51 protein-coding genes and 1 pseudogene (1 of these 52 only partly in view) are annotated in these 56,970 nt (G+C 57.8%); 21 read left to right on the top strand and 31 right to left on the bottom strand.

Annotated elements, in window-relative coordinates; genetic code table 11:
- Positions 1–446, bottom strand: partial view of a nitrilase-related carbon-nitrogen hydrolase gene (locus ACIGG6_RS12690; protein WP_399844835.1) — the 5' portion only. It extends 421 nt beyond the left edge of the window; only the first 446 of its 867 coding nucleotides appear in the window; it begins with the start codon at positions 444–446; the stop codon falls past the left edge of the window.
- A gap of 620 nt (positions 447–1,066) precedes the next feature.
- On the opposite strand from ACIGG6_RS12690, the gene ACIGG6_RS12685 reads away from it, so the two are divergent.
- A complete protein-coding gene (locus tag ACIGG6_RS12685) occupies positions 1,067–2,584 on the top strand; it encodes an NCS1 family nucleobase:cation symporter-1 (protein WP_399844834.1) in 1,518 nt (505 codons plus the stop codon).
- Positions 2,585–2,650: 66 nt separating this feature from the next.
- On the opposite strand, the gene ACIGG6_RS12680 is transcribed toward ACIGG6_RS12685, so the two are convergent.
- Positions 2,651–3,553, bottom strand: a complete 903-nt coding sequence (locus ACIGG6_RS12680) for a LysR family transcriptional regulator (protein ID WP_399844832.1) — start codon at positions 3,551–3,553, stop codon at positions 2,651–2,653.
- A gap of 191 nt (positions 3,554–3,744) precedes the next feature.
- On the opposite strand from ACIGG6_RS12680, the gene ACIGG6_RS12675 reads away from it, so the two are divergent.
- The gene (locus tag ACIGG6_RS12675; protein ID WP_399844830.1) at positions 3,745–6,795 is read left to right on the top strand and encodes an EAL domain-containing protein; all 3,051 of its coding nucleotides are present in this window, start codon (positions 3,745–3,747) and stop codon (positions 6,793–6,795) included.
- On the opposite strand, the gene ACIGG6_RS12670 is transcribed toward ACIGG6_RS12675, so the two are convergent.
- Genes ACIGG6_RS12670 through ACIGG6_RS12650 form a run of 5 tightly spaced genes read right to left on the bottom strand, consistent with a single transcriptional unit; the run spans position 6,775 to position 11,520 of the window.
- Positions 6,775–7,803 (bottom strand): CobW family GTP-binding protein, encoded by a 1,029-nt coding sequence (locus tag ACIGG6_RS12670; protein WP_399844829.1) that lies wholly within the window; start codon positions 7,801–7,803, stop codon positions 6,775–6,777. The two genes, ACIGG6_RS12675 and ACIGG6_RS12670, sit on opposite strands and share 21 nt — an antisense overlap.
- 3 nt (positions 7,804–7,806) lie before the next feature.
- Positions 7,807–8,799: a GTP 3',8-cyclase MoaA gene (gene moaA / locus ACIGG6_RS12665; protein ID WP_399844827.1), complete on the bottom strand. Its 993-nt coding sequence runs from the start codon at positions 8,797–8,799 to the stop codon at positions 7,807–7,809.
- Positions 8,796–10,049, bottom strand: coding sequence for a molybdopterin molybdotransferase MoeA (gene moeA, locus ACIGG6_RS12660; protein WP_399844826.1), 1,254 nt, complete (start codon positions 10,047–10,049; stop codon positions 8,796–8,798). Before moeA ends, moaA begins: the two co-directional genes overlap by 4 nt.
- Positions 10,046–10,666, bottom strand: coding sequence for a molybdenum cofactor guanylyltransferase MobA (gene mobA / locus ACIGG6_RS12655; protein ID WP_399844824.1), 621 nt, complete (start codon positions 10,664–10,666; stop codon positions 10,046–10,048). Before mobA ends, moeA begins: the two co-directional genes overlap by 4 nt.
- Positions 10,663–11,520: a formate dehydrogenase accessory sulfurtransferase FdhD gene (locus tag ACIGG6_RS12650; protein ID WP_399844822.1), complete on the bottom strand. Its 858-nt coding sequence runs from the start codon at positions 11,518–11,520 to the stop codon at positions 10,663–10,665. Before ACIGG6_RS12650 ends, mobA begins: the two co-directional genes overlap by 4 nt.
- A gap of 151 nt (positions 11,521–11,671) precedes the next feature.
- Between ACIGG6_RS12650 and ACIGG6_RS12645 the strand changes: the two genes are divergently transcribed.
- From ACIGG6_RS12645 to ACIGG6_RS12595, 11 genes are all read left to right on the top strand, one after another.
- The gene (locus ACIGG6_RS12645; protein ID WP_253505426.1) at positions 11,672–12,112 is read left to right on the top strand and encodes a DUF3305 domain-containing protein; all 441 of its coding nucleotides are present in this window, start codon (positions 11,672–11,674) and stop codon (positions 12,110–12,112) included.
- A complete protein-coding gene (locus tag ACIGG6_RS12640) occupies positions 12,109–12,720 on the top strand; it encodes a DUF3306 domain-containing protein (protein ID WP_399844820.1) in 612 nt (203 codons plus the stop codon). Before ACIGG6_RS12645 ends, ACIGG6_RS12640 begins: the two co-directional genes overlap by 4 nt.
- Before the next feature lie 197 nt (positions 12,721–12,917).
- On the top strand, positions 12,918–14,630 hold the full coding sequence (locus ACIGG6_RS12635) for a 4Fe-4S dicluster domain-containing protein (protein ID WP_399844819.1): 1,713 nt from the start codon (positions 12,918–12,920) through the stop codon (positions 14,628–14,630).
- A gap of 4 nt (positions 14,631–14,634) precedes the next feature.
- A complete protein-coding gene (locus ACIGG6_RS12630) occupies positions 14,635–15,288 on the top strand; it encodes a molecular chaperone (RefSeq protein ID WP_399844818.1) in 654 nt (217 codons plus the stop codon).
- Between the two features lie 78 nt (positions 15,289–15,366).
- The gene (locus ACIGG6_RS12625; protein ID WP_052509959.1) at positions 15,367–15,570 is read left to right on the top strand and encodes a twin-arginine translocation signal domain-containing protein; all 204 of its coding nucleotides are present in this window, start codon (positions 15,367–15,369) and stop codon (positions 15,568–15,570) included.
- Positions 15,571–15,594: 24 nt separating this feature from the next.
- Positions 15,595–18,450, top strand: a complete 2,856-nt coding sequence (locus tag ACIGG6_RS12620) for a molybdopterin-dependent oxidoreductase (protein WP_399844817.1) — start codon at positions 15,595–15,597, stop codon at positions 18,448–18,450.
- Positions 18,451–18,511: 61 nt separating this feature from the next.
- The gene (gene fdh3B, locus ACIGG6_RS12615; RefSeq protein ID WP_399844816.1) at positions 18,512–19,126 is read left to right on the top strand and encodes a formate dehydrogenase FDH3 subunit beta; all 615 of its coding nucleotides are present in this window, start codon (positions 18,512–18,514) and stop codon (positions 19,124–19,126) included.
- An 11-nt stretch (positions 19,127–19,137) separates the two neighbouring features.
- A complete protein-coding gene (locus tag ACIGG6_RS12610; protein ID WP_399844814.1) occupies positions 19,138–20,238 on the top strand; it encodes a formate dehydrogenase subunit gamma in 1,101 nt (366 codons plus the stop codon).
- A 103-nt stretch (positions 20,239–20,341) separates the two neighbouring features.
- The gene (locus tag ACIGG6_RS12605; RefSeq protein WP_399844812.1) at positions 20,342–20,689 is read left to right on the top strand and encodes a DUF1244 domain-containing protein; all 348 of its coding nucleotides are present in this window, start codon (positions 20,342–20,344) and stop codon (positions 20,687–20,689) included.
- A gap of 4 nt (positions 20,690–20,693) precedes the next feature.
- Positions 20,694–21,212 (top strand): molybdenum cofactor biosynthesis protein B, encoded by a 519-nt coding sequence (moaB, locus tag ACIGG6_RS12600; RefSeq protein WP_253507263.1) that lies wholly within the window; start codon positions 20,694–20,696, stop codon positions 21,210–21,212.
- The gene (locus ACIGG6_RS12595; protein WP_399844810.1) at positions 21,205–22,410 is read left to right on the top strand and encodes a molybdopterin molybdotransferase MoeA; all 1,206 of its coding nucleotides are present in this window, start codon (positions 21,205–21,207) and stop codon (positions 22,408–22,410) included. Before moaB ends, ACIGG6_RS12595 begins: the two co-directional genes overlap by 8 nt.
- Here the strand turns inward: ACIGG6_RS12595 and ACIGG6_RS12590 are convergent.
- The 11 genes from ACIGG6_RS12590 to ACIGG6_RS12540 form a co-directional block, all read right to left on the bottom strand.
- Entirely contained in the window at positions 22,393–22,776 is a 384-nt protein-coding gene (locus tag ACIGG6_RS12590; protein WP_399844809.1) for a hypothetical protein, read from the bottom strand. The genes ACIGG6_RS12595 and ACIGG6_RS12590 overlap by 18 nt on opposite strands.
- A gap of 3 nt (positions 22,777–22,779) precedes the next feature.
- Positions 22,780–23,322 (bottom strand): chemotaxis protein CheW, encoded by a 543-nt coding sequence (locus ACIGG6_RS12585; RefSeq protein ID WP_399844807.1) that lies wholly within the window; start codon positions 23,320–23,322, stop codon positions 22,780–22,782.
- Complete coding sequence (locus ACIGG6_RS12580; protein WP_399844805.1) at positions 23,294–24,982, bottom strand: diguanylate cyclase; 1,689 nt, start codon at positions 24,980–24,982, stop codon at positions 23,294–23,296. Before ACIGG6_RS12580 ends, ACIGG6_RS12585 begins: the two co-directional genes overlap by 29 nt.
- Positions 24,983–25,036: 54 nt before the next feature.
- A complete protein-coding gene (locus ACIGG6_RS12575; RefSeq protein WP_399844803.1) occupies positions 25,037–25,393 on the bottom strand; it encodes a response regulator in 357 nt (118 codons plus the stop codon).
- A 25-nt stretch (positions 25,394–25,418) separates the two neighbouring features.
- Entirely contained in the window at positions 25,419–27,536 is a 2,118-nt protein-coding gene (locus tag ACIGG6_RS12570) for a hybrid sensor histidine kinase/response regulator (protein WP_399844802.1), read from the bottom strand.
- Positions 27,536–28,945 (bottom strand): CheR family methyltransferase, encoded by a 1,410-nt coding sequence (locus ACIGG6_RS12565; protein ID WP_399844801.1) that lies wholly within the window; start codon positions 28,943–28,945, stop codon positions 27,536–27,538. Before ACIGG6_RS12565 ends, ACIGG6_RS12570 begins: the two co-directional genes overlap by 1 nt.
- Positions 28,942–30,003, bottom strand: coding sequence for a chemotaxis-specific protein-glutamate methyltransferase CheB (cheB, locus tag ACIGG6_RS12560; RefSeq protein WP_399844799.1), 1,062 nt, complete (start codon positions 30,001–30,003; stop codon positions 28,942–28,944). The genes ACIGG6_RS12565 and cheB overlap by 4 nt, the downstream gene beginning before the upstream one ends.
- A gap of 10 nt (positions 30,004–30,013) precedes the next feature.
- The gene (locus ACIGG6_RS12555; RefSeq protein ID WP_399844798.1) at positions 30,014–32,038 is read right to left on the bottom strand and encodes a methyl-accepting chemotaxis protein; all 2,025 of its coding nucleotides are present in this window, start codon (positions 32,036–32,038) and stop codon (positions 30,014–30,016) included.
- A 185-nt stretch (positions 32,039–32,223) separates the two neighbouring features.
- Positions 32,224–33,390, bottom strand: coding sequence for a glutathionylspermidine synthase family protein (locus ACIGG6_RS12550; RefSeq protein ID WP_399844796.1), 1,167 nt, complete (start codon positions 33,388–33,390; stop codon positions 32,224–32,226).
- 52 nt (positions 33,391–33,442) lie between these two features.
- Positions 33,443–34,045, bottom strand: coding sequence for a DUF1190 domain-containing protein (locus ACIGG6_RS12545; RefSeq protein WP_399844794.1), 603 nt, complete (start codon positions 34,043–34,045; stop codon positions 33,443–33,445).
- Positions 34,046–34,057: 12 nt separating this feature from the next.
- Positions 34,058–34,471 (bottom strand): DUF350 domain-containing protein, encoded by a 414-nt coding sequence (locus ACIGG6_RS12540; protein ID WP_044630035.1) that lies wholly within the window; start codon positions 34,469–34,471, stop codon positions 34,058–34,060.
- A 302-nt stretch (positions 34,472–34,773) separates the two neighbouring features.
- On the opposite strand from ACIGG6_RS12540, the gene ACIGG6_RS12535 reads away from it, so the two are divergent.
- Positions 34,774–36,372 (top strand): solute:sodium symporter family transporter, encoded by a 1,599-nt coding sequence (locus tag ACIGG6_RS12535; RefSeq protein ID WP_399844792.1) that lies wholly within the window; start codon positions 34,774–34,776, stop codon positions 36,370–36,372.
- A 147-nt stretch (positions 36,373–36,519) separates the two neighbouring features.
- On the opposite strand, the gene ACIGG6_RS12530 is transcribed toward ACIGG6_RS12535, so the two are convergent.
- The 5 genes and pseudogenes from ACIGG6_RS12530 to dctP all read right to left on the bottom strand — a co-directional run bounded on the left by ACIGG6_RS12530 (position 36,520) and on the right by dctP (position 42,339).
- Positions 36,520–38,043 (bottom strand): malonyl-CoA synthase, encoded by a 1,524-nt coding sequence (locus ACIGG6_RS12530; protein ID WP_399844791.1) that lies wholly within the window; start codon positions 38,041–38,043, stop codon positions 36,520–36,522.
- Positions 38,040–39,395, bottom strand: a complete 1,356-nt coding sequence (locus tag ACIGG6_RS12525; RefSeq protein ID WP_399844790.1) for a malonyl-CoA decarboxylase — start codon at positions 39,393–39,395, stop codon at positions 38,040–38,042. The genes ACIGG6_RS12530 and ACIGG6_RS12525 overlap by 4 nt, the downstream gene beginning before the upstream one ends.
- A 13-nt stretch (positions 39,396–39,408) precedes the next feature.
- Positions 39,409–40,739: pseudogene (locus tag ACIGG6_RS12520) on the bottom strand (TRAP transporter large permease).
- A gap of 2 nt (positions 40,740–40,741) precedes the next feature.
- Positions 40,742–41,263 carry a TRAP transporter small permease subunit gene (locus ACIGG6_RS12515; RefSeq protein WP_399844789.1) on the bottom strand — a complete coding sequence of 174 codons (522 nt, stop codon included), beginning with the start codon at positions 41,261–41,263 and terminating at the stop codon, positions 40,742–40,744.
- A gap of 80 nt (positions 41,264–41,343) precedes the next feature.
- Entirely contained in the window at positions 41,344–42,339 is a 996-nt protein-coding gene (gene dctP / locus ACIGG6_RS12510; RefSeq protein WP_399844787.1) for a TRAP transporter substrate-binding protein DctP, read from the bottom strand.
- A gap of 154 nt (positions 42,340–42,493) precedes the next feature.
- Here dctP and ACIGG6_RS12505 point away from each other — a divergent pair, with 154 nt between their 5' ends.
- The 3 genes from ACIGG6_RS12505 (at position 42,494) to ACIGG6_RS12495 (ending at position 45,457) form a co-directional block, all read left to right on the top strand.
- Positions 42,494–43,177 carry a GntR family transcriptional regulator gene (locus ACIGG6_RS12505; protein WP_159343309.1) on the top strand — a complete coding sequence of 228 codons (684 nt, stop codon included), beginning with the start codon at positions 42,494–42,496 and terminating at the stop codon, positions 43,175–43,177.
- Between the two features lie 121 nt (positions 43,178–43,298).
- The gene (locus tag ACIGG6_RS12500; RefSeq protein WP_399844785.1) at positions 43,299–44,303 is read left to right on the top strand and encodes a GlxA family transcriptional regulator; all 1,005 of its coding nucleotides are present in this window, start codon (positions 43,299–43,301) and stop codon (positions 44,301–44,303) included.
- Complete coding sequence (locus ACIGG6_RS12495; RefSeq protein ID WP_399844783.1) at positions 44,294–45,457, top strand: MFS transporter; 1,164 nt, start codon at positions 44,294–44,296, stop codon at positions 45,455–45,457. The genes ACIGG6_RS12500 and ACIGG6_RS12495 overlap by 10 nt, the downstream gene beginning before the upstream one ends.
- A gap of 79 nt (positions 45,458–45,536) precedes the next feature.
- Here the strand turns inward: ACIGG6_RS12495 and ACIGG6_RS12490 are convergent, their stop codons facing one another.
- Genes ACIGG6_RS12490 through ACIGG6_RS12480 form a run of 3 tightly spaced genes read right to left on the bottom strand, consistent with a single transcriptional unit; the run spans position 45,537 to position 46,788 of the window.
- Positions 45,537–45,821, bottom strand: coding sequence for a YrhK family protein (locus tag ACIGG6_RS12490; RefSeq protein WP_062360899.1), 285 nt, complete (start codon positions 45,819–45,821; stop codon positions 45,537–45,539).
- Positions 45,822–45,872: 51 nt separating this feature from the next.
- On the bottom strand, positions 45,873–46,346 hold the full coding sequence (locus ACIGG6_RS12485; RefSeq protein ID WP_062360897.1) for a DMT family transporter: 474 nt from the start codon (positions 46,344–46,346) through the stop codon (positions 45,873–45,875).
- Between the two features lie 13 nt (positions 46,347–46,359).
- The gene (locus ACIGG6_RS12480; RefSeq protein ID WP_062360895.1) at positions 46,360–46,788 is read right to left on the bottom strand and encodes a DMT family transporter; all 429 of its coding nucleotides are present in this window, start codon (positions 46,786–46,788) and stop codon (positions 46,360–46,362) included.
- Between the two features lie 88 nt (positions 46,789–46,876).
- On the opposite strand from ACIGG6_RS12480, the gene ACIGG6_RS12475 reads away from it, so the two are divergent.
- Both ACIGG6_RS12475 and mtnK read left to right on the top strand, forming a co-directional pair.
- Positions 46,877–47,809 (top strand): LysR family transcriptional regulator, encoded by a 933-nt coding sequence (locus ACIGG6_RS12475; protein ID WP_399844780.1) that lies wholly within the window; start codon positions 46,877–46,879, stop codon positions 47,807–47,809.
- A gap of 144 nt (positions 47,810–47,953) precedes the next feature.
- Positions 47,954–49,216, top strand: coding sequence for an S-methyl-5-thioribose kinase (mtnK, locus tag ACIGG6_RS12470; RefSeq protein ID WP_399844778.1), 1,263 nt, complete (start codon positions 47,954–47,956; stop codon positions 49,214–49,216).
- A gap of 178 nt (positions 49,217–49,394) precedes the next feature.
- On the opposite strand, the gene ACIGG6_RS12465 is transcribed toward mtnK, so the two are convergent.
- The 3 genes from ACIGG6_RS12465 to mtnB are packed head-to-tail and all read right to left on the bottom strand — an operon-like array spanning position 49,395 to position 51,254.
- Entirely contained in the window at positions 49,395–49,943 is a 549-nt protein-coding gene (locus tag ACIGG6_RS12465; RefSeq protein WP_399844777.1) for a 1,2-dihydroxy-3-keto-5-methylthiopentene dioxygenase, read from the bottom strand.
- A gap of 37 nt (positions 49,944–49,980) precedes the next feature.
- Positions 49,981–50,667 carry an acireductone synthase gene (mtnC, locus tag ACIGG6_RS12460; RefSeq protein ID WP_399844775.1) on the bottom strand — a complete coding sequence of 229 codons (687 nt, stop codon included), beginning with the start codon at positions 50,665–50,667 and terminating at the stop codon, positions 49,981–49,983.
- Positions 50,664–51,254, bottom strand: a complete 591-nt coding sequence (gene mtnB, locus ACIGG6_RS12455) for a methylthioribulose 1-phosphate dehydratase (protein ID WP_399844773.1) — start codon at positions 51,252–51,254, stop codon at positions 50,664–50,666. Before mtnB ends, mtnC begins: the two co-directional genes overlap by 4 nt.
- Positions 51,255–51,350: 96 nt before the next feature.
- Between mtnB and mtnA the strand changes: the two genes are divergently transcribed.
- A complete protein-coding gene (gene mtnA, locus ACIGG6_RS12450) occupies positions 51,351–52,370 on the top strand; it encodes an S-methyl-5-thioribose-1-phosphate isomerase (protein ID WP_399844771.1) in 1,020 nt (339 codons plus the stop codon).
- Here the strand turns inward: mtnA and recQ are convergent.
- The gene (gene recQ, locus ACIGG6_RS12445; protein WP_399844769.1) at positions 52,367–54,487 is read right to left on the bottom strand and encodes a DNA helicase RecQ; all 2,121 of its coding nucleotides are present in this window, start codon (positions 54,485–54,487) and stop codon (positions 52,367–52,369) included. The two genes, mtnA and recQ, sit on opposite strands and share 4 nt — an antisense overlap.
- A gap of 58 nt (positions 54,488–54,545) precedes the next feature.
- Positions 54,546–55,487: an exopolyphosphatase gene (locus ACIGG6_RS12440; protein WP_399844767.1), complete on the bottom strand. Its 942-nt coding sequence runs from the start codon at positions 55,485–55,487 to the stop codon at positions 54,546–54,548.
- A gap of 173 nt (positions 55,488–55,660) precedes the next feature.
- Between ACIGG6_RS12440 and ACIGG6_RS12435 the strand changes: the two genes are divergently transcribed.
- Complete coding sequence (locus tag ACIGG6_RS12435) at positions 55,661–56,767, top strand: heparan-alpha-glucosaminide N-acetyltransferase domain-containing protein (RefSeq protein WP_399844766.1); 1,107 nt, start codon at positions 55,661–55,663, stop codon at positions 56,765–56,767.
- Positions 56,768–56,970 lie beyond the last annotated feature (203 nt).

Here is a 56,970-nt window from a genome sequence, read left to right as displayed (position 1 = left end):
AACGGCCAGTTAGATTGGCCCGGCTTGAAGAAGAATTTTTCCCAAAAGCCAGCCACTTGGGGAATGTGTGTTTTGTGGTATTTGCCCAGATAGCTACCGTCAGCGTCGAATACCGCCGCTGTGTTGTAGTAAACGCCTGTCTCGGTTTCTTCATAGATAGGGACGATGATCACCATGCGGTGCTCAGCCGCGAGCTTCTGCATCATCTGGCAGGTGGGGCCTTTCGGCACCCGCTCGGCAGCGGCGTACCATTTGCTGTCCTGGCTGGGACAAAAGTAGGGTTGATTAAACACTTCCTGGAAGCACAGTACTTGCACACCTTGTTCAGCGGCTTGTTTTATCAGCGGCAGATGCGCTTCGTTCATTGTGTCTCGAATAGCGGCGGGTTCCAGGTCGGTACTGGTTTTTAGGCCCATTTGAATCAGGCCGATTTTCATCTTCTGCATACAAAGCCCTCTCGTGTCATACGCACCAACCGTCTGCTAACGCATAACGGTGATTAACGGTCAGGTAAAACCATGTATTGCTAATATGGATTAGCAAATACGGCGGTCGCTTGGCGTGTAGTGACGTCGGCTTAAAGCCAAATGTTTATTGTTATGAGTAAAAGTTGTCATATTTGACAGCTTTTTGAAAATAGACCTTTACGTAGTCACTTTTCAAGGTTTTTTTATGGGGTGTGCGGCTATGTATTAACCAATTGATTTTATTTGTTTTTATTTTTTATGTGATCTTTTTTTGCTAATTTAGTGAGTGTTTGCACATATTTGGTGGTTTTTAAATTCTTTTAAAATCAGTGATTTGATTTTTTATTGGCTGGTTTGTGCACTTTTTATGGTGCTTTTATGGTGCAATATTTTTTTAACGAACTAAGGTTTTTAGTGGGTTTGCTATACATTGGTGAAAACAATAACAAGCGCGTAGGTAGTGACTGCCTATCTGTCGATCAAGTCAGCTTTTTGTTCAATAAGTTAACGATCCTGTCTTCAGTTTAGGCATGCTTATTGCTGCGACAAAAGCTGAACCCGTACATGCGGTCGGCAATGTCGCTGCTGAGGAGAATAAAATGACTGGCTCAAGAACCCAGATGGTAGACAGAGAGGGGTTGATTGAACTTAATGTTGGTGAGGACGTGCGCAATAGTCCCCGCTTCAATAAAGATATTGCACCTACCCAGGCAAGTGAGCGTACCTGGAGTAAGTGGAATATCGCGGCACTATGGGTGGGGATGTCGATCTGCGTGCCCACGTATACGCTGGGTGGGGTGCTAACCGCCTACTTCGGCTTGAGCGTGGGGGAGGCGCTCTTTGCCATCCTGCTGGCCAACGTCATCGTACTGATTCCACTGACGCTGAATGCCTTTCCTGGCACTAAGTTCGGGATTCCTTTTCCGGTGGTATTGCGCTCATCCTTCGGTATTTTGGGCTCGAATGTGCCGTGCCTAGTACGTGCGCTGGTGGGCTGCGGCTGGTTCGGCATTCAAACCATGTTTGGTGGCTTAGCTATCCATTTGCTGCTGTCGGAGCTAATTCCCGCCTGGGCAGCCTTAGGTGGCGTGGGGGAAGTGATTGGCTTTTTTGTTTTCGGCGCGATGAACCTGTATGTGGTCATTCGCGGAGCGGAGTCGATTAAGTGGCTGGAAACGCTGGCTGCACCGCTGCTGTTGGCCGTAGGCGTTGGCCTGATGATGTGGGCGTGGCCGCATATGTCGATGACCGAGCTGCTGGCTCAACCGCCATCGCGCCCTGAGGGGGCTTCCGTTTATGGTTATTTCTTTGCCGGTTTGACCGCCATGGTGGGTTTTTGGGCGACTCTCTCACTAAATATTCCTGACTTCAGCCGCTTTGCCAAAAGCCAAAAAGATCAAATTGCAGGCCAAATTATTGGTCTACCGCTGACGATGTTCTTCTTTGCTGCCCTTGGGGTCGTGCTAACCGCTGCGTCTGAATCGCTAGTAGGGCAAACCGTTGCAGATCCGGTGAGGTTAATCGGTTATATCGACAGCCCCTTCTGGGTCATTATGGCGATGTTATTGATCATTATTGCCACTATTTCGACCAACACCGCTTCTAATATCGTCTCCCCTACCAATGATTTTCAGAACATAGCGCCAAAAGTGATCAACCAGACGCGTGGCGTGCTGATAACCGGTGCGGTGGGAGTGCTGCTGATGGGCTATGACCTGTTACAAAAGGCAGGCATCATTCCTCCTGGAGTGTCTCTTGAGCAGATGTACTCCAATTGGCTGCTGGGTTACTCCAGTCTGTTAGGCCCCATTGCGGGCATTATGGCGGTGGACTACTTCCTGATTAAAAAGCAGCGCCTGGATGTGCCCAGCCTGTACCTGGATGGTCACGCCTATCCTGCGGTCAACATGGCCGGTTTTATCGCTTTCGGGGTTCCTGTTGTGCTGACCTTACTGTCACTGTTAACCGGCACGATGAACTGGTTCTATGACTACGGCTGGTTCACTGGCTCCGCGCTGGGGGCGATTGTTTACTACGTCGCAAGCCAGGTATTGGCGTCATCTCCAAAGGCGGGGCCTGCGCCAGTGATGGCCAGCGAGGTGACAGAGCAATCCTGATCGGCTATCGGTGATAGTGGCTGTATGACAAAGCTCGGCAATTAGCCGAGCTTTGTCAGGATTAGCCTACGTCCCACTGATAAACCCCAAAAACGCATCCACCACGCGATTGGGGCGGCGGTCATGGCGGGTAATCAGTACAAACGGGATGCGGTAGTGCTGAGTAGCGGTGTGAAGCGCGCGCATCTTGCCAGCTGCCACCCACTGCTCGGCGACATGTTCGGGTAGAAAGCCCATAAAGCGTCCGGTCAAAATCAGAAAGGCGGCCCCTTCTCGGTCCGAGGCAGAAGCCTGTAGGTTGAGTGCTTCGTGGGCTTGGCGTGCAGCATCAGGTAGGGGGTAGCGCGGGCGAATCGCCGGGTGGCTGGCGATTTGTGCAAGGCTCAATGCCTCATCGGGCACGCTGAACAGTGGATGTTCGGCGGAGCAGTATAAGTAAGAGGGTTCGTCGTACAGCAGTTGTGTTTCTAAACTGGTGGGCAAATTCACCGCAGGCACTACCCCCACATGCAGGTGACCATCCATCACGCCGCGAATCACCGCGTCCGACGGCTCCATATGAATATGGACCGTTACCTCGTGATGAGGGGCGGTGAGTGCTGCCAACGCATGGGTCACATCCATGGCGGGTAGCGTGACGAGGTTATCGGTAATACCGATATTCAATTTGCCTTTGATAGTGTGATGCAGCGCGTTAACGTCGCTTTTAAAGGTCTCCAGCGCCGTAAGCAGCGTTAGCCCTGCCTGATAAATCTCTTTCCCCTCTTCTGTTAGGCTGAATCCGCCGCGTCCTCGCTGACAGAGGGAAAACCCCAGACGTCCCTCCAGGTCGTTCATATGCTGGCTAATGGCCGAGCGACTAATCCCCAAGGTGGTTTCCGCAGCGGTAAAACCGCCGCACTCAACGACCGTCTTAAAAATGCGGATCAGGCGTATTTCGTAGTCGCTCATTTGGCCTAGTGATGCCATAGCTGCCTCTTGATCAGGAAAAGGGGGCTTTTTTGCTGCATTGGGTTAGACAAAAAATTGATATACATCAAAAAAGCGAAGCGCCACTATCTAGCATTGCGACCATGAAGTCGCTGTGGTGTATCTTTCACTGTTATTTTTTACACTGTATCAGGTGCGCTTGCGCGACACTTGAATAAGGCCAATATTTGATGCGCTCCTCTCGCAGTGATGAGTTAGCCCACAAAACTCAAGCAGTGCCGATGTATCGCCGACAGCAGCGGCAAGCCATCGTCATATTTGCGTTGGCTCTGTGCGTCATGTTGCTGCTATTCGGTTGGTTATTGGAAGGGCAGTACCAGCAAGAGATACGCTCGGCTGAGTCTCGAGCCATTTCGCGTTCGAATGTAGTGGCCGAGTGGGCAAAGGGTATGCTGGGGCAGAGTGGGCAGGCACTTTTTACCTTGGCGGAGCGAGTGGAGAGTGTCGGAGGGGCGGGCCTCAATAATACGGCGAGCGTACAGTATGCTTTAGAAAGTTTGACTGGCTATATGCCACTAATTGATGAGCTTGGCGTTCTCAATGCCCAAGGGCGTGTCTGGGTAAGTAGTAGCAATAACCGGCATGCGGGTCTTGATATTAGTGAGACTGATTTTTTTCGCTCTTTCCAGCAAGGCAAGCAGCAAGAGCTGGTCACGCCGCTTTACTGGTCATCACAGAACCAGCAGTTCTACCTCTATCACGCTCGGCGGGTGAACGATGCAAGCGGTAATTTTAACGGCTTGGTGGTTGCTCGGCTGGAGCCGCAGACCCTGATCGAAGCGCTGCAGCAAATGCGCGTCTATGACGGCGAAAGCATGGCCTTACTAGACGCCAACCTCAAGTTAATTGCCCGCCATCCCATGCCCACAAACGGCGCTATCGTGGGCAGGCAAATTGAAGATTCTGCTACGCAACAGTGGCTCAAGACGCAAGAAGCGTCACAAACATTTACCGCGCTTTCATCCATTGATGGGCGGGGGCGCCTGTTCCATTTGCAGCGAGTCAGTCACTACCCGGTACTGGTGGCGGTGGGCGTGGATGTGCAGCGGTTATTAGCAGGTTGGCGCCAACGAACACTGGTGTTAACGGGCGTTATGGCGATCATTGCGCTGTTGGGAGCGTGGGGAGTGCGCCACTATTTGAGCCGCCTCGCACTCTCTTATCAGTTGCAGACCCGTGAGATGCGGATGGATGCGCTGATTAACTCCCTACAAGACCTGATTTTTGTATTTGATGGTGAGGGTCGGTTTCGCTTTATCCATGCCATCGAAAAGGACAAGCTACTCTTGGGTAGCCAGCAAGCGCTAGGATTGCACTATCAGCAGGTGTTGCCCCCCGCGTTGGCAAACACCTTTGACACCATCTTTCATCAAGTTCAGCAAACCCGTCAGGTGGCGACGTTTGAATACCCGCTGATGCTAGGCCAACAGCAACGTTACTTTCATGCCACTGTTAGCCCCTTGGCAAGCAAAACAAAATACTTTGAAGGAGTGCTTTCTGTGACCCGCGATATTACCGACGCGAAGCAAGCCGAGGTTGAACTGCAAATCGCCGCTGCGGCATTCCAGGCGCATTTAGGCATTATGGTGACCGATGCGCGGGGCAATATCCTGAAGGTTAATGATACTTTTAAGCGTATTACCGGTTACAGCGACGAGGAGATGATTGGCAAAAACCCGCGTATGTTTAGTTCCGGCCACCATAACGCTGCGTTTTATCGTCGGCTGTGGCGTAGCGTTATGGCAACGGGTAACTGGGAAGGGGAGATCTGGAATCAGCGCAAAAACGGCGAGCTGTTTCCTGAATGGCTGACCATTAGCGCGGTGTATGGCCACGGCGGTGAATTGACCCACTACGTGGCGACCATGAGCGATATTAGTGAGCGTAAAGCGGCCGAGCAGGAGATCCACCAGCTTGCCTTTTATGACCCGTTAACCGGCTTTGCTAACCGTCGACTGTTTATTGATCGTATTGGTACAGCGTTAAAAGAGCTTAACCGCCATCAGCGCTGCGGCGCGTTAATCCTGATCGATATTGATAACTTTAATCATGTTAACGATACCCTAGGCCACCATGCGGGCGACCAGCTGTTGCAAAGTATTGCCCGGCGCTTTGGGCGAATGCTGCGAGATACCGACACCTTGGCAAGGTTGGGAAGCGACGAGTTTGCGGTGCTGATTGAAGGGATTGATGGTAGCCCACGGCAAACTCAGCAACTGGCTGAACATATCGCGTATAAGCTGCTGGCGGCGCTGGATGAGCCGATCAGCGTGGGGGAAGAGAGTGCGTTAGTCACCGCTAGCGTAGGTATTACGATCATCGCAGATAGCCAGCGCAGCGCAGACGACTATCTTCAACAGGGAGATATGGCACTTTCTCAAGCGAAAGCCAGCGGCCGACGAGCAGTGCGCTTTTTTGACCCTTCCATGCAGGCAAAACTGCTAGCTAAGGTAAAACTAGAGTCGGAGCTTCGCCAAGCGCTTGAGCATCAGCAATGGCGGCTGCATTACCAACCTCAGGTTGATCGTCGGGGTAGATTAATAGGCGTTGAAGCCCTACTGCGCTGGCAGCACCCTGAGCGTGGGTTAGTCTCGCCGGGCGAGTTTATACCGCTGCTAGAGAGCACAGGGCTGATTAATGATGTCGGGGAGTGGGTGCTGGAAGAGGCTTGCCAGCAGTTAGCCCAGTGGGCAGGTTCGCCGCTGCTGGATAGGCTCACGATTTCGGTGAACATCAGCCCATTACAATTCCGCGAGAACAACTTTCTGCAGCGGGTCGAGCAGGTATTTCAGCGCACTCAAGCGCCGCTAGAGCAGCTGAAATTAGAAGTCACTGAAACTCTGTTTGTAGAGGCGCGTGACGATGCACGCGATAAAATGCTCAGTCTAAAAGCCTTGGGCGTTCGTTTCTCGCTGGACGACTTCGGCACCGGCTACTCGTCGCTGGCTTACTTGGCCCAACTGCCGTTGGACCAGCTGAAAATTGACCAATCCTTTGTGCAGCAAGTGCTAGAGAGCAAAGCAAACGCGGCGATTGTGGAAAGTACCATTGCCCTGGCGAAGAGCTTAAACCTGGATGTGATTGCCGAGGGGGTGGAAGTGGAAGCGCAGCAGGCGTGGCTGATGGCCCACGGCTGTCACGCCTTTCAGGGCTATCTGTTCGGAAGGCCGGTGTCCGTTAATGACATTGAAGCAGCCGTGCTAGCTCAGTCCTACGCGTGAGGCATGCAGCTTGATGAGTAACGCCGCGATCAGCGCGGCGTGCTCAAAGCTCTTGGGGGTAATCACCTCAAGCCGCGAGTCCTGCCGCCAAGCGCTGCTGGCAACGCTTAGGGCGCCATCCGAGCGGTTGAACCGTTTCCAGCCGTCGGTGGTGTGGAACACTCCCTTTACCCGCGCCGTAGTGGGCAGCTCGCTAACACAATGGGCAAGATGGTCTAGGTCGAAGCGCTCGGTAGGGTGCCAGCGCAGGCCTGTGCTGGTGTAACCCAGCGCATTGGCGGTTTGCTGTTGGGGCTGGCCAGGAGGGGGCGGAAAATCGAAAAAAGCGCCCTCTAGGCTAGGGCTGGCTGCCAGAGCCTGATGCTCGGCAGGCATCGCAGGCTGATCTTGTTGGCGCGCCTGGCCGCTGTCCAAGATGAGCGACACCGGCAGCACCCCTTCCTCAACGGTGTACACCCATTTACGGGCCGGCCATAGCGTGCCGATAAACTGCTGCGCTTGTTGATGCTGGGCGCTGCTTGCCTGCTCGCCCATGGTGATAGCGATGGCGTCGGCCATATTTAGCTGGTCCTGGAACGTGTCGTGCTCGCGCACGCGGGCTTCATCCAATCGGCGTGGGTCAAGCGTCGCGATAATATCCTGCACCGCCACCACGTCTCGAAACGCCTCGCCGCGCAGCAGATCCAGCAACCCTGCCGGGTGGCCAAGGCCAGAGGGCTCGATAATCACCCGGTCTGGCTTGCTGCGCGCTAATAAATTGACCAGCGCCGCCTGAAGCACAAACGCTAACTGGCAGCACAGGCAACCGCCGGGCAGGCCTTTCACCACCACATCATCGCGCGCATCAAACATCGCCTGATCAATGCCGATCTGACCAAATTCGTTGACCAAAATCGCCCACTTCTCATCCACAGGCTTTTGCTCAATCAGGCTGTGGATAAGCGTGGTTTTGCCGCTACCTAAAAAGCCGGTGACGATGTGAACGGGAACGCGCGAAGCGGCTGCCAACGGTTAACCTCCGGTCATGTTCATAAAGCGCACTACCTGCACGTCGCCATCGGTGGTGAAGTGGTGGCGTTCGGGCTTGAGCGGCAGGGCGTTAATAATGGCGGTTTTGAGCGCCTGCATATCGCCAGGATGGCGGCGCAATACGGCGCGCAGGTCTACCGAGTGCTCATTACCCAGGCAGAGCAGCAGGCGGCCTTCCACGGTGACCCGTACGCGGTTGCAGCTATCGCAGAAGTTATGGCTATGGGGCGAGATAAAGCCCACCCGGCTGTCGCTGTCGGCCATTTTGAAGTAGCGCGACGGCCCTGGTGTGCTCTCTGTGGTGGGCATCAGCGGGTAGCGTGTTTCGATCAACGCCTGAACGTCATCGCTGGAGTAGAAGGTCTCTGCCCGGGAGTGGTCGGACACATCGCCCAGCGGCATCTCCTCGATAAAGCTAATATCGAGGCCCTCCTGACGGGCAAAGGTCACCAAGTCGAGCACTTCGTCTTCGTTGCGCCCCTTCAAGATCACCGCGTTTAGCTTGATGCGCTTGAAGCCCGCCTCTTTGGCGGCGTGAATGCCGTCGATCACCTTGGCTAAGTCGCCGGTGCGCGTCAGTTGCTTAAAGCGCTCGGGGTCGAGGGAGTCCAGGCTAATGTTGAGCCTACGTAGGCCGCCTTCGTACAGCCGCTTGGCGTGCTTGCGCAGGCTGGCACCGTTAGTGGTCATGGTGAAGTCGTCCAGCCCCGGCAGCGCGCCGATCTCGTCCACGAGCTGCTCTATGCCTTTACGCACCAGCGGCTCACCGCCGGTCAGGCGGATTTTCTCGACGCCAAGCTCGGTGAAGGCGCGCGCCACCATGGCGAGCTCTTCCAGTGTGAGTACCTGCGCGCGGGGAAGAAACGTCATCTCCTCGCTCATGCAGTACACGCATCGGAAGTCGCAGCGGTCCGTCACGGAGATGCGTACATAGCGGACCCGGCGGCCAAAATCGTCAATCAGTTGTTCGGTCATTGCCAGCTCGTTATGGGTTGAATGCAGACCGCCTCGCCTGGCTGAGCGTCTGCCTGGTCATCGCCAAGTTCAATTAAGCAGTTGGCCATTACCATGGAAGTCAAAATACCCGAACCCTGGGCACCGGTGCTGCGCACATGTAGCACGCCCTGGTCATCACAAGTATAAATGCCACGCAGAAAATCGGTGCGCTTCAGGCGGCTTTTTAGCGGTGTTTGGGCAATCGCTGTGAGTCGTAAGGGCGGAGAAGGCAGCTGCCCCTGCAGCCGTTGCAAAAGGGGCACCACAAACTGGCTGAAAGTAACCATCACCGCCACCGGATTACCGGGTAGCCCCACAAACGGCGTGCGGGAGTCGCTCAGCTGGCCGCAGGCCATCGGGCGGCCAGGACGTAGCGCCACCCGCCAAAAGGCCAGCCGTCCGAGCTTTTCCAGCGCAGCGCGGGTGTAGTCCGCGTGGCCCACGGACACGCCGCCGCTGGTAATCACAAGGTCACACTGCGCCGCTGCTTCCGCAAGCGCTTGCTCAATAGCGCGCGGGTCGTCGGGCAGGATACCTAGATCTACTACCTCGGCCCCTTGCTCGCTCAGCATGCCCATCAGGGTAAAGCGGTTGGTGTCGTAGATCCCGGCGCTGGGGAGCGGCTCTCCTGGCGGGGTGACTTCGTTGCCGGTAGAAAAAATCGCAACCTTAGGGCGCCGGTATACGTCGACCTCGGCATAGCCCAGGGACGCCACCAGCCCCATGCTGGCAGCATCCAGCCGTGTGCCCGCCGTCAATGTAACGGCCCCTTGGGCAATATCCTCTCCAGCTTGGCGAACGTGCTGCCCAACACTGACCCGCTCTGGCGCATCGATGGTGATGCTGTTGTCACCCTCAATGAGCTGCTCACGCATAATCACCGTATCGGTGCCGCTGGGGAGCGGCGCGCCGGTGGTGATACGCACGCACTGGCCAGAGGGCACCTCACCCTCAAACGCTTGCCCGGCGAAGGCATCACCTACGATCTGAATATGTGTGGTGTAGGGTGGCTCTTTGGGCCAGGACAAGGCAACGCCATCCATCGCCGCATTGGTATTCTGTGGCACGTTAATAGGCGCAGTGATATCAGTCGCCAGCCTGCGTCCGTAGGCGCTGCCTATTGCCACCTGTTCTACCGCTACCGATTTCTCAACCAGCGTCATCAGCGCATCGCGAGCGGCATCGACGCTGAGCATCTGCTCGCCCAGTTCAAAACACGACAGGCTCATGGCGTCTCCTGGGAAGGCGTTGTCAGTGCCAGCTCCAAGCGGGCTTTCTCCTCTTCGGTATTGAGGTTGGCGAACGCTTCAGGGCAGTCAGACATATCCACCCGGCACCATGCGTGGCGCGCGTACCAGCGATCGATTTTACGCTCGCCTTCGGCCAGGGTGGCCGCTAAATCGTCAGCCAGCGACGTATGCAGCAGCGCGACGACGGGGTGCAGGCGCTCGCCATCGAACGCCACGGCGATATCGTGCTCGACACCCGCCTGGGTAATACCTGCGACCATGCGCGCCACCAAATCGTGGGGCAGCGCAGGGGAGTCGCAGGGTGCGACCAGCAGCCACGGCGTTTGAGCCGCGCGCAGGCCGCTGTAAATGCCCATCAGCGGGCCTTTGAAGCCGCCTTCGGCATCCTCAATCACGCGGTCGGCAAACAGCGCATACGCATCGCTATTGCGGTTGGCGTTAATCATCAACTCATGCACGTGGCCATCGAAGCGCTTAACGGTGTGCGCTACCAGCGGCAAGCCTGCAAAGGGCTCCAGGCCCTTATCTCGCCCGCCCATACGGCGGCCTTCACCGCCCGCGAGAATCATGCCAGTCAGATCGTGCTTGGCGATCATACGCCTGCCTCCTTGGACGAGCGCGCACTCGGCGGCTTGGGGGGAATCGCGTCCAGCGTCAAGCGGCCAGCGGCGTTAATGGCTTGGAATCCTTTCCCCTTCGCACGGGCGATCAGCATCACGCCGAAACGCTCGGCCAGCTCTACGCCTTTTTGTGTCACGCCTGAACGCGATACCAGTACGCTAATGCCCATTTGCGCGACTTTCAGCACCATTTCAGACGTTAAACGGCCGGTGGTGTAAAAAATATCGGCGCTACGGCTATCGGCTTGGTTAAGCCACTGGCGACCCGCTAGCGTGTCTACGGCGTTGTGGCGGCCTACGTCTTCGACGAAATCCAGCACCTGCGACTGATGGCACAGCGCGCAGCCGTGTACCGCGCCCGCGCTGCGGTAGGTCTCGTTGTAGGTGTTCAAATTGGTCAGTAATTCATACAGCGTTGATTGCGCCAGCGGTGTCTCAGGCAGCGCTGTGAGAGAAGTTTGCTCTAACAGTTTACCAAACACGGTGCCCTGACCGCAGCCCGTTGTGACGGTGCGCGTGCTAAGGCGCGCCTCCAAGTCATCAGGCAGGTGGCGGGTAACGATCACCGCAGCCTCTACTTCCCAATCGACTTGAACGGCGGTTAAATCCTCGGCGCTTCTTAATAGCCCCTGGTTGCGCAGGTAGCCTACCACTAGTGCCTCGGGGTCATCGCCTAGCGTCATCAGGGTGACAATTTCACGCTTGTTAAGATACACCGTAAGCGCACGCTCGGCGGCAATGGCCTGCGGGCGAGTGTCGCCGTAGGCATCCATGACATCAATGGTGGTCGTGGCCGGTAAGCGGGCTCGGCTTAACTGAAGGGCGGGCATCCGCAATCCTCACTGATACCAAAACGCTGTGTGGCTGACGCAAACACGGCGCACAAGATCATAATAGTTGAGTAAAATAGTCTGAGTTGACGATGATGGCGCTCAAAAGGCTTACTTGTCTACCCGTTCAAGGTCTAAGGTGGTGAAACCCATGAGTGATAGTTTACGCGCATTAAGCGTTACCTTAGTCGCCGAGCCCAAGCAGGTGCGCAGTTTCACGCTGACCCAGTGGCGCATTGCCGAGCTGGTGCCGGGGGACGAAGGGGAGTGCGTACTCAACCTGCAGCTCTATATGACCGAGCGAGCCGCCTATCGATTTAACCTCACCGCGCCGACGCCGCGCCTGTTCGTGCGTGCCGGGTTCACCGGGCAAACCCCGAAGCCCGATGCCATCACTGCCAGCCAGGATGTGGCCGCAGGCTGGCTAGATGGCGAGCAGCAAGTGCTAGAAGCTGCGATGCCGATGGCGATTCAGGTGTGGATAGAGCACTATCTCGCGCGCCACGGTGAAGCGCCAGTGGAAACCCGCAAGAAAAAACGCAAAGGGGCCGGGCGTGGCAAAGAGACCCCGACCAAGGAGCAGCCACAGTGAGCCGTTTGGAGCGCTGGTCGCGTAAAAAGCGCGGCATTGAACATGAGAGTGATGACAGTCAGCCGGCGGAGCCGGTAGAGCCTCAGTTGGAAGTGGAGACGCACGCGCCTGAGTCTGACGGCATAGATGCCTCCTCCCCAGCGGTAGACGAGCAAGAGGCCGCAGCTCCGCCCCTGCCGGGCAGCCTGGACCACACGTTGCCCGACCCAGACACCTTGCCTGCAGGCAGCGACTTCAGCGCCTTTATGGTGCCTGGCGTCAGTGCTGCGCTGCGCCGCCGTGCCCTACGGAGGCTCTGGGCCACCGGTAACTACAATGTGCGCGATGGTTTGGATGATTACGACGCCGACTACACTCAACAGTTAAAGCCCATGGCCAGCGAGCTGGCGGGCAAGCTGCGCCGCTGGGCCAATAAAGCGGAAGAGACCTTAGAGAAGCTGGAAGACGCAGGGCAGAAGGAGAAAGCACAGGAAGAGACATCGCCTGCGCCCGCCTCGGATCAGACCAGCGCTTGCACAAGTGATGACAGTTTTGTACAAAGTGCCTCACTAGACGACCAGTCTGATTATTCTGATCACGCTCCAGGAGAGCGAAAAAAAGACGGTTAGCTTTTTGAATCAGTGGGTTATGGTAAGCATGGCGGGCTTTCGTTGACAGCGGTGCGACCAAAGGAAGTGGCAAAAAAGCTGTTTGCGCCATACGCTGATACAAGAAGCTATGTCGTTATAACGCCGAAAGTCATCCATGAGATGACAAAACCTAATCTCTAATTATAACAAAAACGACCTCTTGACCGTGAGAATGCATGAACCAACGAATCCAACTGGCGTCGATTGACGACCAGCGCAACGTCGCCGCTCGTGAAGCGGTGCGTCGGCGTATCTCATGGCCGGTGAATTTAACGCCTGCCAACGTGACCTACCACAGCCGCGGTCATGTGCTGTTGCTCGGTAGTGCGCCGTCAGTGACTCAAGCGGCACGAGTGCTTCAGGGGCGAGGATTAGCGTCCCTCACGATGCTGACCACGGATGAGGCCGTTGATCTTCCCGCCGCCAGCGAGCCGCTGATCGCTCAAGTGCTGAGTGCGCATCAACAGTCACAGCTAAACATCGCGGGTCATTTGGGTGGTTTTCGTGCCACTCTGAGCCAAGACGATGGCGACTCTCTCAATCTTGCCCAAGCGCTGATTGAGCGGGACGTATTTGACGTAGTGCTGGACCTTTCGGAGGGAGCACTTAACGTCGCTTCTTGGGAACTGCCCCCGCCGGGCTACCTGCGCCTCGCGTGGGAGCGCCAGGAAGCTGAGCGTGCCGACGTGTTAGAGAGCGTGACGGAGCTGGTCGGTGAGTTCGATAAACCGCGCTATTTCCAGGTCAATACCGATCTTTGCGCCCACTCTTCCAGTGGTAACGTCGGTTGCACTCGCTGCCTCGACGTCTGCCCGGCGGATGCGATTTCTAGCATCCAAGGCCGCATTGAGTCGCGCATTGAGATTGATCCTTTCCTTTGCCAAGGCGTAGGCAGTTGCACCAGTGCGTGCCCTACGGGTGCCATCGAGTTTCGCCTGCCGGAAACCCGCCGTCAGCAGGATACGTTAGCCACTTGGCTCGCTGCTTATCGGGAAGCCAGTGGTGAGGTGCCGGTGCTACGCTTTATTACCCATGACTCGCTGGAAGCTGAGCGTGCTGCAGGCATTACCACGCCGGGTCACATCATTGATGCCCCCTTGGAAGAGCTGGGCGCGGCGGGCCACGACCAGTGGCTGACGGCGCTCGCCAGCGGCGCTTCTGAAGTGCGCATTCAGCTTCACGACGGCATGCCGCCCCGGCTCAGCGCTTTTTTAGAGCATCAAATTACTCAGGCTCATAGTCTGCTGACCGCGCTAGGCCACGACGCCGCGCGTATTAAGCTACTGCCGGTAGATGCCGAGGGCGAGCGAGATGCGCTGCCCAGCCTAACACCGCTCACCGAGTCGCCATTGAGCTTTAATGAGCCTAATAAGCGTGCTCGCCTGAACGTTGTGCTGGCGCGGTTGGCTGAACTGGGGGCGCCCAGCGGTGAGCGCCACGCCATGCCTCAAGGGGCGGCTTACGGCGGCATCAACGTTGATAGCGCTGCCTGTACGCTCTGCCACGCCTGCGTTAGTAACTGCCCAACGCCTGCGCTTAAATCCGGCGGTAATACTCCGGCGCTCAGCTTCCTGGAAGCCGATTGTGTACAGTGCGGGCTCTGCGAACAGGCCTGCCCTGAAGACGCCATCACGCTGGAACCAGGCTTCCTCGCGGCACCTGCGCGCGAAACGCGGCATATTTGCCACGAAGAGGCGGCTTTCGAATGTATTAGCTGCGGTAAGCCGTTTGCCACCGCCAGCACCGTTGCCACCATTAAAGCCAAGCTGGCCAATCACCCTTACTTTGCCGGTGATGCCATGACGCGCTTAGAAATGTGTGAAGACTGCCGGGTGAAAGACGTGTGGAAAACCATGGCTCGTGACCCTGAAGCGCAACTAAAGGTGTAAAGCAATGAGCGATGCAATGCCGACGCTAAGTGAAACCGATGCGCTGCGAATGGATATCTACCAGCTGTTCGCTAGCCTGCTGCGTCAGGCCCCCGACAGCGAGCTACTGGCGTGGTTGGAAAGTCTCGATATTGAGCAAGATGGCAGCCGCATTGCCGAATGCTGGGCCGCGCTGTCAAAAGCGGCAAGCCAAAGCGATGTGGACAGCCTGAAGCGTGCGCATTTCCGCCACTTAGTAGGCGTCATTCAAGGCGACGTTGTGCCCTATGCATCCTGGTATCGCAACGGCGAGCTGATGGAAGCCGCGCTGGTCGCGCTGCGCCAAGATCTCCGTGCGCTAGGCTTTGAGCGCAGCGAGCATACCCGGGACCCAGAAGACCACCTGGCGGCCATGTGCGAAGTGATGGCCATGCTCATCGCCGCGCAAAGTGGTGAACAGTTCACCTTTTTTCAACAGCACCTTGCCCCCTGGGCTAGCCGCTGTTGGGATGACCTTGCAAAAGTAGACACCGCTTTCTATTCAGCGCTGGGGCAGTTGGGTAGTGCTTTTATGGAGAGCGAACAGGCACGTTTGAGCGATCAAGCGGCCTATCAACCGGTGCGCATAGTGGAGCCTGCTTCCTATGACGCCGGTGCAGCGCGCAAAGCCACACCGTGACGTGACCGTGCGCAGCGGTAAGCGAACAACAGGGCCTACGGGCCACGCATAAAAAAGGGCATGAAAGAGGAGAACCCCATGCACCAGTCACATAACCCTGAGCGCCGCCGGTTTATGAAAACCGTTGGTTTAGGCACCGCCGCTGCGGGCGCAGCTGTTGCGGTAGGCCACGTCACGCTGGCACAGGCAGATGATAAAAGCCCGGTTGAGCGCGACAAGCAGGCGGTGAACTACCGCGAGACCGACCATATTCGTGCTTATTACGCCTCGCTGCGTGACTGACGGCGAACTGCCAGGAGATTTGCCATGCGTCTAACTCGCAAAACGAACACCCCCGCTACCACTGGGTTGGGTATTTCCCGTCGTCAGTTCCTAAAGCGCACGGGTGTAGCCACCGGTGGGGTGGCTGCGGCAGGCTTTATGGGCGCGCCGATGATGCAGCGCACTGAAGCGGCTGATAAAACGCCGGTGCTCGACTCCCCGGTAGAAACGAAGCGCACCATCTGCTCCCACTGCTCGGTGGGCTGCGGTGTGTATGCCGAGGTTCAAGAGGGCATCTGGACCAAGCAAGAGCCCGCCTTCGACCACCCGATCAACCGCGGCGCTCACTGCGCCAAAGGGGCATCGCTACGCCAGCACGGCCACTCCACGCGCCGCCTGAAGTACCCGATGAAACTGGTCGCCGGTGAATGGCAGCGTATGGACTGGGATACCGCCGTCAACGAAATTGGCGACAAGCTGATTGAGCTGCGCGACGCCCACGGCCCCGACAGCGTTTACTGGCTGGGTTCAGCAAAATTCAGTAACGAGCAGGCGTACCTAATGCGCAAGCTCGCCTCCATGTGGGGCACCAATAATACCGACCACCAGGCGCGTATTTGTCACTCCACCACAGTGGCAGGGGTTGCGAATACCTGGGGTTACGGAGCGATGACCAACTCGCTCAACGATATGCATAACAGTAAGGCGATCCTCTTCATTGGTTCTAACCCCAGTGAAGCGCACCCGGTCGCTATGCAGCACATTCTGATTGCGAAAGAGCGCAACAACTGCGACATCATCGTCGCGGACCCGCGCTTTACCCGCACCGCTGCTAAAGCCAACAAGTACGTGCGTCTGCGCCCTGGCTCCGACGTTGCCTACATTTGGGGCCTGCTGTGGCACATCTTTGAAAACGGCTGGGAAGATAGCGAGTACATCAATCAGCGCGTTTACGGCATGGACGACGTGCGGGCAGAAGTCGCTCAGTTCCCGCCCAGCGTTGTAGAAGATATTACTGGCGTACCAGAAGCGGAAATGTTCGATGTGGCCAAGCGCCTTGCCGACAATCGCCCTGGCTGCGTAGTGTGGTGTATGGGCGGTACCCAGCACACCACCGGTAACAACAACACTCGCGCCTACTGCATTCTGGAGCTGGCGCTGGGTAACATCGGTAAATCGGGTGGCGGTGCCAACATCCTGCGTGGCCACGATAACGTACAGGGTGCCACCGACTTAGGTCTGGGCTGTGACTCCCTGCCGGGCTACTACGGCTTAGCAGAAGGCGCTTGGCAGCACTGGGCCAAAGTGTGGGACGTAGACTACGAGTGGCTGAAAGGCCGCTTCGACGACACCGAGTACGCCGACGGCAAGCCCATGTACTCCAGCGGTATTACCGTATCGCGTTGGGTAGATGGCGTGCTGGAAGAGGACGAAAACATCTCCCAGCGCACCGCGCTGAAAGCGATGTTCTACTGGGGCCACGCGGTCAACTCGCAAACCCGCGGCGTTGAAATGCAAAAGGCGATGCAGAAGCTGGAGATGATGGTCATCGTTGACCCTTATCCCACCGTTGCAGCCGTTATGCATGACCGCACCGACGGCGTTTACCTGCTGCCCGCTGCCACGCAGTTTGAAACCACCGGTAGTGTGACTGCCACCAACCGCTCGATTCAGTGGCGCGATCAGGTCATTGAGCCGCTGTTTGAATCGAAGCCTGACCACGAAATCATGTACCTGTTTGCCAATAAGCTCGGCTTTGGAAACGAGTTCGTGAAAAACTTCGCGATGGATGGCAACCGTCCGGTTATTGAAGACGTCCTGCGTGAAATCAACAGCGGAATGTGGACCGTTGGCTACACCGGTCAAAGCCCGGAGCGCCTGAAAGAGCACCAACAAAACTGGCACACCTTCAGCTTCGAAAACCTGCGTGCCCAAGGCGGCCCCGCCGATGGCGACTACTACGGTCTGCCGTGGCCCTGCTGGGGAACGCCGGAGTTCAAACACCCTGGCTCGCCCAACCTCTACGACACTAGCATTCCGGTCATGGAAGGCGGCATGGGCTTCCGCGCCCGCTTCGGTATCGAGCGCGATGGTGTGAACCTGCTGGCGGAAGGCTCCGCTCCTGTGGGTGGCGATATCGATGACGGTTACCCCGAGTTCACCGACCAGCTGCTCAAAGACTTGGGCTGGTGGGACGATCTCACCGCTGAAGAGAAAGCGGCGGCCGAAGGCCAGAACTGGAAGACCGACTTCTCCGGCGGTATCCAGCGCGTGGCCATCGAGCACGGCTGTGCGCCGTACGGAAACGCCAAAGCCCGCGCCGTGGTGTGGACCTTCCCGGATGCGGTGCCGAAGCACCGTGAACCGCTCTACACCACCCGTCGTGATCTGGTCGAGCGCTATCCCACGTGGGACGACTTTGACTCCATCATGCGTCTTCCCACGATGTACAAAACCATCCAGGACCGTGACAACAGCGCGGACTACCCGATCATTCTGACCTCGGGTCGCTTGGTCGAGTACGAAGGCGGCGGTGAAGAGACGCGCTCCATGTCGTGGCTGGCTGAGCTGCAGCAGGAGATGTTCGTCGAGATCAACCCGGCCGATGCCAACGACATTGGTATCCGCGACGGCGACCAAGTATGGGTCGAAGGCGCCGAAGGCGGTCGGGTCAAGGTGAAAGCGCTGGTCACGCCCCGCGTGGATCGTAAAGTGGCGTTCATGCCGTTCCACTTCGGCGGTGTGTTCCAGGGCGAAAGCCTGCACGACCGCTACCCGGAAGGCACCGTTCCTTACGTGATTGGTGAAGCGGCCAACACCGCCACCACCTACGGCTACGACCCGGTGACACTGATGCAAGAGACCAAGTGCACCATCTGCCGTATCGAACGCGCCAGCTAACACGACCTGACCTGACAGCATGCCGGTGCGGCCACGCCCGCACCGGCAAGAGGAGAACACCATGGCTCAAATGAAATTTATGTGTGACGCCGAGCGCTGCATCGAGTGCAACGGCTGCGTCACCGCCTGTAAGAACGCCAACGACGTCGAGTGGGGCATCCAGCGCCGCCGCGTAGTGACCCTGAACGACGGCGAAGCGGATGAAATGTCCATTTCCGTTGCCTGTATGCACTGTGATGATGCCCCTTGTATGGCGGTTTGCCCTACCGACTGCTTCTACAAAACCGACGATGGCATCGTGCTGCACGATAAAGACCTCTGCATCGGCTGTGGTTACTGCCTATACGCCTGCCCCTTCGGCGCGCCGCAGTTCCCCCAGCAGAACGCCTTTGGCGAGCGCGGCAAGATGGACAAGTGCACCTTCTGTGCCGGTGGCCCCGCGGAAACCAAAGAAGAGGAGTACCAGAAGTACGGCTCCAACCGCATCGCGGAAGGCAAACTGCCGCTATGTGCTGAGATGTGCTCCACCAAAGCGCTACTGGCTGGTGATGCTCAAGATGTTGCCGATATCTTCCGCCAGCGCGTGGTACACCGTGGCCATCAAGATGGTGCGTGGTCAAACAATCCTCAGGCTAGCTCTGACAACCTTGCCTATGATGCTGCCCGTAAAGGGTAAGGAGGCGTGTCATGACAACGTTGAACATGACAAAGGTGCCCTCACGGGCACCTAGCGGCACCGCTAGCTGGTTGCAGCGCGGATGGCGTCTATGCCTGATGCTGGTGCTGTTAGTGGCAAGCCTGGGAGTCACGCAAATGGCCGTGGCGCAGGCAGACCCAGACCGCGAAATGACCACTGCTGCCCCCGGCATTACGGCGGATCAGTGGCGCCAAGTGCGTAGCGGTGAAACCGGGCCGAACTACCGTGACTCACGTCACGAGAGTAACTACAACCTGATCAACTCCAGCGGCGAAACGTGGCGGATTTTGCGCAATCGCTGGGTGTCGCCGTTTGGCATGATTGCCATTGGTGGTATGGCGGCACTGATTGCGCTGTTCTACTTCATTGTGGGTCGTAAGCATCTCGAAGAGCCGCGCACCGGGCGTAAGCTTTTGCGCTGGTCGCTGCTGATGCGTGCTCTTCACTGGACCGTCGCTACGCTGTTCATCACCCTAGCGCTGACGGGGCTTAACCTGCTGTTAGGCAAGTTCGTGTTCCGTACGCTGTTTGGTGATGCGGTATGGGCCTGGATGATTGCGGCTTCTAAAGTGCTGCACAACTATCTGGGGCCGATTTTTGGCGTACTGTTGGTCATCATGCTGGTTAGCCTGATCAAAGAGAACATTCCCAAGAAGCACGACTGGGTATGGTTCAAAAAAGGCGGCGGTATGATTGGCAAAGGCCATGTAGATGCTGGTTTTGCCAACGGTGGCGAAAAAGCCTGGTACTGGCTGCTAGCTTCAGTGGGCATTTTGGTGGTGGCGAGTGGCTTCGTGCTCGACTTCCCCAACTTTGACCAGGGCCGCGACACCATGCAGTGGGCCAACATCATCCATGCCGTGGGTGCGCTGGGCCTTACCGCTGTCTCGCTGGGTCATATCTATATCGGCACGCTGGGTACGGAAGGCGCGCTGGAAGGTATGACCACCGGTTACGTGGATGAAACCTGGGCCAAAGAGCACCACAACCTGTGGTACGAAGAGGTCAAAGATCAGGCCATCAGTGAAGAAGAGCTGGCGGCGCGTAAAGCGGGCGACAGCGGTGAGCCTTCAGCAGCCAAACCAAGCTGAGTCACGCCGTCGAGATAAGTGGACGTGAACGCCCTTCGACACCGCCTTCGGGCGGTGTCTTTTGTTATGCTGCACTCCAACGAATTTTGAAAGAGGAATCACCATGGCGACATTTGACGAACTGGATGCGACCACCCGTACCGAGCTTGAAGCCGCTGCGTTTCGCCGCTTGTTGAAGCATCTGGACGACAATAAAGATGTGCAGAACATCGACCTGATGATTCTGGCGGATTTCTGCCGTAACTGCCTCTCGAAGTGGCTGGTGACCGCCGCCGATGAGCGCGGTACCGCGCTCGAACTGGACGCCGCCCGCGATTACGTCTACGGCATGCCCTACAGCGAGTGGAAAGCCAATCACCAGGGTGAGGCAACGCCGGAACAGCTGGCTGCTCTTGAAGCGCGCCAAGCCAAGAAAAAGGCCAACGCCTCCCCCAACGAGCACAAGGAGTAGCGCCATGGATGCCATGGAAGCGCTGAACATTGCGGTGCTCACCGTCTCCGATACGCGGACGGAAGATACTGACCGCTCGGGCCAGTCGCTGGTGCAGCGGCTAACCGAGGCGGGGCACCGTTTGGCGGATAAGCGCATCGTACCGGATGACGTTTACCAGATCCGTGCGGTGGTAGCGCAGTGGATTGCCGACCCCGGCGTGCAGGTGGTGCTAACCACGGGCGGCACAGGGTTTACCGGGCGCGACTCTACCCCAGAAGCTATCTCGGTGTTGCTGGATAAACGTATCGAAGGTTTTGGTGAGCGCTTTCGCCAGCTCAGCGGCGATGAGATCGGCAGCTCCACGATTCAGAGTCGCGCATTGGGTGGCTTCGCTAACGCCACGGTGGTGTTCTGCCTGCCAGGCTCTACCGGTGCGTGCCGTACCGGCTGGGATGGCATTCTGGCCGAGCAGCTCGATAGCCGCCACAAACCCTGTAATTTTGCCAACCTGGTGATCCCCGGTCGGGGGCAGCATGGCTGAGTTACAGCCGATTGAAGCGGCGCTGAAAGCGCTATTAGCCGACGTGACGCTGCTCTCTGCCGAACAGATCGCGTTGAATGACGCCGCTGGCCGCGTGCTGGCCGAATCGGTAACGGCCACGCTGGACGTGCCGCCGTTCGATAACAGCGCAATGGATGGCTATGCGCTGCGTGCTATGGATGCGGGTAAGCGGCTGCCGGTGAGCCAGCGGATTGCCGCGGGCAGTACGGCACGGCCATTGGTGGCGGGCACCTGCGCGCGGATCTTTACCGGCGGGCAGATCCCCCCTGGTGCTGACTGCGTGGTGATGCAGGAGCGGGTGACTGAAGAGAACGGCGAGGCGCTCATCCACGCGGACGTGCCTGAAGGAGACAACGTTCGCCTGCAGGGCCGCGACGTGCGTCAAGGCGATGTGCTGCTCAATGCTGGCGAGCGCCTGGAAGCCGCCGCGTTGGGGCATTTGGCGGGGCAAGGCATCACTCATGTGAGCGTACGACGCCGCCCACGAGTGGCGCTGCTTTCCACAGGTGATGAGATCGTCGACCCCGGCACGCCGTTAAAACCAGGTCAGCTGTATAACTCCAACCGCCCCATGCTCAAGCGGCTGCTGGAGACGTTCGGGGCCGAGGTGGTGCAGTTGGTGAGCGTGCCCGATGACTACGCCCAAACCGTGGCGCTGTTGAACCACGCCGCTGCCGAGGCCGATGTGGTGGTGAGCACCGGTGGTGTCAGCGTCGGGGAGGAGGACCACGTCAAAGCGGCGCTGGAGTCGCTTGGGCAACTCGATATGTGGAAGCTGGCGATTCGTCCTGGCAAGCCGCTAGCGCTAGGCCGCTTGCCCCGCGACGATGGCAGCCATGCTCGGTTTGTGGGGCTGCCGGGTAACCCGGTGTCGGGGTTTGTGGGTGCGTGGCTGTTTCTACGCCCGCTGATGGGGGCACTACTGGGCTGCCCTGCGCTGGCGGAGCTTCCGTGCCTAACGGCCACCGCGACCTTTGCCACAGAGACCGGCCCGCGCCAGCACTATATGCGGGTGGCGCTGCGCTTTACCCCCGAGGGCATTGAGGCCGATGCCTTTGATGACCAAAACTCAGCGGTGCTCTCTTCCTGCATTGCTGCCGATGCGCTGGCGGTGATTGATCCGCATCGCCAAGTGGAGAAAGGTAGCCAAGTGCGCTGCTTATGGATGGTGGGTTGAACTTGCCTCGGAAGGTGGGCTTAGCCGAGCTCCGTTTAGGAGCAGAGTGAGCTGCTCCCCTTCCAGAGCGATGCCGCACAGCGCCGGATGGCGGGAGCGGGCAGCCAGCAGTGGCGGTAGTGGGTAAATCGCGGCGGAGGGCAGGCGCATCATCTCACTGTCGCCGGTAATGCCAAGCTGCCATGGCCCCTCGGCATCGCGTAGGGTTAGCCAGCGCGTTGGGTGGCTAGGCTGATTAAGCAGTAGCGTATCGGCAGCGATGTGTCGATGATGAGTGGGCGTACTATCGATGCGTTGAATATAGCGCGCTTCTAAGGCCACACGGTGGCCGCTAGCTTGAAAGCATACGCAGGCGACATAGCTCACGGCCTAACCAAGCCCCTTTTGATAGGCGCGAAACAGGGCATCAGGGTCCAGGAGGGCCGTGGCACGCTGCTCGTCACTAGGTTGCCACAAAGCGCTGACGTAGGAGCGTAACGTGCTAGGCAGTGTTTCGGGAGGCGTTTTGAAGGCGCTGACAGGCAGTTCGCAAACATCGTCGAGCTGGTCGATACGTACTGCGCTGCGTATCTCTCCCGCATGGACGATCAAGAGCATACCCTCCGCGTTAGTATCGGGTAGCCCAAGCAAGGGCTGTAGCGTAATCAACGACTCTATATTGCCACGTAAGTGAATCACCCCTTCCGTAGAGGCGGGCAAGCCTGGCACAAAATAAACGGGTGTATCACCCTTAAGAATTTCACTCACCGCATGACCGGGCAGAGCAAACGGCTGGCCGGATAGTTGAAACAACACCACCTGCTGACTTGGCTCGTCTACATCGACAATCGTTGTGTCGTCACTGCGTTCGCTGAACGCTTGCTCAAAGGTCACACCCTGTGACTCATGGGTGGGCTGTGGGGAATCCGTCATCGTCCTGCTCCTTGCTGGTGACCACCTGATTGCGCCCCTGGTGCTTGGCGCGATAGAGCGCTTGGTCGGCGCTTAGGCGCAGCGACTCCGTAGACGGCTGTGTGGGAAAGCTGCTAACCCCCGCGCTGAAAGTACAGCTAAAACGCGCGCCGCCTGCATGGAACTCTACCTGCTCGAAATCAATACGCAGGGTATCAATCAATTCGCTGGCGCGCTCATCACTAACACCCTTGAGCAGTATCACAAACTCTTCGCCGCCATAGCGGCCGATAATATCGGTCATACGCAGGCGGGTTTTGAGTAGCCTGGCCAGAGTGATGATCACTTGGTCACCTGCCAGGTGGCCGTGAGTGTCATTGACCGACTTGAAGTGGTCAATATCGATCATAGCCATCGCGTGCTGGGTGTTATCTCGGTAGCCTTGTGCTAGCGCTTTACTGATGAGATCAGTGGTAGAGCTATGGTTGTAAAGCCCAGTCATGCTATCGCGGGTCATTAGTGAGCGCAGCAGGCGCAGCCGCTCCGCGCGCAGCTTGACCGCCGATACCAGCTCTTCAGGCACCACCGGTTTGGTGATAAACGCTTCGACGCCCGCCGTCATGGCTGAGAGCTGCTTTTGGCTATCGGTCTCACTGGAAAGATAAATAATTGGCAGGCCAACGTATTCAGGCTGCTGGCGGATAATGCTGGCTAGCTCCTCACCTGAGCAAACAGGCATATACACATCGACCAGTAGTAGGTCGGGGCTGAAGCGCTCAAGGGCGTTCAAGGCTTCTGCAGGGTGATTGACCTGCTGTACTACCATACCTGCTGCTTCTAAGAGTAATGCATGGTAGGCAGCTACTTCCGGTTCATCGTCTACTACCATCACGCGCAGCGGTTCGTCATCTAACGGCGTGGTGAGTTCATCCACTGCTAACATGAGGTCTAGTGGTTTAACCGGTTTCGTGAAATAGCCGTTACATCCTGCCCGTACAGCGCTTAGCCGGGAGTGAAAGTCATTGTGTGATGAAAGGACGATAGAGGGTAAGCGTTCGCCCATCAGCTTATTTAAGCTGGTGAGCGTTTCGGTGCCTGCGGTATGCCCTAAAGGGAACTGCACATCCATGATAATGGCATCGGGACGGCGAGTAATAACGGCATTAAAGAACGTATCGGTATCTTCGAAGTGCACCACCTCGTGCCCGAAACAGCGTAAATGATGCAGTAACTGGCTAACTTGGTCGGGCTCATCGTCGCATAGATAGATTAAACGCTGACGCTTACTGCGGGTTTGTGCTGGTGCGGGCGAAAATTCCACGCTGTTCAGCGCAGCTAGCGCTTTCTGTTGACCCGGCGGCGATTCTAAGCGCTGCTGCTCCTCGGCCAGCTGTGTGAAGATAAGTTCCACTACCTCTTCCGAGACGGAGGGGTTATTGAGAGCGGTTTCACCCTGATCCGCCAGCATGGCAATACGTTCAAACCCTAAGGAGCGGCCAGTACCTTTCAGGCTATGAAAGAAACGGTGCAGCTCTGGGGCAAGCCGTGCTTCAGCCTCTGGGGATGTGCGACTTTGCTGCCATTGGGCAGTGATTTGCTGCAGACGAACCGGTAACTGTTCAATAAACCGTTGGCGCAGTTGGTTGAGTTTATCGTGCAGCGAAGGAGCTGGAGGTGACATCAGACTACCTGTGCAAGTGGGCGAACAGTGAGCGGGCCAAATAACTGCATGAATTTAACTACCAAGCGCTTGAGCAACCGCGTGCTCAAGAGTGGTTTCAAGCGCGGCATCTTTTTGCAGGCAGGCGCTTAGGCCAGACGTTTGGTGCAACTGTTCATTCGGCATGTCGCCCGTTAGCAAAATAAAGGGCAGTGTGACCCCTTGTTCTCTCAGCATCTCAAGTAGCTCAATGCCATTAATTAACGGCATGTGCATGTCACTGACGATCAGCGCGATATCGTCATGGGCGTCCAACTGGCTGGTGGCTTCCATGGCGTCGTTGGCAAGCAGGACGTCGTGGCCCTGAAACTCCAGCAGCGCCCCGGTCATTTCCCCAGCGAGTGGGTCGTCGTCTACGACCAATATACGCATGTTAATCCCCTGTCTTGAAGAAGGCTTAGCCCAGTAGGGCTTTTAGCGTCTCCACTAAGTTATTCTGGTCAAAGCTGCCTTTCACGATGTAGGCGTCGGCACCTACCTCCATACCGCGTTGGCGGTCAGCTTCTTTTTCACGTGAAGTGATAATAATAATTGGCTTATGACGATAGTGGTCATTTTCGCGCAGACGGCTGGTCAGCGCAAAGCCATCCATCACTGGCATTTCGACATCGGTGAGTACGGCATCAAAGGATTCGGCGAGAGCTTTGTTTAAACCGTCACGGCCGTTTTCTGCCAGCGTCACCTGATAGCCCCACGCTTCGAGTACATCTTTTTCAATCTCGCGGGTGTTGAGCGAGTCATCCACAATAAGGACGCGGTGCCTTTGAGGAGCCGCCGTCGTCGGCTTGCTATCACGCTGCACAACATGCCTGGCTTGCTCTAAAAGGGCAGGAACGTGCAATAGACTGACCAGCTCATTGCGCCCTTGAGACACCATGCCGGATACCAGCGGTAGGTAGCGTAGGTGTTCGGGGAGCGGCTTAATGACCATGTCGCGCTCATCGACTAGCGCATCGACAATCAGCGCCAGCTTCTGCTGGCGCTGGTGCACGACCAGCAACAATACGTTTTCTGGCAGGCGTTCTGGAGTCGGGAGCGATAATAACGCCGCGAGTGAGACGACTGGCACAAACTCATTGCGCAGAATGAGGGTAGGTTGCCCAGCAGCGTCAATAAAGCTACTAGGTGAGCGCTCAACAAGCTCTGCAACGTGAGGAGCTGTGACGCCTAAGGTAGTTTGCCCAACCTTGACCAGGAGTACCCGCATCATAGCGAGCGACAGCGGCAGGCGAAGGGTAAAGCGCGTTCCTTTGCCAGGTTCGCTGGTGAGCTGTAAATCGCCGCTGAGTTCGCCAGCAATGGTGCGTTTAACCACGTCCATACCGACGCCACGACCAGAAAAATCGGTAATCATGGTTTTCGTAGAGAACCCGGGTAGCAATATTAGTTCCAGGGTTTGCTGTTCACTCAGCGCTATCAGCTGCTCTTCGGTGAGTAGCTGTTTTGCCAGGGCTTTTTGGCGCACGGCCTCTAGGCTAACCCCCGCACCGTCATCGCGCATTTCTACCACGACCCAACCACCGTCCTGCCAGGCTTCTATCGTTAGCTGGCCGCGTGGTGGTTTGCCTGCGGTTTGGCGCTGTTCAGGAGTCTCTAAGCCATGATCCAGGGCGTTGCGTAGCAGGTGGATCAAAGGGTCGGAGAGCCGATCAATCATTTGACGGTCTAGCTCGATTTCACTACCTCGCACTCGGCAGTCTACGGTTTTACCTAATGAATGTGCCAGCTCTCGGGCCATTTGAGCAAGTGGGTCAAAGACCACGCTTAGCGGCAGCATGCGCATTTGCAGTGCCCGCTCGTGTAGGTCGCTCATCAGTGAGTCATGGCTTAGCACGCTATTTTTTAACTCGCGGCTGAAAGCGTGAAAGGTACTTTGGTGCTCTGCCGGTAGTGCCTTCCCTAACCTTTGGGCTTGCTCCACTAAGCTATGTAAATGGTGGTGGCCGGAAAGGACCTCGCCCATCAATCGGACCACGTCATCCAAGCGGTCTACACGCACGCGCACGGTGTCAGTGAGGGCTAGTGAAGAGGAGACAGGAGGAGTTTGCTCACTATCAGCTGCCACTGGTGTCTCTACAGTGGGGGCGGCTGGCGCAGTAGGCTGAGTGCTTTCAGGTAGCGTGCCCGTCGCGGCGGCTTCCAGTGCTTGGCAAAGGGCGTGGTTGGTGTCTGGAAGCTCTTCAGGCTTCGCGCCCTGATTCAGCTGAGCGACTAGATCTGACAAAGCATCAATAGCTTGATTAAGCAGGCTGATGGCAGCCGGTGAAGGCGTTTGACTACCATCACGAAAAGCACTCAGCAGCTCTTCGGTGCTATGGGCAATGGCGGTAATAGGAGCAAGTTTTAGCATCCGCGAGGAGCCTTTTATCGTATGCGCGGCGCGAAATAGCTCGTTGATATGCTCCTTGTCGGTGTCGCCCTGTTCTAAGGTGCTCACCCCCTCCCGTAAGCGGGGGATATGGTCGGCGGCTTCTTCCACAAACCGCTGAATGAATCGTCGAATATCCAGCGCCATTAGCCAACTCCCTGTATGGCGGTTTGCTTATTTAAGTAGCGTTTTGCAAGGAAACAAGCATCGCCGGGTGGTATTGGTGGGGTAATCTCCTTTAGTCCACCGTTTGCTTGAGGCGATGCTTCCAATAGACGCACCACCGCCGCATAGCCCCGCTGGCGCTGTGCTGGGTTGTCAGGTAACTCTCCTTGGCGCAGCAGCTCGGCTTGATAAAAATGGGCAGGCCAACAATCAGGAGCGACATACAGTGCTCGTTTAAAGTAGTCAAATGCCTGCTGGGGCTGCTGCTGCCAGCGAGCGACCAAGCCTGCCAGCAGCAGTGCATCCACGCACCAGGGCTGCTCAGCTAGAAGGGGGGTGAGCAGGTGGGCGGCGTTGCTAAAATGATTCTGATTGAGCAGCTCATGAGCATGGCGAAGCTCATCGTAGAAAGTCCCCCGGGCTGCCGTCTCATGCTCGCAAGAGAGTGGAGGCTCGGCGTGAGGAGCGGGGCTGTGCTCCACACTGTTGTTTTGGGGAGTAAAAGGGACATAGGGTGCGCTTTCCGGCCCGACAACGGGCTCAGCGCTAGTAGGGGCAAGACGGTGTGTATTAGTTGGCTGAGTAGTCGCCGACGACTGCGCTTGAAAGTAAAAAATCCCTTGGTCTTCTACCAGTGACAACACACCTAAGTCGTTGCCCATGGTTTCGGTGACTCCGCATAGCACAATACCGCCAGGAGCCAGTAGTTGCTTTAAGTGCTGTTGAATCGCCCGGCGGGTTGTTTCGTCAAAATAGATGGAGACGTTACGGAACAGGATCACATCAAAGGGGCCTTCTAGCTCATGCTTACCAGGCGCTAGAAGATTAAAGTGCCGAAACGTGACCCACTGCCTTAGCGCCTCTACTAACTGAAAACTGCGCCCAATTGGCGAAAAATACCGCGCTTTAAAAGCGGTGGACAGGGCGCGAAAAGCCATTCCGCTGTAAATACCTGCTTGAGCTTTGTTCAGCACCTGGTGATCCACATCGCCACCGTTAATTTGGAACAGCTGCTTGGCGCGTTCGCCGTAACGCTCCAACAGCGCCATGGCGATGCTGTATGGCTCTTCTCCTGACGAGCAGCCGGCGCTTAATAGACGTAGCGGTGCCTGCTTTTTGGCCAGTTGGCGGGGCAAGTAGGTGTCGGTAAGCCAATGTAGCACTTCGGGTTCACGAAAAAAGTAGGTCTCATTCACCGTTAATTGGCTAACAAAGCGGTCAAACAGAGTGCTGTCCTGCTTTAGTCGAGCGAGAAGCGTTTCCGGATCGTAAATGCCAGTAAGGTCGTTGATTAGAGTGATAGCCCTGGCTAGCCGTGCTTCGGCTAGTCCCTCTAGGTGTAGCCCGCAGCGCTGGTGTACCAGCCGTTTAAAGGGGGCCAGCGTACTCATTGCGGCTCCCGCCGAGACGGATGGGGGGAGCCAACCTCATGCAGCAGCTGTTCGGGTAGGTCGCTTAACGCGACCACTTTTTGTATGACGCCTGCGTTCACGGCTTCTTGGTTCATGCCGTAAATCACCGAGCTTGCCTCATCCTGGGCAAGGGTTGTGCCGCCGGCAAGCTGGATGGCGCGCAGGCCCCTTACCCCATCACGCCCCATGCCCGTCAAAATGACGCCGATCGTATCAGGCCCGTAGACACTGGCGGCGCTATGCAGGAGCACGTCGCAGCTGGGCCGGTAGAGGGCACCCTGGGAGCTGGGCAGCAAGCGAAAACGGTGCTGGGGGGTGACGCATAGGTTGCTTTCCGAAGGCGACAAATAGATATGCCCCGGCGCTATCCGCTCACCCTCTTTTGCGACGCTGACGGGTAAGGCGCAGAGCGTGCCAAGCCAGGTTGCCATCCCTTCGATAAAACCAGGGCTAATATGCTGTGCGATCATGATGGGAGCAGGGAAGTTCTGGGGGAGCTTGCTAAGTAACCTGGCCAACGCCTGTGGGCCGCCGGTTGAACAGGCAATGGCGACAATGCGCTGGTAGTGGCGGGTGGCGGCTGGGCAAGGGCTTGCCACGGGAAACTCGGTTAACGGTGGCGAAGGGGGGGGACGACGGCGTAGGCGGGTGATGACGGCCACGCCGGAGAGCAGCCGCACTCTAGCTCGGAGCCGCTCCGCATCTTCACTATCCAGCGTTGGTTTAGGCAGCACTTCGAGCGCACCGACTTCCAGCGCTTGGTAGGCCGTTTCCGCATCTGAACGGTCGCTAATCACAAGGATCGGCACACCTTTGGTATGCATGATCTCTTCGATGGCGCTTAGGCCATCCATCACCGGCATATTCAGATCCATCGTGATGAGCTGCGGTGCAAGGTGTCGCGCCATATCAATGGCTTCCTGGCCGTTGGCGGCTTCACCGACGATCTCAATATCGCCATCGTTGGTCAGGATATCACGCAGCACATCCCTCGCTAGCTGGCTGTCATCCACCATCACTACCCGAATTGCACTCATCAAAGCATCCTCACGTGGTGCGTGGCGGGCCGTCTTGTTGCTGTGCCAGCGTAAACTCCTGGACAAGCTCGTTAAGCTCTGCCGACATCTGGATCATATCCTCGCTAATCTCGGTAATGCTGCGAACGGACTGGGCATTGCGGGTGCTGGCGGTATCGATATCGCGCAGCGCAATCACCACTTGGTTGCTGGCCGTTTTCTGCTGCTGGGTAGAGAGCGAGATTTGCTGGGCGGCGCTGCTGGTTTGGCTGGCGGCTTTTAACAGGGCCTCTAGGTCCTGTGCGGTGCTCTTACTGGCTTCAACCCCTTGCTCGATGGTGGTCGCGCCCTTTTCAGAAGCCACGACGAGCCGGTTGATAGCCTGCTGGATATCGTCGGTATGGCCTTCGATCTCATGGGTGGAATCCGTTACGCTATCGGCCAAGCGACGGATCTCGTTCGCCACGACGGAGAAGCGACGCCCCGACTCCCCGGCGCTGGAGGCCTCCAGGGCGGCATTGAAGGCGATGAGCTTGGTTTGCGCTGCCAATGTATTGATCAGCTCCATTACTTTGCTGATTTGTTTGGATTTGGCGCCCAGCGTCATAATTTCGGTCAGGCTTTGCTCGCTATCGGTACGGATATCCTGCATTTTGGCCTGCAGCAGCTGCATGGCGGTGCTGCCTTTACGGCTGCGCTCTAGCGTTTGGTTAGCCACGTCCACCACCGACTGCGAATGGTCGGCAATCTGGGTAGACGAAGTGGATAGCTCCTCCATAGTGGAGGTGATTTCGGCAACCGATGACGCCATTTCTTCAACCGCCGCCGCCATAGTTTGGTTGGCTTCGTGGCTAATATCGCCACCCTGGACACCGGAAAGTCCCGCTGTTTGGGCTAGCCGGTCGGCAACCTGGGTGAGTGCCGCCGCGTTAGTGGAGACCGCTTGGATAGCTCGGGAGAGGCGTTCCAGTAGTTCATTGGTTTGATCGGCTAGGTCGCCTAGTTCGGCTTGGTCGTCGGTTTCTATGCGCCGCGACAGGTCGAGACTGTGCGTGATCTCTTTGAGCTGATGCTGAAAGCGTGTCAACGGCCGAGTCAGACTACTGGTCAGTGGGTAGAGCACAACCAGCCCGGCGAATAGGATAAGCAGGCCAATGCCGCTCGACTCCATGAAGCGTTTACGGGTCAGGTTAAGGTACGCGGTCTTATTTGCCTCAACCGCTAAGTGGCGCTGCAATTTAGGCAGCCAAAGCGTGCCAACCAACCAGGTTTGGCCGTCGCGCTCTATTTCATGGATTTGGGTTGTGCCGTCGCGCAGTAGTTGCTGCGATAGCGGCTCGGGCAGCGTTCCCACAATGCTTTCGCTATCGTTGACAAGCTGGTCGCCTTCGCTACTTACCAGGTAGGCTTGTCCGGTGTCGCCTAAGCGAAAATCCTCAATCAGTGTGGTGATTTGGGAAAGATCGATACCCGCACCCGCCACGACTAAGGGCTGGCCACTGCTCGTGTTTACGGCGCTGCGATAGTTAATGAAAACAAAAGGCTCGGAAGGCGAGAAAGTGTCACTATCTAAATTAAGTTCATACGTATTGTTTCGGTCAATAAATTGATAGTACCAGTCATCTACGCCACCGGGTGGTTGAATAGAGCGCTGTAAAAATTCGCCGTCGCGCAGTTGGAAATAGTAGCCCTGTCCCTGGTACTGGGCGGCAATAAACAGCAGCTCGCTATCCAACTGGCCCATTAAGCGTGATAGGTAGGTCGTAATATCTGCCTGGCGCTCTTCAGGGAGCCCGTCGCGTATCCACTGCTCAATAAAGTAACTGTTGGCCAGACTTGCAGAAACGCTAAGGTCCTGGCTAAGGCTCAGGTTAATGCGTGCGGCAAGCCCCTCCACATGGGCAGGCAGCTCCTCGTCATAGAAGTTACTAAGATTTGCTTGGCTATCGGAACGTGCTTGAAGGAATAGCGCCAGCAGCATGGCAAGTGCTAGTACGGTGCCGAAAGATATAAACAGCCGTAGCCGCAATGGCAGGGATTTCCAGTGCGCTGTCATTATTGCTATTGCTCCAAGTGAACCGATGACCAAAAGAGGGACGCCTTACCACCCTTGTTACCAGCGTATTAAACCGCCGCTAGTACGCAATGATAACAACGATTTCAGCGACTTTTAGGGTGTGTGTCCAGTTTTTATACTAACGCGGCTTAATCGGTTACTAGAAAAAAAGAATGATCGAGCAATTAAATAATGGCGTGGGGAATAAAGCACGACGTATCTTTAGTGATACGCCCCACGTCCTCTCGAATGCCCATGCCACAGGCGCGATCGCCCACTACCCAGCTACCAATTAACGCGTGTTTGTCGCCAAAGCGCGGCAGCGGGTGGTACGCCTGACGTATCCACGGGTTATCAGTGTAAGGCCCGCCCACGCTCTCTTGCTGGCCGCTGGGCGTTATCAAACTGATATTGCTCCCTTCCCGTGAGAAAAATGGCTTGCGCACCCAGCCTGCTTCCAGCGGCGAGTGACTATCTTTTTCAAAATACGCCGGTAGCAGATTCGGGTGCCCTTCAAACTCTTCCCACAGCAGTGGCAGAATCCCTTTATTGGAGAGCACGGCTTTCCAGGGCGGCTCAAACCAGTGGGTGTTGAGCTGCGTGACCGCCTCGCCAAACTCTTCTACCGCCATCTCTTCCCACGGGTAGAGCTTAAACAGCGCGGTGATGGGTTGGTCGTCTAGGTCAACAAAGTGCTCGACTCCTGGGGCCACGCCAATGTCTTCGATGTAAATAAACGGCGCCTGTAAGCCTGCCTGCAGGGCAATATCCTGCAAGTAGCTGACGGTGGCGCGCTCCTCGTCGCTGCCTTTTACACAGGAGAAGTAGAGGGTGCGGTTTTCCAAGCGGTCGCCCAGATGCGCCATAGCATTGAGCAGGCGCTCTTGAATCGAGTTGTACTGGTCGGCATGGCGGGGCAGGATGCCTTGCTCAATCGCCTGCTCCAGCCACACCCACTGGAAAAAGCCCGCTTCATAGAGCGAAGTGGGTGTGTCGTAATTGAGTTCTAAAAGCTTCGCGGGGCCGTTGCCTGAATAGGCAAAGTCCATGCGCCCATACAGCGGCGGCTGCCCGCTGCGCCAGGAGTGGTGGATGATGTCCCACATATGCTCGGGGATCGCGAGGCGCTGCATTAAAGCATTGGAGTGGCAGACCTTATCAACCAGCTCCATACACATCTCGTGCAGGGCTTCGGTGGGCGCTTCGATCTCTTGCTCTACCTGCTCCAGGGTAAACTGATAGTAGGCGTCCTCTTTCCAGTAAGGCTCGCCATCGATGGTGTGGAAATGAAACCCCAGCTCTTTGGCCAGGGTTTCCCATTGCGGGCGTTCAGGAACGTTGATTCGCAGCATAGCGGCTCCGCATCGAGTGGCTAAGATTCCCAGCAGCTAATATTCCTAGAAGCTAGGATCCCCAGGAAGCCGAGCGGGTGCCCAGGCCGCGCCGCGTTGTGGCTTGGCGGTTTTGCACCACCGAGCTACGCATGGCCTCGTTACGCTGATTGACCCGCTGGGAAGCTTGGCTAGTAGCGGTGTTCCAGTTGCCCTGGTTTTGGCGGTTGCGATAGACCGGCTCTTGATACACGCGCTCAAACGAGCGCCCTCGGCTGGTATTCGCCAGCATGTTACCGACCATATAGCCCATCATGGCAGGCATGAACCAACTGCCGCCGCCTGCGGCCTGGGCCTGCTCGTCGGTGGGGGCTGCGCAGGCGCCTTCGCCGTGTTCGGCTTCACAGGCTTCTAGGGTGTCGAAGCGCGGCACGGACTCTAGAGAGGCCTCGTAAGCGTCTTCGCAGGCGCTGCGGGTGTACACGTTGGCGGCTACGCACTCTTCGACGCCTTGATAGCTTTTGGGCTCGTCGAAGCGTACATCGGTGAGGTGCTCGTCCTCTGCGGGCTGGGTGCAGGCGGTCAAACTGAAGGCACTCGCTCCCATCATCGCCAAAGAGAGGCGTGCGCTGCGTTTACGGCGGGGCAGGTGAGTGGGATGGGTCTGCTTTTCCATGAGTGCGCTCCGTTACCAGGTCATTGAGGCCGCGTTGATCAAGCCCACGGCAATCGAGATGCTGCCCACCAGCGTGCCGTAGGCTTGATGACCTTCGGTGATGTGCTGAGACAAGCTCTCGCCCTGGCGGCGTAGAAATAGTTTTAGGCCAAAGAACGTGGCGATCTGCACGCCGAAGGCCACCACGCCCCACAGAATGAAGTCGATATAGCTAATGGAGTGGGCCATGGCGCTGTAGAGCGGCAGGGTGAAACCCAGAATAGAGCCGCCGTAAGCGGTGGCGGCCGCCGCATTGCCCGCTCGAATCAGTGCCCACTCGTGGTGTGGGGTTAGGCGGCTATAGCAGTACATAAAAGCCACCAGCAGCGCGAGCGCGCCGAGCAGGTAGGCAAAGAAAGACGGTAATCCCTGTAGGTAGTGCAACATGGCGGTGCGCATCCTTGTGGTTAATGACGTGTGGTCAGTCAACAGTCAGCATTGTGACATAGCTTAGCCGGAGAGCGGCAATCATCCACCGCCTTTCGTCGAGCCGCTTGGGAAGTAGTAAAAAAACCTATTTTCTGACTTTTGTTGCGACTAAAGGCTAATAGATGAATCGTGTCACCTGCTTAAAATCCCGCGATGCTTGGTATTTTTACCTAAACTCACCGTGTCGTATCGCTTGATACCGCTCTTCGTGCCCCTGTTGGGCACCGCTTCAGACGCGACCGCTTTGAAGGACTTCCCCCATGCATGCCCTAACCCTGGCATCGTTTCTGTTTTTTACGGGCCTGGTGGCCTTTGTCACATGGCGCATCACGCGGCGTGATGACCACCGCAGTACCAGCGGATATTTCCTGGCAGGCCGCACGCTGACCTTTCCGCTGATCGCGGCGTCCATGCTGATGACCAACCTCTCCACCGAGCAGATGGTGGGGCTGAACGGGTCCGCGTTTACCGATGGTTTAAGCGTCATGGCCTGGGAAGTGATCGCCGTGATTGCGCTGGTGGCGTTGGCGCTGTTCTTCCTGCCGCGCTTTCTGAAAAGCGGCATCGCCACGCTGCCGCAACTGCTGGCGATTCGCTTTGATAAAGGCACACAGCTGATTGCCAACGTTATCTTCCTGATTGCTTACGCGGTGGTGCTGCTGCCGATCATCCTCTACTCCGGGGCCATTGGCCTTCAGGGCATGCTGGACTTACAGGGCCTGACCGGCATTGAATCCAACACCGCGCTGCTCTGGGCGACGGTATGGGCGGTGGGCCTGATTGGTGCGGTCTACGCGCTGTTTGGCGGCCTGCGCACCGTAGCGGTATCGGACACCCTCAACGGGGTAGGCCTGCTGATTGGCGGCTTCGTGATCGTTTACTTTGGCCTGCAGGCGGTGAGCGGCGGCACCGGCGTGATGGAAGGCTGGAATATCCTGAAAGAGAGCGACCCCAGCAAATTCAACTCCATGGGCGGCCCGGAGCAGCAGGTACCGTTTTCAACCATCTTTACCGGCGTGCTGCTGCTTCACCTCTTCTACTGGACCACCAACCAGCAAATCATCCAGCGCACCTTTGCCGCCAAGAACCTGGCCGAAGGCCAGAAGGGCGTCCTGCTGACGGGCTTTCTGAAGCTATTGGGGCCGCTGTATCTGGTGCTGCCCGGCATCATCGCCTACCACCTGTATGCCGACCAGGGCATCCGCGCGGACGAGGCATATGGCCACCTGGTATTTAACGTGCTGCCGCCCTACTTGACCGGCTTCTTTGCGGCGGTGATGGTCGGGGCGATTCTCTCCTCGTTTAACTCCGCGCTGAACAGCACCACAACGATCTTCAGCCTGGGGATCTACAAAGGCGTGCTGAAAAAGGACGCCACGGAAGAGCAGGTGGTGAAATCCGGCAAGGTGTTTGGCTGGATTATGGCGATTACCACCATGATTATTGCGCCGCTGCTGGCGGGCCAGGACAGCCTGTTTGGCTACCTGCAGAAGATGAACGCGATCTACTTCATCCCGATTCTTGCCGTGGTGTTGGTGGGCCTGCTGACAAAACGCGTGCCGCCCATGGCCGCGAAAGTAGCGCTGGTCGGCGGCTGTTTGCTGATTGCGGCGGGCTACTTCGTGCCGCCGTTCAACAAGCTGCCCATGGTGATGCACGAGTTCCACTTCGTCGCTGCGGTGTTTGTGCTGCTGGTGGCGGTGATGCTGGTGATCGGTAAGCTGCGCCCCCGCGCTACGGACTGGGTGCAGGAAGACTCCGGTGATGTCGACCTCACCCCGTGGAAAGGCGCGGTGCCCACCGGTATCGTGCTGGTGGTTTTGGTGGTGATTATGTACGCCTCATTTGCAGGCGGCTAGGCTCTGCCTGACAATTGGCATTCGCTCGCCGACTTTTCCGGCAGAGCCTAATTACGCCAGCGTTTAAAAGCAGCATTCGAGAAAAAACAGCCACGCCCCGTTTTGCGGGGCGTGGCTGTTTTGGGTGGGGAATTTTTAACGAATCGGCTAAGCGGCGTGGTAGGTGGTGTCGAAGCGTTTGCGCAGCTCGTTCTTTTGCACTTTGCCCATGGTGTTGCGCGGCAGCGAATCGACAAAGAAGACCCGCTTCGGCTGTTTGTACTTGGCCAGCCGCCCCGCGAGATGATTCAGAATGGCGGCTTCATCCACCTGCTCCCCTGGCTGGGGCACCACCACGGCAGTGACGCCTTCGCCGAAGTCGGGGTGGGGCAGGCCAATCACGGCAGACTCCGCCACCTGAGGCAGCTCATCAATCACCTGCTCGACCTCTTTGGGGTAGACGTTATACCCGCCGGAAATCACCAGATCTTTATCCCGACCGACGATATGCACGTAGCCTTGCTCATCGACCATGGCGAGATCGCCGGTGATGAAAAAACCATCGTCCAGCAGCTCTTCACGGGTCTTTTCCGGCATGCGCCAGTAACCAATGAAGACGTTGGGGCCGCGAATCTGCAGCATACCAATCTCACCCTGCGCCACTTCTTCACCCGTTTCTCGGCTGGTAATGCGCATCTCGACGCCCGGCAGCGGCATGCCTACGGTGCCTGCCCGGCGTGCGCCGGTGTAGGGGTTGGAGATATTCATATTGGTTTCGGTCATGCCATAGCGCTCAAGAATGGCGTGGCCGGTTTTGGCCTCGAAGGCTTCGTGGGTTTCTGCGGTGAGCGGTGCCGAGCCCGAGACGAACAGCCGCATATGGGCGGTGACCTCGGGGGTGAGGCGCGGGTCTTGAACCAGTCGGGTATAGAACGTCGGTACGCCCATCATCACGCTGCCGTTGGGCAGCTCATCGAAAATCACATCGGCATCGAATTTAGGCAGAAAACACATGCTGGCGCCTGCCATCAGCGTGACGTTGCACGCCACGAACAGCCCGTGGGTATGAAAAATAGGCAGCGCGTGGATCAGCCGATCTTCAGCGCTAAAGTGCCAAGACGAGACCAGCGTTTCCGCGTTAGAGGCGAGGTTGCGATGGGTCAGCATCGCGCCTTTTGAGCGGCCTGTCGTGCCCGAGGTGTATAGAATCGCCGCTAAATCTCGCTCGCCCAGCGTGACGATGTCGTTTCTGGGGTCACTTTGCTGCGCTTTCTCCATTAAGCTGCCATCGGCATCAGTGCCTAAGGTTTCGACCGCCGGGCAGCCGGTATCGCGGGCAATGGCGCGGGCGGTGTCGACGTCCGAAGGCCTGCACACGAACAGCGCGGGCTCGGCGTCTTTCAAGAAATAGCGGATCTCATCGCCGGTGTAGCCGGTATTGAGCGGTAAATAGACGCCGCCGATACGCAGGCAGGCGAGGTAGAGCAAAATGGCTTCCGGGCTTTTATCCACCTGCACCGCCACGCGGTCGCCTACGTTCACGCCTAGCGAGGTCAGTGCCCCGGCAAGCTGGGCGCTGGCGCTGAGCGCGTCTTGGTAGCGGTAGTGGCGGCCCTCGCGGGTGGTGATAAAGGGGGCGTTGCCACGCTCGCGCATGCGCGCGGCAAAGGTATCAAATAAGTTGTGGTTCATTTGGTGGTCTCTCCCTTGGCCAGCTTGCGGGCGCGGCGAGCCAGGTCGCGCACCTCGCTTGAACAGGCAACGGTGGCCTTTGCGGTATAGTTTTCGTGATTGCGCTCGATATCGTCGAGCACGTAGAGGTAGTTCACCATCAGCCCTGCCGCTTGCTTCATCCCTTTGGCAGACACATCCCCCAGCCAGTTGATGCGATGCAGCTCGGCACCGTTGCCCAAGTGGAAGCGGGCCACCGGGTTCAGCGGCAGGCCATGGCGGTTCTTCTGATCGACCAAGTAGTGGGCAGCGAGCGGTCGAATGGCGGTTTTGAGTCGCTCTTCGCGGGCTTTGTCCTGCTGCCAGTTGGGCGTCGCTAGTGCGTCCAGCGCTTCGCGAATCGTGTCGGGCCACTGGGTATTTTGCTGCTGCTCTTCCAGCCACTGGGCAAAACCGGGCACCGGCGAGAGGGTGACGAAGTGCTTGAGCTGGGGCAGCTCCTGGCTGAGTTCCTGCACCACCTGCTTGATGAGGAAGTTGCCAAATGAAATGCCGCGCAGCCCGGTTTGGCAGTTGCTGATACCGAAGAAGGCGGCGGTATCGGCATCATCTGGGTCCGCCAAGCCATCCTCAACGCCTGCCAAAATGGGTTGAATACGGCTGGGTAGCCCTTTGTGGAGTGCGACCTCCACGAAAATCAGCGGCTCGTCGCCAATCGCGGGGTGAAAAAACGCGAAACAGCGGCGATCCCTAGCATCCAAGCGCCGCCGCAGGTCGTTCCAGTCCTGAATTTCATGCACCGCTTCATAGCGGATGATTTTTTCCAGGATAGAAGCAGGCGTGTTCCAGTCGATCCGCTTGAGCATCAAAAAGCCGCGGTTAAACCAGGAGCCAAACAGGTGCGCAAAGTCATCATCGATGGGCGCTAAGTTGGGCTCCTCGCGCAGCAGCTGCAGCAGATCCTCACGCATTTTAACCAAGTCGTAAGTGCCGTCAGTGGCGAGGTTCAAACGCCTAAACAGCTCCTGGCGACGCGGCTCACAGGCTTCAAACAGCGCCTGCAGCGTGTGGTTGTCGCGGGCCTGTTGATAGGCTTGGTAGGCGCTATCAATCTGCTGGGGTTCCGCGGCAAAGTTGTCGGCCAGGCGCTGAAAAAACTGGCGTTTTTCCCCTTCCGACAGCCGCTGGTAAATCGCCAGTGCGCGGCTGGCTAGCGCAATGCTGGAGGCTTCGCCGTCACTGGCCAGCAGCGCTTGGCAGGCCTTGACCAGCTGATGATGGTCGGGCGTCAGCGTTTCCGGGTGCTTGCGCCGCAACAGCGCGTCCCGCTGGGTGATGCTGTTAAACATCTCTTGGAGAAAGGTCATGTTCATGATGCGTCCCCCTTTAACCCATGATCAGGTTCGGTAGCCATAGTGCAATCCCCGGAAACAGGCAGAGCAGCAGAATGCCCAGCACCATGCACAGCGCATAGGGCAAGCTGCCCATCAGAATATCCCGCAGCGAGATATCGGGTGCGATGCCTTTAATAATGAACAGGTTAAGCCCCACTGGCGGCGTGATCAGGCCAATTTCCAAGTTGATGGTCAAAATGACCGCGAACCAGTAGGGGTCGAAGTCCGCCGCTAAAATAATCGGCAGCAGAATCGGCGCGGTCATCACGATGACGGCAACAGGGGGGAGGAAAAATCCTGCCACTAATAAGAACAGGTTGATGACGCCCATCAGCACCCAGCGATTCACTTCTAAATCGGCAATGGCCGCGGCCACGGTTTGGGTGATAAACATCGACGAGAGCGCGTAAGCGAACACCTCGGCAGTGGCGATCACCAGCATGATCATCACGCTTTCCCGCAGCGAGTCGCGCATGATCAGCTTGATGGGGCCAAGCTGCCACATGCGGTAAATCAAAATCGCCAGCGCCAAGCAGAGAAACGCCCCCACGCCTGCGGCTTCCGACGGGGTCGCCCGCCGTAAAGGGCAAATAGAATACCCGCGGCCACACCCAAGAAGGGCAGCACCCGCACCAGCGCCTTCATGTTGCTATCGACGTTCTGCTTGATGTTCTCCTTCAGCTTTTCAGCAGAGGCCGCCAGCGGGTTGTTGTAACCCCCGGCCATCTTGCAGGCGATCATGGTCCAGATCATAAACAGGCCCGCGAGCATAAAGCCCGGCATCACCCCGGCAATAAACAATCGTCCAATCGAGGTTTCGGTCGAGATGCCGTAGATAATCATGGTGACCGAGGGTGGAATCAAAATCCCCAGCGTGCCGCCCGCCGCGATACAGCCCGCCGCCACGCCATCTGGGTAGCCACGGGTGCGCATTTCAGGAATGCCCATTTTGCCGATGGCGGCGCAGGTGGCCGGGGAGGAACCCGAGAGCGCAGCGAAAATAGAGCAGGCACCGATATTAGAGACTGCCAGGCCGCCGGGCAGGCGGCCCATCCACAGGTCTAGCGAGCGGTAAAGATCGCGCCCGGTGGGGGAGGAGGCCACTGCCGCGCCCATCAAAATAAACATCGGGATGGCCACGAAGCCAAATTCCGCGATGCGATCAAAAAACGTTTCGCCAAAGTAGGTAAGTTCCGGCAGGCCCCGGTCGTACAGCAGCGCCAGCAGTGACACACCGCCGAGTGCGAACGCAATCGGGGTACCAATCGCCATCAGCACGATTAAACCAATGGCCACGATAATGCCAAGCGTAATGGGATCCATGATTAGCCCTCCCCGCGCATAATTTCAGCCACGTACTGCAGCGAGAGCAGCGTGGCCCCCACGGCCATGGGCAGAATGGCGGGCCATAGCGGTGGGTTCCACACCGAGCCAGTGGTCCATTCGCCGTGCAGCGCTTCAAAGACATACACCCAAGAGGCGTAGGCCAACGCCGCGCAAAAGAGCAGGCCAAACAGCGATGCCACTAAGTACATGGCTTTTTGCGCTAGGCCGCCGAGGGCGTCCGGTACGATGGTGATCGCCACATGGCCACCGGTCATCAGTACGTAGGGGCTACCCATCAGCATGGCCCCGGTCACGGAGAAAATCGTGAATTCGGTCTGCCAGCTTGTGCTCATGCCCAAGGCGTAGCGGATAAAGACCATTTGGCAGATCACCAAAACGCCTGCCACGAACATGGCGCAGGCGAGATAAGCCGATGCGCGCGACAGCATATCCATCAAACGGATATAGCCGCCGATGACCCCGCTGCGTACGGCAGGGGGGTGAGTGGTTGAAGTTGCCATAGTTCCCTCGTCAAGCTCAGCAAGCAGCGGACAAACGTGGCCACTCAGCGAGTGGCCAGCACGGTCAATGGAGGCGCGCCTTACTCGACGGCAAGCGCCGCGTCGATGATGGCCTGACCGTTGGGAACGTTATCGGCAAAGTTTTTGTAGGAGGTTTCGCGGGCAATCTCTAGCCAGGCGTTGTAGTCATCCTCGCTCATACTGACCACCTCGACGCCGTTCTCCTCGTAAATATCGATCATCTCCTGATCGATGGCGGCAGCCTCTTCGGCAAAGAAGGCTTCTGCGGCTTCACCGGCTTCCATCAGCGCTGTCTGTTGCGCTTCGTTAAGCCCTTGCCACACCTGCTCGGAGATCAGGACCGGCTCGTACATAAACCACAATGCGTAGTCGCCGGGTTCCGTCAGACACTCCACCTGCTCGTAAAGGCGGTAAGAAATAAAGGACATCGACGAGGTGTTGGCGGCGTCCAGCACGCCGGTTTGCATGGCGGCATAGATATCGGAAGAGGGCATCGACGCAATAGGCGCGCCGGCGGCCTCTAGCATCTCCTCAAAGGCTGGCCCCGCTGCACGGAAAGCCTGGCCCTCGACGGTTTCCGGTGAGGTAATACACTGCTCGCTAGAGGCGAAACCACCCGATAGCCAAGCATCCGCTAGCACGCGTGCCCCGCCTTCGATGATGACGTCTTTAATCATCGTCATGTACTCGGAGTCGTTCAGCCGCTGGGCGTGGGCCTGGTTACGCACCAAGCCCGGCATCAGCGTGGCCGAAAATTCCGGGTGGCGACCGCTGGCATAATCCAGCGGCAGCGAGGTGATGTCCAGACGGCCGCGGGCGATGGCGCCCCACTGTTCGCGCGCTTTGAATAGCGACTGGCCTGGGTAGACTTCGATGGTTAAACCGACATCCGCATCGGCGACGTGGCGTGCCATCATCTGCACCATTTCATCGCGAATATCGCCTTGGCCCCCTGGGAACTGGTGCGAAGCGCGTAGGACGGTGTCCGCATTGGCGTGGGAGGCTGCAATAGCGAGGCCTAGGGCCGCAGCGGTGGGCAGTAAGAAGCGTTTCATATGGCGTCTCCAACAGTTGTTGTTGTGTGTTTGGATTAGCTTTGTGTGTTTATCAGGCGAGCTGATATATATTTCAATAGCGGTTATGTATGCTAATGTCAAATTTATGCCATATTTATGTCATAGCCTGCGGCGTTACCGAAGGAGGTCAGTCATGGCGGATACGAAGCGTTCCAACGCACAGCGGCTAAGGGATTCTTTAGAGGATGACATCATCAACGGGCGGCGCGCCCCCGGCGAGCGGCTAGACCCGGAAGCCCTTGGCCAAGAGTTCAATGTATCGCGCACCCCAGTGCGTGAGGCGTTTCAACAATTGGTGGCCAGCGGTCTGGTCACGGTCTCGCCGAAGAAAGGCACGTTCGTTGCGAAGGTGGGTATCGATCAGTTAATCGAAATGTTTGAAGTGATGGCAGAGCTTGAGGGGATGTGTGGCCGTTTGGCCGCGCGGCGCATCAGCGAGCCAGAGCTGGCGGCGCTCAAGGCCGCACACAAGCGTTGCGAAGCCGCCGCTCTGGCGGGCGATACCGATGAGTACTACTACGAGAACGAAGCCTTCCATGACTGTATCTACACCGCCAGCCACAACACGTTTTTAGCCAGCGAAGCCCGCCAGCTCAAGCAGCGCTTAAAGCCTTACCGCCGCTTACAGCTGCAGGTCCGCCAGCGCATGCACAACTCGCTCCACGAGCACCAAACGATCGTCGACGCCATCGAGCAGGGCGACGCCGCCCAGGCCCAACAGGCGCTCTGCGACCACGTGTTGATTCAAGGCGAGCGCTTTAGCGACTTCGTTGCCAGCGTGCGCCGTATGGAAGCGCCGATGGAGCGCACGGGATGACTTTTTACTGCCCGTAAGAGCACGATATTCATGTCTTTATCGGTGGGGTAATGGTCCTTGCCGACATGGGGCGCAGCGCTGACACTCTCTCTAGTTCCATCCTTTTTGTTGGAGAGAGACAGTGACACGCCATATTGCCCTGCTTGCCTACCCCGACTGCCAACTGCTCGATGTCAGCGGACCTTGGCAGGTCTTTGCTAGCGCGAATGCGTTAAGCCCTCAGCCGCTGTATCAATTAACGCTGGTCGCTGATGCTATTGGTCCAGTCGTCTCTAACGGTGGGTTGGCAGTGCACGCCACTCATTCTTACCGCCAACTTCATGAGTTACGGCCGCTGGATACGCTGTTGGTGTCAGGCGGCAGCGGGGTGATGCAGCAGCGAGAGGTCGCGGCCGTAAAGCAAGTGCTGTGTGAGATAGCGCCTGACGTCAGGCGCCTTGGTTCCATTTGCTCTGGGGCGTTTTTGCTGGCTGAGGCGGGCCTGCTGGATGGCTGTCGCGTGACGACCCACTGGCGGCATGCGGACCAATTGGCGGATGAGTATCCGGCGCTGTTCGTTGAGCCTGATGCGCTCTATATCGAAAGCCATGGCCGTTACACCAGTGCTGGGGTGACCGCCGGGATTGATTTGGCGCTATCCCTGGTAGAAGCGGACCATGGTGCTGGGCTGGCGGGTCAGGTGGCCCGTGAGCTGGTGGTGTTTTTACAGCGTCCCGGTGGTCAGTCGCAGTTCAGTGAAATATTGCGCCGTCAGCAGGCGGCGGGGCCGCTGCGACGTTTGTTGGACCGGCTCCATGCCGATCCGGGCGAAGACGTTGGCTTGGAGAGTATGGCCGCACAGATGGCGGTCTCCACACGCCACCTGACGCGGCTGTTTAAACGGCATTTAAACACCACGCCAGGCGCTTATTTGACGCAGCTTCGCCTGGAACAAGCCCGACTGGCGCTGCTTCATGAGCGGGAGCCACTCTCCCTTGAGCGTCTGGCACAGCGCTGGCGGCTGGGCGGTGCAGAACAGCTGCGTCGCCAATTCCAGCGCTACTACGGCGTCTCCCCTTCGGTATATCGCCAGCGCTTTGCCTCTTCTCAAGCCGCTGCTTTTCAGGGGAGCATCTCATGCCCATAACCGTCACTCTCTTATCACTTTGCCAAGCGCTGTTGGTGACTGGCAATGTGCTGCTGATTGGTATCTCGCCGCTGATTGGCGCGTCGTTAGCGCCAAGCGCCTTCTGGTCGACGGCTCCGGTGGCTACCCAATGGCTCGGCCTGATGTGTGCAACCATTCCCGCTTCGCTGATCATGGCGAGGCTGGGTCGTAAGCGGGGCTTCATGCTGGGCAACATCGTTGGGCTGGTGGGTGCACTGGTAGCCGCGCAGGCGCTGATCGGCGAGCAGTTTGGACTGTTTTTGTTAGCGACGTGGCTGATCGGTGTGGGTATTGTATTTGGTCAGCTATACCGCTTTGCGGCGGTAGAGGCCGCGCCAGCGCCGATGCGCGACCGAGCGATTGGGTTGGTGATGGGCGGCGGCGTGCTAGCGGCCTTTGCTGGGCCGTGGCTGGCAAGGGCAAGCCGTGAGCTGGGCGAGGTGCCGTTTCTAGGTAGCTTTATAGGGCTGGCTGCCCTCTACTTACTTGCCTTAATCGTATTGATAATGATCCGGTTACCGTCCGCATCTCGAACCCACAGCGAAGGCACGCCACTGCAGCTGGGTAAGATACTCCGCCAGCCAGGGTTTATGGTGGCGGTGAGTGCCGCGATGGTGGGGTACGGGGTGATGAACCTAGCGATGACGGCCACGCCATTGGCCATGGAGAGCGCAGGGCACCACTTTCACCACGTCTCAATGACCATTCAGTGGCATGTCGTGGCGATGTTTCTGCCCTCCTTCTTTACGGGCCGCTTGGCCGCTCGCTTCGGCGCTAGGCAAGTGATTGTGGCGGGCTGCTTGCTGTTAGTGGCAAGCGCGTTGGTTGCCCAATGGGATATCGGTTTGACGGGATTCAATGTGGCGCTGGTATTGCTGGGCTTAGGCTGGAATTTCACCTTTCTGCCCGCCACTGGGCTGCTCACCGAGTGTTACAGCCCAGCCAATAAAGCGCGTACCCAGGCGGCCAACGAGTTTTTCGTGTTTGGCACCGCTGCGATGACGGCATTGGCTGCCGGGCCTCTGGTGAACGGCTTGGGGTGGGCGACGCTGAACCTAGTACTGATTCCCGTCTCGATAGTGCCTTTGGTGGTGATGGTTTGGCAGCGCCGTGCAAGCTTGGCAAGCGCTTAAAAATCCCCCTGTAGGCAGGTCAGCCCGATCGTTTAAGAAGCCCGTTAGCCGCCCAGGGCGTGCGCTTTATGAGCGGAGGTTAGGCATCGTGCTGCTCGTCCGGCAGCCGCTTGAAATAGATGTAGCGGTGCAGGCGGATGGCTGGGCGCATCAGCAGTTGCAGGCTGCCAATCACGAAGAGCCAAACGCCGATGGTTTTGACGGTGCCGTCATAAAAGAAGCAGACGCTGCCAATGGCAAACCACAGCCCCAGCATAAAATCGTTGAGAATACTGAGCACTTCGTAGCGGCGGTGAATCACCAGTTCCTCACGCCCCATGGTGAAGGTTAAGTCGTGATGAGGGGCGGTGGTTGGGCGTGTCATAGGAACTCCTTTGGCAAACAGTGTAAAAAGAGGGCGCGAATAAAACGGTAGTTAACGCGCTGTACGTGCTGAACGGAGACGCTGCTGATGGCTTAGGTAGATCAATACAATAGCCAACAGCAAGAGCACCATGGCCAGATAGCGTGACCCATCCAGCGCGCGTTCAGCGTTATTGAGCCAGCCAAAGTGATCGATCAATAAGCTCATCAACAGCTGGCCAGAAATCACCGCGACGGTTGCAGCAGCGGTTCCGACACGGGGCACTGCAAACACAATCGCCAGCATATACACCACCCCAAACAGCGCGCCGGTCAGCTGCCACTTGGGCACGCTAAACAGAGTCGCCTCGTGGGAAGGCTCAAAAAAGAACATCAGCAAAAAGGTCAGTACGGCACCCACGGCAAACGTTAGCCACGCACTTTCCAGCACGCCGGTGTGAGCACCTAAACGGCCGTTAATGGAGGATTGAGCGGCCAGGACCGCGCCGCCTGCTAGCAGTAGGGCAAATACGATGGGTAAAAGCATGGTGTCTCTCCTGTTACATCAACCAAAGCGCGGCAAGGATCATGGCAAGAGCCCCTAAACGGTAGCCATCCACTTGGCGACGTTCGCTGCCGAGCCAGCCAAAATGGTCAATAGCTAAGCTGGCCGCTACTTGGCCGCACAAAATGCCCACCATGGTCATGCCGACGCCCACCAGCGGGGTGGCCAACGTTAAAATAATGACGTAAATCGGCCCTAACACACCGCCGGTTAACAGCCAGCGCGGCTGTTTGAACAGCGCGCCCAACTGGCGCTTGGGCGAAAACAGTAGCGCCAGTGATAGCAGCAGCGCCCCTACCATAAAAATGGAGAGCGTGGCGGAAAGGTGACCCACCTGCTCGCCAAGTGGCCCTAACAGTCCCGCTTCCACCGACAGGCCCATACCGGCGATCAGTACGCCCACCAGAATCAGTGCGTGTTGCATGTGTTGCTCCCCTCTTATGAAGAGGCAGCACTCTAAAGAGGAAGGCTTATTGCTACAATGCGCTAAAAAGGCAAAGGACTATTGTGTTTTGGACAACTCGATTCGTCTCTTGGCGCTGCGCCTGTTTGTGCGCGTGGCCGCCAGCGGCAGTTTCTCGGAAGCGGCGCGTTACTACGGGTTGCCTACCTCATCTGCTTCTCGGCACATCGCTAGCCTGGAGCAGTCGCTGGGCCAGCGACTGCTCTATCGTCACACCCGAGCGGTACGGCTGACCGAAGCAGGCGAGCGCTATTTTCACGAAGTGCGCGATGCGCTGGCGCGGTTGGAGCTAGCCACCGAGCAAGTGATGGGCGGCGCGCAGCATCCTCAGGGCGTGCTGCGTATCAATGCGCCCGTGGCGTTTGGGCGGCGCCATATTGCTCCGCACTTGGCGCGGTTTCAGCAGCAATACCCGGACATTCAGGTGGATTTAACGCTGGAAGATCGTTTTATCGACCCGGTGCAAGAGGGGGCCGACGTGGTGATTCGCGTGGGGGCACTCGCGGATTCCAGTTTGGTGGCCCGCAGTATCGCCCGGCAGCGTTTTATCGTCTGCGCGTCGCCAGCGTATCTAGCGGCGCACGGCGAGCCTGCTTCGCCAGGGGCGCTCAGCCAGCATAACTGCCTGCTGTATAGAGGCAGTAAGGGAACGCAGCTATGGTACTTCCAGGAACCCCACACATCACGGGCGGTGCGCTACGCGTTATCGGGGAATTTGGTCGCTAACAATGCCGAAAGCTTGGTGGAAGCAGCGATGGCGGGGCAGGGCGTAGTGATGTTTCCCTCGTGGCTACTCTTCGAGCCACTGCGCCAGCAAACGTTGGTGCCGTTACTGACGCAGTGGGAAGCGTCTGAAGATGGCTATCTGGACAACATCTACGCCATTTATCCTGAAAATCGCCTGCGCTCATCGAAGGTATCGGTCTTCATGAGTTATTTAGAGCACATCATCGGCGATATGCCTTACTGGGATAGGTCTTAGAGAAGGTGTGTAGAAACGCACTGAGCGAAATGCATTTTAAAAGGTGATGCAGCCAGTGGTGTAGCGCCCCCATCATGCTGCACTGAATTGACAACGTTGCCGGGGTATGACAAACACACATCCATTTTGTGTGAGGAATCATCGGTGGCAAACGAGCAGACTTATCAAGCGTTGGGAGTGGATACCCTTGGCCAACGGCTAGGCGGTGTGAAGGCCGTTGCCAGCCGCGTGGGTGGTAACCCCGCCGAGTGGCACATCCGTGAAGTGGGCGACGGCAACCTCAACTTGGTGTTTATCGTGACGGGCAGCACCGGCAGCGTGGTGGTCAAGCAGGCACTGCCCTATGTGCGCATGGTAGGTGAGAGCTGGCCGCTGCCGCTCTATCGCGCCCACTTCGAATATTACGCGCTGGTGCGTCAGGCCACGCGGGCGCCCGGTGTGGCCCCCGAGGTGTACTACTTCGATAAGCCCCAGGCATTGATCGTGATGGAGTATCTGCACCCCCATGTGATTTTGCGGCGCAAGCTGATCAGCGGCGAACGCGTGGCGGAGCTGGGCGCTACTCTGGGGGAGTTTTGTGCGCGCACGGCGTTTCGCGGCTCTGAGCTCTCCATGGCAAGCCCGGATAAGAAAGCCGATGTCGGGCTGTTCTCCGGCAACGTGGCGATTCCGGCGATCACCGAATCCTTGGTGTTTACCGACCCCTACTACGGCGCGGAGATGAACCGCCACACGCCCGAGCTATCGCCCGTGGTGGACGAGCTGCGCCGCAACGCGCGCCTGAAAGCCAAGGTGCAGCGGCTGCTGATGAAGTTCACCGCCAATACCGAGACCATGCTGCACGGCGATTTGCACTCCGGCTCCATCATGGCCACCGACACCAGCGTGCGCGTCATCGACCCTGAATTTTCCCAGTACGGCCCGATGGCGTTCGACTTGGGCATGGCGGTAGCCAACTTCTTCATGGCCTACTTTAGCCAGCCCGCCCACCGCCAAGGAGGTGACCTGGACGCCTATCAAGCGTGGATTTTAGAAGTGATCACCGATTGCTTTACCCGCTTCGATGAGGAGTTTCGCCACCTCTGGCAAACCGAACGCACCGGCATTCTGTTCCCCAGAGCGCTGTTTGAAGAGCAGGGCAACAGCGCCGACGACGCCTGCGACGCGCTGCTGGAAGAGATCCGTGAAGATGCGCTGGCCTACTGCGGTATCGAAATGCACCGCCGCGTGCTGTCGCTTGCCCACAACGCTGACTTCGAAGAGATCGAAGACACCGCCTTACGCGCCAAACTGGAAGCACGCAACGTGCTGATGGGCCAAGCGCTAATCATGGAGCCGAAAGCTTATTGTGATCTCAATGCGCTGGTGGCGTTAGCCAAGGCATACAATCAGAAATCAGTGTTGTAAGCACTTTAGGTGGCACCTTCGGCACCGCTTTGCGGTGCTTCGCGGGTGCGCTCCGCTTACGCCGCGCTACGAATGCCCCTCCTGGAGTTCGGCGAAGCCATGTAGCGCGGCGTAACGAATCTTGCGAGGTACGAGCCAATGAGGCACCCGCGAGGGCGGCGATAGCCGCCTTCACACGTTAAAGCTGATCCAAACGATCAAACTTCCCGGCGATGTCGCTTTCGGTCCAGTGGGGCACCCAGCCTTCTACGTTGTCGAAGAAGCGCAGCGCGGTGAATTCCGGCTCGGGGCCCATATCGAACCAGTGCGGGGTATTGGCAGGCACGCTGATCAGGTCGTTACGGGTGCAGAGCACCTGATACACCTTGTCGTCGATGTGCAGGCAGAACAGCCCCTGGCCCTTCACGAAGAAGCGCACTTCGTCTTCATGGTGGCGGTGCTCGTTCAAGAACTTCTGACGCATCGCCTCTTTGTCTGGGTGGGTGGGCACCATGTGCAGCACGTCGACGGTTTGGTAGCCGCCTTTGGCTTTGACCCGGTCGATGTCCTCCTGATAGAGCGCCAGAATCTCCTCCTGGTTGGCATCGTCGGCAATCTCGCCCGGCGCTGCCCAGCGCTCAAATAGAACGCCTACCCGGTTCAGCTCAGCGGCAATTTGTTCGCCGTCCGTGGTGTCCAGCAGCGCATCATTAGGATGTTGATCGGCAAAGACTTTCAGTTGGGACATAAAGACGCTCCTAAGAGGTAAGGGGTGAACGTAGCCGTTAAAGGGCAATATCAGCAAAGCTGTCGACACAGGAGTGTGCAGTGCCCGCCTGGGTGCCTTCGCGCACGAGCTGTAAGGTGTGCATACCCGCCTGCTTGGCCGCATCCAGCTCTTCGACCACATCCGACAGGAACAGTATCGACTCTGCAGGTAGATCGAGCGCCTCGACAATGCGCTGATAGGCCACGGCCTCGCGCTTATGGCCAATGTGCGTGTCGAAGTAGCCGCTGAACAGCGGGGTCAAATCACCCTCGTCACTGTAGCCAAACAGCAGTTTCTGCGCCTGCACAGAGCCTGACGAGTACACATACAGCGCCACGCCTGCGGCCTGCCACTGGCGCAGCGCTGGAGCGACATCCGCGTATAAATGGCCGGTGAAGTCGCCGCGCTGGTAGCCGTCAGCCCACACCATGCCCTGCAGGGCTTTGAGTGGCGTCACTTTCTGGTCGGTATCGATCCAGTGCAACAGCGTAGCAATGACCGCTTCCAGCGTGGCGTCGGCGTCCTGCATGTTATGGCGCACGGCGTCGATCTGCTCGGCCACCGCGGGTGCATCTGCGTTTTCGCGCAGAAAGTCAGGCAGCTTGGCGTAGGCATAGGGGAACAGCACTTTGTGAACGAAGTTGATATCGGTGGTGGTACCTTCGATATCGGTCACGATGGCGCGAACAGTTGATTGACTCATTGGGTCCACCGGCTCTCTTCCAGTACACAGGCAAGTAAGAATTCGATTGCTTCCAGGTGACGACGGCAACTGGCAATGCTGTCGCCCACGGCGTAAATACCGTGGCCCGCGACCAGAAAGCCCCAGGGCATCGGCCAGCCCTGGCGAACGTGCTCGGCTAACTCCTCCATATCCTGGGAGTTGGGCACCACCGGCAAAAGAATCGTCGCATCATGCGTCACGTTACCCGCCAGCGCCTTTTGCATCTCGAAGCCGCTCAGCTCAATGCCTTCGGGAAAGCGCCGCGATAGCACGGTGCTGGCGACGGTATGGGTGTGCAGCACGCAGTGAATGCTTGGGTCTAGCCGGTACAGCGCGGCGTGTAGGTCACTTTCGGCGCTGGGTTTGCCGTTGCCTTCCAGCACGCGGCCTTCCAGGTCGCACAGCAGCAGGTCATCCGCCTGGATACGGGTTTTATCCCGCCCGGAGGCGGTGACTAAATAGCCCGCCTCGGTACGCGCAGAAAAGTTGCCGCCGGTGGCGGGAGTCCAGCCTTGCTGCGCCGCCCAGGAGATGGCGTCCAGCAGTTCGGTGTGTAAGGTGTTCATCGGGTCAGCATCGCCTCGTCTAGTGGCGGCCATTCTATATGATAAGCTTCGCGCCTGATAAGCCGTGCCGCTTGCCCCATTATCAAGGAGCCCCTCATGGTCAATTTACAGTCACGCAGTTTACGGGTGTATGCCGACTCGCTTGAGTATTTGGACCAAACCCGGCTACCCCAGGCCGAAGAGTGGGTGCGCTGCGACTCTCCCGAGGCGTGGCAGCACGCGGTTAAACACCTCGCTATTCGTGGCGCGCCGCTGATTGGTTTGAGCGCCGCCTTTGTCTTGGCCCAGTACGCCGCTCGTCATCCCGAATCCGAGTGGCAAGCCGTCAGCGACCGCTTACGGGCGACGCGCCCCACGGCAGTGAACCTGATGTACTGCCTGGACGCAATGGAAGCCTGTTTTGCCCAGGGCGCTGACGCCCTGGCCGAACGAGCCAAAGCGCTGTTTGAAGAGGACCGCGCGCTGTGCCAACGCATGGCCGAGCGGGGCGCTGACTTGCTGGCATCCGGCAACCGCGTGCTGACCCACTGCAACACCGGTGCGCTGGCCACGGCCGGTGTGGGCACCGCGATTGGCGCGTTGGCCATCGCCAAACAACGCGGCATAGATCTGCATGTCTACGTGGATGAAACCCGTCCGCTGCTCCAGGGTGGGCGTTTAACCGCGTGGGAAATGGCCGATTTAGGCATTCCCTACCAGCTAATCACCGACAGCATGGCGGCCAGCTTAATGGCAGCGGGCAAGGTAGATAAAGTGATGGTCGGCGCGGATCGTATCTGCGCCAACGGTGACTTTGCCAACAAAGTGGGCACCTACATGCTGGCGGTGGCGGCACACTACCATCAGGTGCCGTTCTATGTGGTCGCTCCTTACACCACGGTCGACCCCGCCTGCGCGACCGGCGCGACGATTCCCATTGAACAGCGCGATGGCGCGGAGGTGCGCGGAGCCGCAGGCGCGTTTGGCGAGGTGGTGTGGGCACCGAGCGATGCCCCGGTGTGGAACCCAGCCTTCGACGTGACGCCCGCCAAGCTAGTCACCGCCTGGATTCTGGATACCGGCGTGTTTGACTCAGCGGCGATTGCACGGGGCGAGCATCTGCAGGGATGGCGCTAACTCTTGGCAGCCATGGACGCCCGAACGCAGTGTAGAACCGGGTAATCAATACGGCCTTGCAGCGATTCGAATACCACTTTCAACCCCTGGCCGGGAAACTGCTCAAACGCCGTGCGAATCTGCGCAAGGGTCGCTGGGTCCAGATTGACCACCTCTTCCAGTGCCAGTTCGCTGCCTTGAATGGCATCGCTCAAATGGCGGTACACGGTATTGGCGGCCAGCCCGCGCTGCTCTGCGACCTGTTCCGGCGTTAGCCCTTGGCGCAGTAGCGCGGCAGATTCAAGAGCGCTGTTGCCTACAGGGGCGCTAGCGGCAGGCTCATCAGGGTGCGCCAGAATCACCGCTAGAAAGCCTTCGCCATAATCCTCCAGCTTGCGTGCGCCGATGCCCGAGATGGTGCCCAGCGCCTGCAGCGTTTGCGGCTTTTGCTCTACCAGCTCGGCCAGGGTGGCGTCGTTGAAAATCACATAGGCGGGTACGCCCTGGGCGTCGGCAAGCGCCTTGCGATGCTGGCGCAGCGCTTCCCACAGCGCGCCGTGGCCCTTGGCAGCGGAGGCGCCTTTACTGCTGCGTCGCGCGGGCTTGCTGGGTTTGCGCAGGGTGAGACTTTGCTCGCCGCGCAGTATGGGCTTGGCGTTGGCGGTGAGCTTGATACCGCCATGGCCCTCCATATCCACGCTCAAATAGCCGCTGGCGATTAGCTGGCGAAAGAGCGCTTTCCACTCGCTGGCGGTGAGCTCTTTGCCAATGCCGAACGTACTCAAACTGTCATGACCGAAGCGGCTGATACGTTCGTTACGTTTGCCCAGCAGCACATCCACCAGATACGTCACGCCGAAGCGCTGTTCGGTGCGGTAGACACACGACAGCGCCTTCTGCGCAGCCACCGTGGCCTCCCAGGTGTCAGGCGGGGTGAGGCAGTTATCGCAGTTTCCGCAGGGTTCGTCTAATGAATCGCCGAAGTAGTGGAGCAGCGCCTGACGGCGGCAGCTAATGATCTCGCAGAGCCCCAGCATGGCGTCGAGCTTTTGCTGCTCGATGCGCTTTTGTTGGTCGGCGGCACCGGAATCCTGCTGCATCTGGCGCAGAGTGATCACGTCCTGAAGCCCGTAGGCCATCCAGGCGTCGGCGGGCAGCCCGTCGCGTCCGGCGCGGCCGGTTTCCTGATAGTAGGCTTCGATGCTTTTGGGCAGGTTGAGGTGTGCCACAAAGCGCACGTCCGGTTTGTCGATGCCCATGCCGAAAGCGATGGTGGCGACGATCACCACGCCGTCTTCGCGCAGAAAGCGGGTTTGGTGCTGCTGGCGCTGCTCGGCGGGCAGCCCGGCGTGGTAGGGCAGCGCGGTCAACCCCTGGCGAGCCAGCCAAGCGGCGGTTTCCTCCACCTTGCGGCGAGAAAGACAGTACACAATGCCCGCCTCGCCGTCGTGATGCTCACGGATGAAACTCAGCAGCTGCTCTTTGGCATTGCCCTGATTTTCAGCGATATGGTAGCGAATGTTGGGCCGATCAAAGCCGTTGTTGTAGAGCGCGGCTTCTTGAAGCTGCAGGTGCTCCATGATGTCGTGCCGAGTAGGCACGTCTGCGGTGGCGGTGAGCGCGATGCGCGGCACGTTAGGAAAGCGCTGATGCAGGTGGGAGAGCTGGCGATATTCGGGGCGGAAATCGTGGCCCCACTGGGAAACGCAGTGGGCTTCATCGATGGCGAACAGCGCAATGCGCGTTTGCTCCAGCAGCATCTGCATGCGTGCCGTGGCTAGCCGTTCGGGCGCAACGTATAAAAGATCCAGCTCGCCCGCCCGCAGGCGGTTCTCCACATCCATCGCCTCATGCATCTCGAGGCTGGAGTTCAGGTAGGCGGCGCGCACCCCGTTCTGAATCAGCGCGGCCACCTGATCCTGCATCAGCGCGATGAGCGGCGAGACCACAATCGCGGTGCCTTCACGTAGCAGCGCAGGGATCTGATAGCACAGCGATTTACCGCCGCCGGTGGGCATCAGCACCAACGCATCGCCTCCGGCCATCACATGCTCAATGATGGCCTGCTGTGGGCCACGAAAGTGGTCGTAGCCAAAGACCTCCTGCAGTACCTTGAGGGCTGCCGAGTCGCCGTGCATCGCTGCTCTCCTTGTCGTGTGCGTGAAGGAACGGGGTTAAGGAGAGTAAGCCGTCGCCTTACCCATCCGCCCTAATCCGCTCAACAATCTCCGCCAACGCATTTCCTGCCTGTTCATTATCAACTTGGCAAGTGCCCGCATTCAGATGGCCGCCGCCGCCGTAGCTTAGGCACAGCTCGCCCACGTTGGTGTGACTGGAGCGGTTGAGGATCGATTTACCAATCGCCAGCACGGTGTTTTGCTGCTTGAGCCCCCACATCACGTGAATCGAGATATTGCAGTCGGGGTACATGGCGTAGATTACGAAGCGGTTGGTGGCGTAGATGGTCTCTTCGTTGCGTAGATCCAGAACCACCGCATTGCCGTGCACGGTTGCGCAGCGCTCAATTTGCTCCTTTGCTAACTGCTCATGCTCACGGTAAAGCGTGGTGCGCTCATGCACATCGTCAAGGGCGAGGATTTCATCGATGGTGTGCTCGCGGCAGTAATCGATCAGCTTCATCATCAACTGATAGTTGGAGATGCGGAAGTCGCGGAAGCGGCCCAGGCCCGTGCGGGCGTCCATGATGAAGTTGAGCAGTACCCAGCCCTGCGGGTTGAGAATTTCGTCTTTGTTGAATTGGGCAGAGTCGCCTTTATCGACGGCTTCCATCATATCGTCCCAGCGTGCGGGGAAGGCCTCGTGGCCGCCGTAGTACTCCCACACTACGCGGGCAGCGGAAGGGGCGTCTGCATTGATGATGTGGTTGTCGGCACGCTCAACGTTGCGCACGGTCTCGCTTAGGTGGTGGTCGAACGCTAGGTGGCAGCCGGGCACGTAGGGCAGGTTGGTGGTGATGTCGTTGGCATCAATAGCAATCTTGCCATCCTGCATGTCCTTCGGGTGAACGAAGGTGATGTCGTCAATAAGGCCTAAGTGCTTGAGCAGGGCACCGCATACCAAACCATCAAAATCGCTGCGGGTAACTAAACGAAACGTGGATGCTTGTTGGGTAGACATTTATTTTCTCGATACGGTGAATAGTCATCAAAAGATACCAGCAGTTATCGAGGGTTAAAATAAGCCCTTGATAATCGGCTGCGTTTAATCAAGCGCAATAGCCCACTAGGCAAATAGGCTATGGTAAAAGCAATGTTTCACTAACACGAATACCCTACAAGGACGTTGCTAACGTGTTTACCTGGGAAGAAGTGCCACGCCTGCCCCGTGCGGAAGGGCGTATAGATGCGATTGATCTCGCCCGTGGTATAGCGATTGGGCTGATGATTCTCAGCCATATGGTGAGTGGGCTGATTGGAATACGCAACGTGCCCGATTGGGGCATGGTGCCCGTCCATTTTCTCACTAAGTTCTCTTCTTCCCTGTTCATCCTGGTCTTCGGGATTGCGCTAGCCGTGGCCTTTTTAGCGTCTACCCAAACAGAGGCGTGGCCAAAACGGCGGCTAAAACTATGGGTGCGCGCGGTTGAAGTGTGGTTTTGGTACAAGGCGTTGACGGTCGTCGAGATGCTGCCCTATTACGCCCCAGGCGATATTGTTGATGCACTGCTTTATCAGCGCTTTGCGATTTGGGTAGAAATCCTCGGTTTTTATGCCATTGCCCTGCTGTGGGTACCATTGGTACTGCCGCTATGGGCGCGAACGCCTCTCTGGGGTCGGTGTGCGCTTATTATTGGCTTAACCGCGTTCTCTGCTTGGCTGCAGGGGTTGAGTTTTGGCGGTAATGACACCTTAAAAGCGCTGCTGGTGGACCATGAAGACCATTACACCTGGGGTCAGCTCAGCCGCGCGCCGTTGATCTTGGCGGGCCTGCTGATCGGTGAAGCCTTGCTGCGCTGCTATTTTGATACGGCGCTGCGGCGAAAGCTGGTGCTGGCGCTGGTGGGCGTAGGGGCTGTCATGGTCGCCGCGTTCTATGGCTTGGCCTTTGCCGAAGGCGATGTTTCTGCTGCGATGCTGGCGGTGGCGAATAACGACGGCAAGCACCCGCCTGGGCTGAAATTCACGCTGTACAGCGTGGGCGGCGCGCTGGTTATTTTAGGCGCTGCACTCGCTGGTGGAGCTACGGCAGCCAAGGCGCTACGGCCATTAACGATGGTAGGGAGCGACGCGCTCAAAGCGTTTATTTTCCATATTGTGATGATTTTTCTGGTGCTGCGTTTTCTGCTGGAAGGCGAAGGCATGTACACCTATCCACAGGCGCTTGGTGTGGGTGGGCTGTTAATTCTTGGAGCCGCGTTGTGGATTTGGCTAACGCGCTGGATCGCCCGTTACAATTGACCTCCTTCCCTCCCTCAGCTTCTTAGGAAGCTGCCGCCTGAGGCGGAAAGGAAGGGGATTCCCTGGTTGTCGCCTTCCAGGTTCCTGCTTCGCTGTCCGTTGCCTTCAATGCCTTGGCATTGCCGGTCTTACACAAACTCAACAGGCGTCAATTCCCGAGGGCCCCTCGGTATTTGCTGCAACTCTCGGCACCGGCGAGTAGC

This window comes from Vreelandella lionensis (genome assembly GCF_044543515.1).
Taxonomy (GTDB): domain Bacteria; phylum Pseudomonadota; class Gammaproteobacteria; order Pseudomonadales; family Halomonadaceae; genus Vreelandella; species Vreelandella lionensis.
This window is presented reverse-complemented; position numbering and strand designations above follow the sequence as displayed.

Coding starts and splice junctions, on each gene's coding strand:
- ACIGG6_RS12545 (WP_399844794.1), bottom strand. CDS start 34,045: ATGGAAAAGCAGACCCATCCCACTCACCTGCCCCGCCGTAAACGCAGC.
- ACIGG6_RS12565 (WP_399844801.1), bottom strand. CDS start 28,945: ATGAGTACGCTGGCCCCCTTTAAACGGCTGGTACACCAGCGCTGCGGG.
- ACIGG6_RS12580 (WP_399844805.1), bottom strand. CDS start 24,982: ATGTCACCTCCAGCTCCTTCGCTGCACGATAAACTCAACCAACTGCGC.
- ACIGG6_RS12585 (WP_399844807.1), bottom strand. CDS start 23,322: ATGACGGATTCCCCACAGCCCACCCATGAGTCACAGGGTGTGACCTTT.
- ACIGG6_RS12440 (WP_399844767.1), bottom strand. CDS start 55,487: ATGTCTACCCAACAAGCATCCACGTTTCGTTTAGTTACCCGCAGCGAT.
- ACIGG6_RS12540 (WP_044630035.1), bottom strand. CDS start 34,471: ATGTTGCACTACCTACAGGGATTACCGTCTTTCTTTGCCTACCTGCTC.
- ACIGG6_RS12630 (WP_399844818.1), top strand. CDS start 14,635: ATGAGCGATGCAATGCCGACGCTAAGTGAAACCGATGCGCTGCGAATG.
- ACIGG6_RS12570 (WP_399844802.1), bottom strand. CDS start 27,536: ATGGCGCTGGATATTCGACGATTCATTCAGCGGTTTGTGGAAGAAGCC.
- mtnA (WP_399844771.1), top strand. CDS start 51,351: ATGGTCAATTTACAGTCACGCAGTTTACGGGTGTATGCCGACTCGCTT.
- ACIGG6_RS12595 (WP_399844810.1), top strand. CDS start 21,205: ATGGCTGAGTTACAGCCGATTGAAGCGGCGCTGAAAGCGCTATTAGCC.
- ACIGG6_RS12490 (WP_062360899.1), bottom strand. CDS start 45,821: ATGACACGCCCAACCACCGCCCCTCATCACGACTTAACCTTCACCATG.
- ACIGG6_RS12635 (WP_399844819.1), top strand. CDS start 12,918: ATGAACCAACGAATCCAACTGGCGTCGATTGACGACCAGCGCAACGTC.
- ACIGG6_RS12645 (WP_253505426.1), top strand. CDS start 11,672: ATGAGTGATAGTTTACGCGCATTAAGCGTTACCTTAGTCGCCGAGCCC.
- mobA (WP_399844824.1), bottom strand. CDS start 10,666: ATGATCGCCAAGCACGATCTGACTGGCATGATTCTCGCGGGCGGTGAA.
- ACIGG6_RS12605 (WP_399844812.1), top strand. CDS start 20,342: ATGGCGACATTTGACGAACTGGATGCGACCACCCGTACCGAGCTTGAA.
- cheB (WP_399844799.1), bottom strand. CDS start 30,003: ATGAGTGCAATTCGGGTAGTGATGGTGGATGACAGCCAGCTAGCGAGG.
- ACIGG6_RS12680 (WP_399844832.1), bottom strand. CDS start 3,553: ATGGCATCACTAGGCCAAATGAGCGACTACGAAATACGCCTGATCCGC.
- ACIGG6_RS12480 (WP_062360895.1), bottom strand. CDS start 46,788: ATGCAACACGCACTGATTCTGGTGGGCGTACTGATCGCCGGTATGGGC.
- ACIGG6_RS12550 (WP_399844796.1), bottom strand. CDS start 33,390: ATGCTGCGAATCAACGTTCCTGAACGCCCGCAATGGGAAACCCTGGCC.
- fdh3B (WP_399844816.1), top strand. CDS start 18,512: ATGGCTCAAATGAAATTTATGTGTGACGCCGAGCGCTGCATCGAGTGC.
- mtnB (WP_399844773.1), bottom strand. CDS start 51,254: ATGAACACCTTACACACCGAACTGCTGGACGCCATCTCCTGGGCGGCG.
- recQ (WP_399844769.1), bottom strand. CDS start 54,487: ATGCACGGCGACTCGGCAGCCCTCAAGGTACTGCAGGAGGTCTTTGGC.
- ACIGG6_RS12515 (WP_399844789.1), bottom strand. CDS start 41,263: ATGGCAACTTCAACCACTCACCCCCCTGCCGTACGCAGCGGGGTCATC.
- ACIGG6_RS12650 (WP_399844822.1), bottom strand. CDS start 11,520: ATGCCCGCCCTTCAGTTAAGCCGAGCCCGCTTACCGGCCACGACCACC.
- ACIGG6_RS12530 (WP_399844791.1), bottom strand. CDS start 38,043: ATGAACCACAACTTATTTGATACCTTTGCCGCGCGCATGCGCGAGCGT.
- dctP (WP_399844787.1), bottom strand. CDS start 42,339: ATGAAACGCTTCTTACTGCCCACCGCTGCGGCCCTAGGCCTCGCTATT.
- ACIGG6_RS12485 (WP_062360897.1), bottom strand. CDS start 46,346: ATGCTTTTACCCATCGTATTTGCCCTACTGCTAGCAGGCGGCGCGGTC.
- ACIGG6_RS12625 (WP_052509959.1), top strand. CDS start 15,367: ATGCACCAGTCACATAACCCTGAGCGCCGCCGGTTTATGAAAACCGTT.
- ACIGG6_RS12555 (WP_399844798.1), bottom strand. CDS start 32,038: ATGACAGCGCACTGGAAATCCCTGCCATTGCGGCTACGGCTGTTTATA.
- moeA (WP_399844826.1), bottom strand. CDS start 10,049: ATGAGCCTGTCGTGTTTTGAACTGGGCGAGCAGATGCTCAGCGTCGAT.
- ACIGG6_RS12575 (WP_399844803.1), bottom strand. CDS start 25,393: ATGCGTATATTGGTCGTAGACGACGACCCACTCGCTGGGGAAATGACC.
- ACIGG6_RS12505 (WP_159343309.1), top strand. CDS start 42,494: ATGGCGGATACGAAGCGTTCCAACGCACAGCGGCTAAGGGATTCTTTA.
- moaB (WP_253507263.1), top strand. CDS start 20,694: ATGGATGCCATGGAAGCGCTGAACATTGCGGTGCTCACCGTCTCCGAT.
- ACIGG6_RS12620 (WP_399844817.1), top strand. CDS start 15,595: ATGCGTCTAACTCGCAAAACGAACACCCCCGCTACCACTGGGTTGGGT.
- ACIGG6_RS12675 (WP_399844830.1), top strand. CDS start 3,745: ATGCGCTCCTCTCGCAGTGATGAGTTAGCCCACAAAACTCAAGCAGTG.
- moaA (WP_399844827.1), bottom strand. CDS start 8,799: ATGACCGAACAACTGATTGACGATTTTGGCCGCCGGGTCCGCTATGTA.
- ACIGG6_RS12525 (WP_399844790.1), bottom strand. CDS start 39,395: ATGAACATGACCTTTCTCCAAGAGATGTTTAACAGCATCACCCAGCGG.
- ACIGG6_RS12685 (WP_399844834.1), top strand. CDS start 1,067: ATGACTGGCTCAAGAACCCAGATGGTAGACAGAGAGGGGTTGATTGAA.
- ACIGG6_RS12535 (WP_399844792.1), top strand. CDS start 34,774: ATGCATGCCCTAACCCTGGCATCGTTTCTGTTTTTTACGGGCCTGGTG.
- ACIGG6_RS12610 (WP_399844814.1), top strand. CDS start 19,138: ATGACAACGTTGAACATGACAAAGGTGCCCTCACGGGCACCTAGCGGC.
- ACIGG6_RS12495 (WP_399844783.1), top strand. CDS start 44,294: ATGCCCATAACCGTCACTCTCTTATCACTTTGCCAAGCGCTGTTGGTG.
- mtnC (WP_399844775.1), bottom strand. CDS start 50,667: ATGAGTCAATCAACTGTTCGCGCCATCGTGACCGATATCGAAGGTACC.
- ACIGG6_RS12465 (WP_399844777.1), bottom strand. CDS start 49,943: ATGTCCCAACTGAAAGTCTTTGCCGATCAACATCCTAATGATGCGCTG.